At 60.7% G+C, this 53,407-nt stretch carries 47 protein-coding genes and 2 pseudogenes; 30 read left to right on the top strand and 19 right to left on the bottom strand.

Features of this window, described 5'->3' with window-relative positions; all coding sequences use genetic code 11:
- Both H3V53_RS27620 and H3V53_RS27615 read left to right on the top strand, forming a co-directional pair.
- Window positions 1–93, top strand: a pseudogene (locus H3V53_RS27620) (HD domain-containing protein); the annotation flags it as partial.
- A gap of 287 nt (window positions 94–380) precedes the next feature.
- Window positions 381–629 carry an SDR family NAD(P)-dependent oxidoreductase gene (locus H3V53_RS27615; protein WP_336600645.1) on the top strand — a complete coding sequence of 83 codons (249 nt, stop codon included), beginning with the start codon at window positions 381–383 and terminating at the stop codon, window positions 627–629.
- 6 nt (window positions 630–635) lie between these two features.
- Here the strand turns inward: H3V53_RS27615 and H3V53_RS27610 are convergent, their stop codons facing one another.
- Window positions 636–1,553, bottom strand: coding sequence for a LysR family transcriptional regulator (locus tag H3V53_RS27610; RefSeq protein ID WP_336600642.1), 918 nt, complete (start codon window positions 1,551–1,553; stop codon window positions 636–638).
- A 139-nt stretch (window positions 1,554–1,692) separates the two neighbouring features.
- On the opposite strand from H3V53_RS27610, the gene H3V53_RS27605 reads away from it, so the two are divergent.
- The 5 genes from H3V53_RS27605 to H3V53_RS27585 all read left to right on the top strand — a co-directional run bounded on the left by H3V53_RS27605 (window position 1,693) and on the right by H3V53_RS27585 (window position 8,158).
- A complete protein-coding gene (locus tag H3V53_RS27605; RefSeq protein WP_336600641.1) occupies window positions 1,693–3,159 on the top strand; it encodes an amidase in 1,467 nt (488 codons plus the stop codon).
- A gap of 97 nt (window positions 3,160–3,256) precedes the next feature.
- Entirely contained in the window at window positions 3,257–4,636 is a 1,380-nt protein-coding gene (locus H3V53_RS27600; RefSeq protein ID WP_336600640.1) for an MFS transporter, read from the top strand.
- Between the two features lie 99 nt (window positions 4,637–4,735).
- Window positions 4,736–5,863: a porin gene (locus H3V53_RS27595; protein ID WP_336600644.1), complete on the top strand. Its 1,128-nt coding sequence runs from the start codon at window positions 4,736–4,738 to the stop codon at window positions 5,861–5,863.
- Between the two features lie 392 nt (window positions 5,864–6,255).
- The gene (locus H3V53_RS27590) at window positions 6,256–6,792 is read left to right on the top strand and encodes a carboxymuconolactone decarboxylase family protein (RefSeq protein ID WP_336600643.1); all 537 of its coding nucleotides are present in this window, start codon (window positions 6,256–6,258) and stop codon (window positions 6,790–6,792) included.
- Between the two features lie 328 nt (window positions 6,793–7,120).
- The gene (locus H3V53_RS27585; protein ID WP_336600639.1) at window positions 7,121–8,158 is read left to right on the top strand and encodes an MBL fold metallo-hydrolase; all 1,038 of its coding nucleotides are present in this window, start codon (window positions 7,121–7,123) and stop codon (window positions 8,156–8,158) included.
- Window positions 8,159–8,208: 50 nt separating this feature from the next.
- On the opposite strand, the pseudogene H3V53_RS27580 reads toward H3V53_RS27585, so the two are convergent.
- Window positions 8,209–8,490 (bottom strand): annotated as a pseudogene (locus tag H3V53_RS27580) (YciI family protein).
- 801 nt (window positions 8,491–9,291) lie between these two features.
- On the opposite strand from H3V53_RS27580, the gene H3V53_RS27575 reads away from it, so the two are divergent.
- From H3V53_RS27575 to H3V53_RS27545, 7 genes are all read left to right on the top strand, one after another.
- The gene (locus H3V53_RS27575; protein WP_336600638.1) at window positions 9,292–10,335 is read left to right on the top strand and encodes a CobW family GTP-binding protein; all 1,044 of its coding nucleotides are present in this window, start codon (window positions 9,292–9,294) and stop codon (window positions 10,333–10,335) included.
- Between the two features lie 109 nt (window positions 10,336–10,444).
- Window positions 10,445–11,188: a nitrile hydratase subunit beta gene (gene nthB, locus H3V53_RS27570; protein ID WP_336600637.1), complete on the top strand. Its 744-nt coding sequence runs from the start codon at window positions 10,445–10,447 to the stop codon at window positions 11,186–11,188.
- Between the two features lie 16 nt (window positions 11,189–11,204).
- Complete coding sequence (gene nthA, locus H3V53_RS27565) at window positions 11,205–11,828, top strand: nitrile hydratase subunit alpha (protein WP_336600636.1); 624 nt, start codon at window positions 11,205–11,207, stop codon at window positions 11,826–11,828.
- A gap of 9 nt (window positions 11,829–11,837) precedes the next feature.
- Window positions 11,838–12,191 carry a nitrile hydratase accessory protein gene (locus tag H3V53_RS27560; RefSeq protein WP_054921815.1) on the top strand — a complete coding sequence of 118 codons (354 nt, stop codon included), beginning with the start codon at window positions 11,838–11,840 and terminating at the stop codon, window positions 12,189–12,191.
- Window positions 12,192–12,231: 40 nt separating this feature from the next.
- Window positions 12,232–13,293: a HoxN/HupN/NixA family nickel/cobalt transporter gene (locus tag H3V53_RS27555; RefSeq protein WP_336600635.1), complete on the top strand. Its 1,062-nt coding sequence runs from the start codon at window positions 12,232–12,234 to the stop codon at window positions 13,291–13,293.
- 94 nt (window positions 13,294–13,387) lie between these two features.
- Entirely contained in the window at window positions 13,388–13,894 is a 507-nt protein-coding gene (locus tag H3V53_RS27550; protein WP_336600634.1) for a DJ-1/PfpI family protein, read from the top strand.
- Window positions 13,788–14,459 (top strand): GlxA family transcriptional regulator, encoded by a 672-nt coding sequence (locus H3V53_RS27545; protein ID WP_336600633.1) that lies wholly within the window; start codon window positions 13,788–13,790, stop codon window positions 14,457–14,459. Before H3V53_RS27550 ends, H3V53_RS27545 begins: the two co-directional genes overlap by 107 nt.
- 573 nt (window positions 14,460–15,032) lie before the next feature.
- Here H3V53_RS27545 and H3V53_RS27540 read toward each other — a convergent pair.
- Window positions 15,033–15,353 carry a hypothetical protein gene (locus tag H3V53_RS27540; protein WP_103323769.1) on the bottom strand — a complete coding sequence of 107 codons (321 nt, stop codon included), beginning with the start codon at window positions 15,351–15,353 and terminating at the stop codon, window positions 15,033–15,035.
- Between the two features lie 432 nt (window positions 15,354–15,785).
- Between H3V53_RS27540 and trxA the strand changes: the two genes are divergently transcribed.
- Window positions 15,786–16,157 (top strand): thioredoxin, encoded by a 372-nt coding sequence (trxA, locus tag H3V53_RS27535; RefSeq protein ID WP_054923785.1) that lies wholly within the window; start codon window positions 15,786–15,788, stop codon window positions 16,155–16,157.
- A gap of 69 nt (window positions 16,158–16,226) precedes the next feature.
- On the opposite strand, the gene H3V53_RS27530 is transcribed toward trxA, so the two are convergent.
- Window positions 16,227–17,228, bottom strand: a complete 1,002-nt coding sequence (locus H3V53_RS27530) for a GlxA family transcriptional regulator (protein WP_336600632.1) — start codon at window positions 17,226–17,228, stop codon at window positions 16,227–16,229.
- A gap of 250 nt (window positions 17,229–17,478) precedes the next feature.
- Here H3V53_RS27530 and H3V53_RS27525 point away from each other — a divergent pair, with 250 nt between their 5' ends.
- Together H3V53_RS27525 and H3V53_RS27520 are read left to right on the top strand one after the other, a co-directional pair.
- Window positions 17,479–17,823: a DMT family transporter gene (locus tag H3V53_RS27525; RefSeq protein WP_310039195.1), complete on the top strand. Its 345-nt coding sequence runs from the start codon at window positions 17,479–17,481 to the stop codon at window positions 17,821–17,823.
- A gap of 67 nt (window positions 17,824–17,890) precedes the next feature.
- Window positions 17,891–19,114, top strand: a complete 1,224-nt coding sequence (locus H3V53_RS27520) for an SAM-dependent methyltransferase (RefSeq protein ID WP_054923786.1) — start codon at window positions 17,891–17,893, stop codon at window positions 19,112–19,114.
- A 156-nt stretch (window positions 19,115–19,270) separates the two neighbouring features.
- Here H3V53_RS27520 and H3V53_RS27515 read toward each other — a convergent pair whose 3' ends face one another.
- From H3V53_RS27515 to H3V53_RS27505, 3 genes are all read right to left on the bottom strand, one after another.
- The gene (locus H3V53_RS27515; protein WP_336600631.1) at window positions 19,271–19,567 is read right to left on the bottom strand and encodes a hypothetical protein; all 297 of its coding nucleotides are present in this window, start codon (window positions 19,565–19,567) and stop codon (window positions 19,271–19,273) included.
- 16 nt (window positions 19,568–19,583) lie between these two features.
- On the bottom strand, window positions 19,584–20,573 hold the full coding sequence (locus H3V53_RS27510; protein WP_336600630.1) for an SLAC1 anion channel family protein: 990 nt from the start codon (window positions 20,571–20,573) through the stop codon (window positions 19,584–19,586).
- Between the two features lie 179 nt (window positions 20,574–20,752).
- Complete coding sequence (locus tag H3V53_RS27505) at window positions 20,753–21,676, bottom strand: GlxA family transcriptional regulator (RefSeq protein WP_336600629.1); 924 nt, start codon at window positions 21,674–21,676, stop codon at window positions 20,753–20,755.
- Between the two features lie 286 nt (window positions 21,677–21,962).
- Between H3V53_RS27505 and H3V53_RS27500 the strand changes: the two genes are divergently transcribed.
- The 4 genes from H3V53_RS27500 (at window position 21,963) to H3V53_RS27485 (ending at window position 24,767) form a co-directional block, all read left to right on the top strand.
- Window positions 21,963–22,235, top strand: coding sequence for a hypothetical protein (locus H3V53_RS27500; RefSeq protein WP_336600628.1), 273 nt, complete (start codon window positions 21,963–21,965; stop codon window positions 22,233–22,235).
- Between the two features lie 63 nt (window positions 22,236–22,298).
- Window positions 22,299–23,234, top strand: coding sequence for an alpha/beta hydrolase (locus H3V53_RS27495; RefSeq protein ID WP_336600627.1), 936 nt, complete (start codon window positions 22,299–22,301; stop codon window positions 23,232–23,234).
- A gap of 15 nt (window positions 23,235–23,249) precedes the next feature.
- Window positions 23,250–24,032, top strand: a complete 783-nt coding sequence (locus tag H3V53_RS27490; protein WP_336600626.1) for an alpha/beta fold hydrolase — start codon at window positions 23,250–23,252, stop codon at window positions 24,030–24,032.
- A 48-nt stretch (window positions 24,033–24,080) separates the two neighbouring features.
- Complete coding sequence (locus tag H3V53_RS27485) at window positions 24,081–24,767, top strand: M24 family metallopeptidase (protein ID WP_336600625.1); 687 nt, start codon at window positions 24,081–24,083, stop codon at window positions 24,765–24,767.
- Window positions 24,768–26,398: 1,631 nt separating this feature from the next.
- Here H3V53_RS27485 and H3V53_RS27480 read toward each other — a convergent pair.
- Window positions 26,399–27,664 (bottom strand): MFS transporter, encoded by a 1,266-nt coding sequence (locus H3V53_RS27480; protein WP_336600624.1) that lies wholly within the window; start codon window positions 27,662–27,664, stop codon window positions 26,399–26,401.
- Between the two features lie 73 nt (window positions 27,665–27,737).
- Complete coding sequence (locus tag H3V53_RS27475; RefSeq protein ID WP_336600623.1) at window positions 27,738–28,841, bottom strand: glycerol dehydrogenase; 1,104 nt, start codon at window positions 28,839–28,841, stop codon at window positions 27,738–27,740.
- Between the two features lie 191 nt (window positions 28,842–29,032).
- On the opposite strand from H3V53_RS27475, the gene H3V53_RS27470 reads away from it, so the two are divergent.
- Window positions 29,033–29,746, top strand: a complete 714-nt coding sequence (locus H3V53_RS27470; protein WP_336600622.1) for an SDR family NAD(P)-dependent oxidoreductase — start codon at window positions 29,033–29,035, stop codon at window positions 29,744–29,746.
- Between the two features lie 83 nt (window positions 29,747–29,829).
- On the opposite strand, the gene H3V53_RS27465 is transcribed toward H3V53_RS27470, so the two are convergent.
- Complete coding sequence (locus tag H3V53_RS27465; RefSeq protein WP_336600621.1) at window positions 29,830–30,510, bottom strand: GntR family transcriptional regulator; 681 nt, start codon at window positions 30,508–30,510, stop codon at window positions 29,830–29,832.
- Window positions 30,511–30,575: 65 nt separating this feature from the next.
- A complete protein-coding gene (locus tag H3V53_RS27460) occupies window positions 30,576–31,403 on the bottom strand; it encodes a shikimate dehydrogenase family protein (RefSeq protein ID WP_336600620.1) in 828 nt (275 codons plus the stop codon).
- Window positions 31,404–31,507: 104 nt separating this feature from the next.
- Here H3V53_RS27460 and H3V53_RS27455 point away from each other — a divergent pair, with 104 nt between their 5' ends.
- The 4 genes from H3V53_RS27455 to gabD all read left to right on the top strand — a co-directional run bounded on the left by H3V53_RS27455 (window position 31,508) and on the right by gabD (window position 35,736).
- A complete protein-coding gene (locus H3V53_RS27455) occupies window positions 31,508–32,167 on the top strand; it encodes an HAD family hydrolase (protein ID WP_336600619.1) in 660 nt (219 codons plus the stop codon).
- Window positions 32,168–32,299: 132 nt separating this feature from the next.
- Window positions 32,300–33,172 carry a transketolase gene (locus tag H3V53_RS27450; protein WP_336600618.1) on the top strand — a complete coding sequence of 291 codons (873 nt, stop codon included), beginning with the start codon at window positions 32,300–32,302 and terminating at the stop codon, window positions 33,170–33,172.
- A 2-nt stretch (window positions 33,173–33,174) separates the two neighbouring features.
- The gene (locus H3V53_RS27445; RefSeq protein ID WP_336600617.1) at window positions 33,175–34,161 is read left to right on the top strand and encodes a transketolase family protein; all 987 of its coding nucleotides are present in this window, start codon (window positions 33,175–33,177) and stop codon (window positions 34,159–34,161) included.
- Between the two features lie 93 nt (window positions 34,162–34,254).
- Window positions 34,255–35,736, top strand: a complete 1,482-nt coding sequence (gene gabD, locus H3V53_RS27440; RefSeq protein ID WP_336600616.1) for an NADP-dependent succinate-semialdehyde dehydrogenase — start codon at window positions 34,255–34,257, stop codon at window positions 35,734–35,736.
- A gap of 70 nt (window positions 35,737–35,806) precedes the next feature.
- On the opposite strand, the gene H3V53_RS27435 is transcribed toward gabD, so the two are convergent.
- The 4 genes from H3V53_RS27435 to H3V53_RS27420 form a co-directional block, all read right to left on the bottom strand.
- Window positions 35,807–36,562: an SDR family NAD(P)-dependent oxidoreductase gene (locus H3V53_RS27435; RefSeq protein WP_336600615.1), complete on the bottom strand. Its 756-nt coding sequence runs from the start codon at window positions 36,560–36,562 to the stop codon at window positions 35,807–35,809.
- Window positions 36,563–36,645: 83 nt separating this feature from the next.
- A complete protein-coding gene (locus H3V53_RS27430; RefSeq protein WP_336600614.1) occupies window positions 36,646–37,899 on the bottom strand; it encodes a sugar ABC transporter substrate-binding protein in 1,254 nt (417 codons plus the stop codon).
- 86 nt (window positions 37,900–37,985) lie between these two features.
- The gene (locus H3V53_RS27425; RefSeq protein WP_336600613.1) at window positions 37,986–38,969 is read right to left on the bottom strand and encodes an ABC transporter permease; all 984 of its coding nucleotides are present in this window, start codon (window positions 38,967–38,969) and stop codon (window positions 37,986–37,988) included.
- Between the two features lie 11 nt (window positions 38,970–38,980).
- Window positions 38,981–40,474 (bottom strand): sugar ABC transporter ATP-binding protein, encoded by a 1,494-nt coding sequence (locus H3V53_RS27420; RefSeq protein ID WP_336600612.1) that lies wholly within the window; start codon window positions 40,472–40,474, stop codon window positions 38,981–38,983.
- 269 nt (window positions 40,475–40,743) lie between these two features.
- Between H3V53_RS27420 and H3V53_RS27415 the strand changes: the two genes are divergently transcribed.
- The 4 genes from H3V53_RS27415 to H3V53_RS27400 all read left to right on the top strand — a co-directional run bounded on the left by H3V53_RS27415 (window position 40,744) and on the right by H3V53_RS27400 (window position 46,016).
- The gene (locus H3V53_RS27415) at window positions 40,744–42,354 is read left to right on the top strand and encodes a GMC family oxidoreductase (protein ID WP_336600611.1); all 1,611 of its coding nucleotides are present in this window, start codon (window positions 40,744–40,746) and stop codon (window positions 42,352–42,354) included.
- Between the two features lie 2 nt (window positions 42,355–42,356).
- Window positions 42,357–43,352 (top strand): zinc-binding dehydrogenase, encoded by a 996-nt coding sequence (locus H3V53_RS27410; RefSeq protein ID WP_336600610.1) that lies wholly within the window; start codon window positions 42,357–42,359, stop codon window positions 43,350–43,352.
- Window positions 43,353–43,508: 156 nt separating this feature from the next.
- Entirely contained in the window at window positions 43,509–44,927 is a 1,419-nt protein-coding gene (locus H3V53_RS27405; protein WP_336600609.1) for an aldehyde dehydrogenase family protein, read from the top strand.
- A gap of 186 nt (window positions 44,928–45,113) precedes the next feature.
- Window positions 45,114–46,016: a LysR substrate-binding domain-containing protein gene (locus H3V53_RS27400; protein WP_336600608.1), complete on the top strand. Its 903-nt coding sequence runs from the start codon at window positions 45,114–45,116 to the stop codon at window positions 46,014–46,016.
- 97 nt (window positions 46,017–46,113) lie between these two features.
- Here H3V53_RS27400 and H3V53_RS27395 read toward each other — a convergent pair whose 3' ends face one another.
- From H3V53_RS27395 to H3V53_RS27380, 4 genes are all read right to left on the bottom strand, one after another.
- Entirely contained in the window at window positions 46,114–47,517 is a 1,404-nt protein-coding gene (locus H3V53_RS27395; RefSeq protein ID WP_336600607.1) for an efflux transporter outer membrane subunit, read from the bottom strand.
- Entirely contained in the window at window positions 47,514–50,687 is a 3,174-nt protein-coding gene (locus H3V53_RS27390) for an efflux RND transporter permease subunit (protein WP_336600606.1), read from the bottom strand. Before H3V53_RS27390 ends, H3V53_RS27395 begins: the two co-directional genes overlap by 4 nt.
- A complete protein-coding gene (locus H3V53_RS27385; RefSeq protein ID WP_336600605.1) occupies window positions 50,684–51,889 on the bottom strand; it encodes an efflux RND transporter periplasmic adaptor subunit in 1,206 nt (401 codons plus the stop codon). Before H3V53_RS27385 ends, H3V53_RS27390 begins: the two co-directional genes overlap by 4 nt.
- Before the next feature lie 762 nt (window positions 51,890–52,651).
- Window positions 52,652–53,407 (bottom strand): IS3 family transposase (locus tag H3V53_RS27380; RefSeq protein WP_336600604.1); only part of this gene is annotated, 756 nt, incomplete at its 5' end.

Genomic DNA, 53,407 nt, shown 5'->3' with positions numbered 1-53,407 from the left:
GGCACGTTCAACGACGATTTCCTGGCATACAAGGACCCGGGCTTCGAGCGCGTGAACCTGTGCAGCATTATTTTGAATTCCCGGTGGGGATGACGTCCTAGCCGACCTAAGAATGCCTTTCAGGATTTCGCAATGTTGAGACGTATATTTTTTGAACGGGCGCCAGCAACGGTGTCGCGCAGGCGTTGTCTCGCACGCGGGGCCGATCGATATGACCGATCGCAATGCGACGGCACGGGCGCTCGAAGGGCTGCCAGAGTGTCACGCCTTCGATGGCGTGATCAACAATTCGGCGTCCCTCCGGCTGGCCGGCGTTCAAGCGATCGATCTTGACGATCTCGCAGTCCTTGCGCCATAGCCTCACCTCGGCCGTATATACCATGCAAGCGTGGCTACCCGGGATGCGGACGCGAGAGTCGGGGCGAATCGTCAATCTCTCGAGCCTCGTCGCGCTTAACGTCACCAACCGCACGGCCTACGCTGCGGCGAGAGCCGCGATAATGAGCTTTACGCGCACTTGGCCGCTCAACGCCATGCCCCGCCTGTGTCACCGCGTGAAACACCCGCCCATTGCCGACCGTACCCGACGCGCTCACGCCCACGCTCCTGTGCAACAGCAAGTTCGGTGAATCCCCTCATAGCGCATGTCTTGACACAGCATTGGGCATGAGACTGGCAACGGTCTTTCGTAACCAGACGTTGCCGGGATCGCTGTGAAAACGTGCATGCCAATGCTGCTTCACCGAATAGCGAGGTAAATCATACGGTACGTCCAGATGTCGAATGAGCTCGCGCGATACCATCGCCAGGGCGTAATAGCGTGGTACGGTCGCGAGCAGCTCAGTCTCGCTCACTATCTGGGCTACGGCCAGAAAGCTCGGCACTCGCAATGCGATGTCTCGCGTGACGCGCGCAGAAGCCAAAGCCTTTTCGACCATAGCAGTGTGTCCTGTTGCGGGATTTAAAACCTCTACGTGTCGTTCGGCGACATAGGTACTTTTGCCAAGCCGCCTCCCAATACGCGGGTGCGAAAGGCTCGCAATGCACAGAAAGTCTTGTTCGAACAGGGCTTGCTGATAGAAGCCGGCGTCGAGTTGCGGCATGTAACCGACCGCGAGATCGACGGCGCCGTCTTCGAGCCTTCGAGGACTGTCCGGATTGATCTTCTCGGCCTCGATATGAATGCCCGGCGCATGAACCTGCAGGTGTCCAAGCAGCCGGGGAAGCAGGGCAATCTCGCCGAGATCGGTCATGCACACGCGGAACGTCCGGTGTGAACTGGCCGGTTCAAAAACGGGCGCACCTGTGCGGGCGACTTCCAGATTTTCACGCACCTTTTGCAGCACCGGATGCAGCGCGACTGCGCGTGGCGTCGGCAACATGCCGCGCGACGTCCGCACAAAGAGTTGATCGCCGTAGTAGTCCCGCAGACGATTGAGCGCGGTGCTGGCCGCGCCCTGAGTCATGCCGAGTCTATCCGCGGCGCTTGTCACACTGGATGTCTTGTAGATCTCATCGAAAACACAGATCCATTCCACGTCGAGCGAAGCCATTCTTCGTCCTCAGTAATATCGAAAAATTCGATACGGGATATCCCGCTGATCGGTTGTCTCGATAGTAGCCCGATGGAAGAATACACGCATCCGCATCGATCTCGTAATCCGATGCAACTTCGATCAAGCTCGAGTAGACATGTCAACCATGTACAACGGCCCTTGGCTGCAAACTGAACGATCCTCCAGCACACTCCCTGGCGAAATCTGGCGCTGGGAAGCTGTCGATATTGCCGCACAGGTGCGCGCGCGATCCGTCTCTTGTGTGGAGGTGCTGAAGGCGTTTCATGAGCGGATCGATTCGATCAATCCGCGACTCAACGCCATCGTCCATGAGGATCGTGAACGAGCTATCAAAACAGCGAATCGTGCGGACGCTTTACTGCGAAGCGCGCCACATCAGGCGGGCATTCTGCACGGTGTTCCGTTGACCGTAAAACTCAACGTCGATGTCGCGGGCGAAGCCACGACGAACGGAAATCCGGCTTACGCGGAGCGGGTTGCACCGGAGGACAGCTCCGTGGTCGCCAACTTGCGCAGTGCCGGCGCGAACATCATCGGCCGCTCGAACGTGCCACCATTCTCTTTCAGGTGGTTCACCGAAAACCCGCTATATGGCAGGACGCTGAATCCGTGGCGGGCCGACATAACTTCAGGCGGATCGAGCGGCGGCGCCGCTGTATCGGTAGCAACGGGCATGTGCGCGCTGGCGCATGGCACCGACATCGCCGGGTCGATTCGCTATCCTGCGTACGTCAACGGTGTAGTGGGGCTTCGCACCACTCCGGGGCGTGTGCCTGCCTATCATCCGACTGTCAGCCAGCGATTCTTTGGCCTTCAATCCATGTCTGCCCAAGGCCCGATCGCCCGATCGGCCGCCGATGCATTGCTCGGACTACGTGCGATGATCGCCGCCGATACGCGCGACGCAACATGGGTCGACGCGCGCCTGGAACATCCCGACGATCTGTCTGCAGTGAAGGTGGCCCTGATCGATGAGGTGCCCGGAACGACTGTCTCTCCCGAGATCAAGACGGCATTGTGGGAAGCAGCGAATGCGCTTGCAGCTGCCGGCTATATCATCGAGCGGGCGCACCCTCCCGAGATTGAGCAGTGCGTAGACGTGTGGCAATCGATCGTCATGACCGAGGTTCGCCTCGGCATGATTTCCGCTGCGGATTCGATGGAAGACCCGGATATCAAACGATCGGTTCACAACATGGCCGATTGCGCGCCAATTGTCGATCTAGGCGGTTACGCTCGCGCAATCGCACGGCGGGACGATTTGCGCCGCAAGTGGAACGAATTGCTTGGCCGTTATCCGATCGTACTTTTGCCGATTTCATGCCGCCTGCCCCAACCGTGGGGTGCGGACCTTGGAACAATCGAAGAGATGCGCGCACTCATAGCCGCCCAGAGTCCCTTGATCGCCACCGCGGCACTCGGCCTTCCGGGCATCGGCGTTCCGATGGGTTTGAGCGGGGGACTGCCGGTCGGCGTACAACTGGTGGCCGATAGCTTTCGGGAGTTGCGTCTACTGACCGCCGCGTCCGTCATCGAGCGTCATAAAGGTGGAATGTCGGCACTTGATTACCGCGCGGGATGAGGTAATCCGAGCGGAATAATGAGCCACCCATATAACTAATTAGTATCGCATTACTAAGTAACTATAGCGCTCGAGCCGCGCAATCAGGAGATGATTCATGTCGTCGGATAACACGCCATCTGAAGTCCTGAATGTTCAGGAATTTATCGATCAACAAAGGTTCTCGCGCTATCAGGGGCTCATTCTGGCGCTATGCTTCCTCATCGTGGCTGCCGACGGATTCGACACAGCAGCAGTCGGATTCGTTGCCCCTGCACTCGCCAAAGAATGGCGGCTGACCTGGGTCCAACTCGGTCCCGTGTTGAGTGCCGCACTCATCGGATCTGTAGTCGGCGCGCTCGTAGCAGGCCCCCTCGCGGATAAGATCGGTCGAAAGCGAGTCCTGGTCGCTTCCGTCGTGACCTTTGGCGCGCTTAGTCTTGCGTCCGTTCAAGCCGATTCCATCGAGGCGTTGACGCTCTTTCGCCTCGGCTGCGGAATCGGCCTGGGCGCAGCCATGCCGAACGCGACCACAATGATCTCCGAATACGTACCGGCAAAGCACCGGGGGCTGCTCGTCAACGTGATGTTTTGTGGATTCACGATAGGCGCTTCCGCTGGTGGATTCGCAGCCGCTCTCCTGATACCGGCGTTTGGATGGAGAGTCGTATTCTTCGCTGGCGGAGTCGTGCCACTGTTGCTTGCAGTCGTGCTGCTCGCTTGTCTGCCCGAGTCGGTTCGCTTCATGGTCGCGAAGTCATGGCCCGCAGCCAGCATCAACAAGGTGCTCAGCCGAATCTCGGGCACACCAATGGAAGCATCCCGATTCAAGCTTCATGAAGAAACCGGGGTCGAGAAGCACATACCCGTCCTGTTGATCATGTCGAAGCGGTATCGCACAGGAACGCTGTTGTTATGGCTCACTTATTTCATGGGTCTGCTCGTCTATTTTCTGCTGACCAGCTGGCTGCCGACCTTGTTGAAAGACAGCGGGATGACATTGAAGCAGGCATCTCTGATCACGGCATTGTTCCCGCTCGGCGGCGGTATTGGGTCGATCGTCTGCGGATACGCCATGGACCGTGTCAGCGCTCATCGCGTAGTTGCTGCCACGTATTTGCTGACGGGTGGCCTTCTTTGGGGCATTGGACAGCTTACCGGCGAGGTGCTTTTCATCGGCCTGCTGATCTTCGTCGCGGGTACCTGCCTGAACGGTGCGCAGGTTTCCGTGCCGGTAATCGCTGCGGACTTCTACCCGACGCATGGACGAGCATCCGGCATTGCATGGATGCTTGGAACGGGCCGCATCGGTGGCATCGTTGGATCGATGGCGGGCGCAAACCTTCTGCAAGCCGGGCTTGGCCTGGGCGCCATCGTTAGCATGCTTGCGATCCCCAGTTTTATTGCGGCCTTCGCCCTTTTGGTGAAGGGCTCCGTGGCGCACAAGCAATCGCATGCCTCTGTCATTTCGAAACGCCTGACATCCGGTTCCGAATAGGACCGGCTGGCTAGAAGATATCGGCAACAGGCGTTTCTGGTCATAACACATAGGATGACGAAGTAAGTGATAGAGTCGAACATATCGATAGCGTACGTGATGAAAAGAATGCTGATAGGCCTGCTCGCGGGATCGGGCTGGATGAGTGGCTACGCATATGGGCAAAGCGTGCAGCTTTATGGGATCGTCGATACAGGAATCGAATATGTCACCCACGCCGGCAAACTTGGCGGCGGCGTCATCAGGATGCCGGCCATCACCGGCTCTACGCCGTCACGTTGGGGACTGCGCGGGTCCGAGCCGATAGGGAATCGTTACTCGGTGAGATTCGATCTTGAAAACTCTTTTAATCTTCGAGCTGGAGATATCAATCAAGGCGGGCGTCTGTTCGGCCGCCAGGCGTGGGTCGGGATTTCGGGACCAACGGGTTCGTGGTTCTTCGGGCGGCAGAATACGGCAACGCTGTACACGATTCTCGATAACGATGTCATGGGTCCCGCAATCTACGGCATCGGCTCCGTTGACGCATACATTCCTAATGCTCGGAGCGACAATGCGATCGGGTATCTGGGTACATACCGACATGTCACGATCGGAGCGACCTATTCTTTTGGCAGAGACGCGGTCGGCGGCAATTCGCCCGGTCAAGGCCTGTGCGCTGGATCGGTACCGGGGGCTCCGACCCAATGCCGACAGTGGACAGCAATGATCAAGTATGACGGGCCGACGTTCGGCGGCGGAGTCTCGTACGACGAGCAGAGAGGCGGGACGGGCGCCGCAGCCAACTTCTTCGATGGTATGCCTCCCTTGCCGATGACCAGTGCAACTGACATCGACGCGCGATTGCTGGTGGGGGCGCATATGATCTTCGGCAAGGCAAAAGCCGAAGGCGGCTGGCTGCACCGTAACGCCGGAAATAAGTCTTCTGCGCCAAACATACGCTCGGACGTGTTCTTTGGTGGTCTGTCATATCAAGTGACGCCTGCGATGATTGCTGAGGCGGAGGTCATCAGGGTCGTCAATAGACAGCACGATACTCGCGCAACCTTGTCCACCGTGCGTGGATTCTATTTGGTTTCGAAGCGTACGGCACTGTATGCGCAAGTCGGCTACCTTTGGAATAGCAGCGAGGCCGCGTACACGATCACAGCGGGCGGTGGCGGCACCACACCACGCCGTGGGGCTAATCAGTTAGGCGCGATGATTGGCATGCGGCAGTTGTTCTAGCGCGATGCACGCTATCTGCGTCGAGCCGACACGGAAATCGTCGTGCAACCCGTCCGGTGGCAATGGCGCCGTTCTATGCCGCAAGAAGAAGTCGGCAGGCTTCAGTCAATCAGAGGACAAACTGCCGGCCGCGCTCGAGAAGATCGGTCCCGTATCAATGAACTTTTGGGGGCGACATGCATTTGCAATGGGACCATACAGATGACAACGTCTGGATGCACGAAGCTGGAGTTACGCTCGTTGAGCACAGGAACACGTTGAAGCGCATCGTGTGCACGGCCGACTGCACAATCGCAATACGCGGACTACCTTCCTTTGAGCAAACGACCTCACCTCATCGCTTTCCGTGCTTGCACGCCCTCGATACTACCCACTACCTGAAGGAAAACGTCATGCCTCGTCTCCATACCATTGCAACGTCGGAAGCCACGGGCCACACGGCCGACCTGTTTCAACGGGTTACAGCGACCATCGGCAAGGTGCCGAATTCATACATCGGAATCGGCTCGAATAGCCCGGTTGCGCTGGAGGCCGTGCTGAGCCTCGAAGCATCGCTTAATAGAAGTAGCCTGAGTGTGCGGGATATCGAGGTCGTGAAACTTGTCGTCAGTCAAACGACGGGCTGCGACTATTGTCTCGCCGCACACACGCTGATGAGCAAAAAGATCGGCCTCGCTGCCGACGCCATTCTGGCGTTGCGACAGGTCAAGCCGTCGGGCGATGCACGCAGCGATGCATTGGCGTCGTTCGTATCGCACCTGGCCACAACGAGCGGCACGGTCGACACAGATGTTGTTACGGCGCTTGCGCTAGCTGGCTTCACCGATACGCAAATCGTCGATGTCACGATGGCGATAGCCAGCATTGCATTCACTAATCTCTTCAACCGCATCAACGATACGACGCTCGACTTCCCCGCAGCGGATTAAAGCGAACGGCGGCGCCGCCGGTGATGCTTCACGTCTGTGTCGCCCTTACTGCATTCGGTCTCGGAGGCGGCTTCACGCTCGGCATGACACTGCCGCTCGACAACGTCCACGCGCCCAATGAAGTTGAGTCGTGGAACGCATTTGTCATGACCGTTGGCTAGCTGGTGGCTGCCGCCGGGCCTCTCGTGTTCGGCGCGCTGCGAGATTTCACGGCTTCCTATACCGCCCCGCTCTGGCTTGCTTTCATCGTCGCACTCGCAACGCTGGAGCTGACGCCATTCCTCGCACCTCGCTAATACGCCCCACCGCACAAAGGAAGTTACACGTTATGCAGGACAGTCGATTTGCTCAGCCAAACAAAGGAAGCGACATGAAACCACTCCTCAAGCTCGAATCAATCGTGAAACGATCGACCAGGTTGTTACTTATATCGATCTCCATTGCCGCGGGCTCACTACTGGCCTCCCAGCCGGCGCGATCTTCCGGCAGCCAAACGGCGACGCCCGATGACTATTTCCATACGGGTGCAGGCGCCCGATACCTGCGACGTGCTGATTCGGATCTCACCATCGAGCCTTTGCGCGGAAACATCACGGTGGTGATGGGCTCCGGTGGCAACATTACCGTTCTGTCCGGAAAGGAAGGCAAGTTCCTCGTCGACGCCGGCATCAGCAAGTCACAAGCAAAGCTGCAGGCGGCATTCGACAACATCAGTTCGACACCGCTGAAATATGTGGTGAACACGCACTGGCACTGGGATCACACCGATGGCGATGGATGGATGCATGCGGCTGGGGCCACCATCATTTCGCACGGGAATACGCTGAAGCATCTGAGCGAAACGACACACGTCAATGCATGGAACTGGACTTTCTACCCGGTTCCAGTGGGAGCCCGCCCGACGCTATTGGTCAATCACAAGAATACCTTCACGTTCGCAGGTACCAAAATCGATGTGGAAAACTTCGGCGGAGGTCACACCGACGGCGACCTATGGGTCTATTTCACGAAGGCGGATGTACTCGCGTTGGGAGACACCTTCTGGAATGGCATCTATCCGTATATCGACAATGAAGACGGCGGCAACATCGACGGCGCGATCCATTGGGCCAACGAGGCTGTCGCGCGCACCACGGATCACACGATCGTCATTCCCGGTCACGGGCCTGTGGGCACGCGCGCTCAGCTTATCGAATTCCGCGACATGCTCGTCGCCGTGCGCAACAATGTGGCAGCGCTGAAGCAACGGGGAAAATCGCTCGACGAAATCCTCGCTGCCAAACCTACGGCTGTCTTCGATGCCAAATGGGGCAATTTCGTGTTCAACGGCGATCAGTTCACGAAGATGGTGTACGCGGGTCTATAGGCGGGTCTTAGGCATCCGCTTCGCCGCAGCAATACATGAGTGGTTCCCGCTCATGTGCGCTGCCCGGCATTACCTAAGCTCCAGTCCCGTGGCCGCACTTGCACGCTTTCGAACAGTCTCGCGCGGGTAGAAGATCGTTCTCGATGGACGCCATGACATCGCCGATGCCGTCCGCCTCCACGACGAGCAAGGTTCCATTGAACGCGTCTCCGTGAGGGCACCGCGTCGCGGCCGCCGAGACGGACCAACACCCCATGACGAAGCGCGGTGTGCAGGTAGGTGCGGCGGCTGCGGTTCGCCCGCTCTCGCCACGCCGCCTCCCGCCAGCGCATAGCCGGGCAATAAATGGATCGTGCTCGAGCGGACTAGGGCTGCTCCGCTTTGATCACTTCGTCGCCCTGCGTGAACGTCCAGTGATTGCGCAACGGCCAATTTCTCGGGCTTGCCCCAACAAGTCTCGCTCTTCGAACAACACCTTCTCGTGATCACGGGATGGCCCGTTCGCGAACGATCCAAGTGCAATTTCGACCCGGCCCACAGCGTCGAGCGATTGCACAGATCTGCGAACTCAAGGATTCTCCGCGCTTGCATTGAGGACATCAAATACCGGTAAAGCCGTGTTCTCGACAACGGGAGGGTGTCGTCGTCACGCTTGCCAGCCGTGACTGGATCCGCAACACGCAGAACCTCGTCCCGACAGCGCCGACCCATCCTCGAATCAACACTGCTCGACGTACGGCCGGCGACGGTCTGAGGCTTCGCGTCGACGGTCGACACGACGGTGGTCGCCGGCCGCGCGATCACGACGATGGAGCCGTCCAGTCCGGCACTGGCCGCCGTTGCAGCGCTCGGACGGGCGCAACGTTCGGCTTTGCGTCAGAAAAGCTTGGAAACGCGTTAACGCCGAAGCAGGCTTCACGCCTGAACTAGGCCCACGGTAGCCCAACCTTGCACAGGGACATGGGCCGAGGCTCGCATTCGTCCGAATCAGTCGATTATGACAATTTCGGCCATCCGCGCATGCCGTTTCTGACAACGTTGGCACGCCGTGCGCCAGCCGCAACTTTGACGGGAGAAAGTCACTATCCTGTCTGATATATCAGCGTCATCCGGCAACAAACGGAGAACAGGAGATGCGTATCAGGAAGATCCCCACTACGATCGTCACAGGCTTTCTGGGTGCCGGGAAGACCACCTTGGTCAATCACATCCTCGAGTGCACGCGGCCAATGGCCATCGGCATCGTTGTCAATGAGTTCGGCGAAGTCGGCATCGACGGGCAACTGATAGTCGCGGACGAAGAAGCGGTGATCGAGGTCAATAACGGCTGCGTGTGCTGCACTGTTCGCAGAGACCTCGTGAACAGCCTGCTGGCGTTGCTCGATCGTCATGGAATCGGGCTCCAGCGGTTGATCGTCGAGACATCGGGCCTAGCGGACCCCGCGCCAGTGCTCCAGACGTTTCTCGCCGACCCAGACGTGCGCGAGCGCGTCGAGCTGGAATCAGTCATCGCGGTTGTTGATGCGCGGCATGCGGCCGGCCAACTGCGCGACGACATCGCGCGCGAGCAGATCGTGTTCGCCGACCGCATCGTTATCAACAAGACGGATCTCGTCGCACCGTCCGATCTCGCCGCGTTGTCTTCGGTTCTGCGTGCGCTGAATCCGTCCGCGATGCTGGACTTCGTCACACGCTCGGCCGTGGCGATCAGCACGCTGCTGGGCCGGCGCAGCTTCTCGATCGACAATCTTCTTGCTATCGAACCTTGCATGCTCAGCGACAGCGAGCACGAGCACGAGCATGACATCAGCATCGCATCCTGCGCGTTCCATATTCCCGGCAAGCTCGATGGCATACGCTTCAACCGCTGGGTGAACCAGCTCGTGCAGTCGCAGGGCGCAAGGCTTCTAAGGATGAAGGGCGTGCTGAACGTCGCCGGCGAAATGCGGCGACTGCACTTCCACAGTGTGCACATGCTGATGGAAACCAGTTTCGGCAAGCCATGGGAGAAAGACGAACTGCACGAGAGCCGCTTCGTCGTGATCGGCCGCGAACTCGATGAGGACGCGCTCCGCTCGGGTCTGCTTGAGTGCGTGGCCGGCAACCCCGCCGTGCCGGACATAGCCGCGCAGGCGGACCGCAACACGCAGCAGGCGAAGGCGCATCTTCCTGGCTAACAGCAACACCTCGCAGCACCACGTCACGCCGACGCGCGGCCGCAGGTTCACGCTTGCGCTCCATGCGCTTCACCCCCGCAGGGCTTTTATCACCGGTACGGATCACACCATGAAACTACAGCACCATCTTGGAGGGATCGAGAACCTCGGGCCCGTCGATCTCGACACACGCGTCTTTGCAGAGCCTTGGGAACGGCGCATCTTCGGCATCCATACGACGATGATGGCAGAGAGCGCACATCTCGCCCACGCGTCGCCGGCGTATCCGATTCATGCACTACCTACGAAATTCAAGAGCGACTGGACCTGGGCTTCGCTGCGCACCGGCGCAGAAGACATGCAGCCGTTCGAATATTTCAAGTACCGCTATTACGAGAAGTGGCTCAGCGGCATCGCACAGTTCTTCGTCGACGCTGGCTACATCAGCGCAGAAGAGCTCGAACTGGGGAGCGCGTTCTACTACTCTCATCCGGATGCCGCCTTGCCGGACCGTCCTAGCCCGCCGCTCGCAGCGCAGGTCAGCGCGTATCTGAAGCAGGGAGATTCCTGTTATCACGCGCCCGGTGGCGCGCCGCGCTTCAATGCGGGCGACAAGGTTCGGATTGCCGACCCGGAAGCGGTCGATCACACACGCCTGCCTGGCTACTTGCGCAACAAGACTGGCATCGTCGACCTCGTCTACCCGGGGCGCTTCTCGTACTTCGTGTCGACGGGCGTCGACGGGATTGGGGAGCCGATGCCCGTCTACCGGATCGCATTCGACGCCGTCGACGTCTGGGGTGCGGGCAAGAGCGAACCCAATACGACCCTCTACGCGGACCTGTACGAAGCTTACGTACGGGCCGCGAGTTAACCATCCGGAGAACGACATGAGTGAAATCTTTCGCTTTGCACAGGACCGCGAGGCAGGCAATGCAGCGAAGGTACGCGCGCTCGAAGCGCTGCTGATCGAGAAGGGCGTCATCGGCAGCGATTCGGTCGACACCGTGCTACACCATTTCGAAACGGTCGCAGGGCCGTTCAACGGCGCGAAGATCGTGGCCCGGGCATGGGTCGATCCGGAGTACAAAAAGCGCCTCGTCGCCGACACGCCGCGCGCGATCGCAGAGCTTGATCTGCCCGCGGGCATGACCGGTGCGGAAGGCGAGCACATAGCAGCGGTCGCGAATGACGAGCAGGTACACAACCTGATCATCTGCACGCTGTGCTCGTGTTACCCGTGGCCGGTGCTCGGCCTGCCCCCGTACTGGTACAAGGATCCCGTGTTCCGCGCGCGCGGCGTACGAGAGCCGCGCGCGGTGCTGCGCGAGTTCGGCGTCACGGTACCGGAGACGAAGCAAGTGAAGGTGTGGGACAGTAGTGCGCAGATCCGCTGGTTCGTGATCCCGGAACGCCCGGCCAATACGGACGGCATGAGCGAAGAAAGGCTCGCCGCGCTGGTCACGCCGGAATCGATGATGGGCGTCGCGCTCGTCGCGTCGCCGCAACCTTAGGAGCGCGCGATGTTCATGCTATTCGAGGAATACGCGACGGCATCGATGCTGGGCGAGCCGGAATCACCGCCGCGCATCGATGGCAAGCTGCTCTTCACCAATCGCTGGGAGCGCGACGTGTTCGGACTTGCACTGTCGCTCTCGAAAGCAGGTTGCTTCGAGTGGGAGGCGTTCCGACAATGCCTGATCGCGTCAATTGCCCGCTGGGAAGCGCTTGGGTGCGCGCATCAGCCGCGCTGGGACTACTACGAGCGCTTTCTCGAAGCATTGGTAAGCGTGCTCGAAACAAGCGGAACGCTCTCCCGAGCCGAACTTGAGCGCGTGCGGTCCGCCCGCATACCCGCGTCCGCGCTCCCCTGCTGAACCGATACGTCAATCCGCGGACACCGAAAGGAAAGCCGTCATGCCCCGCTTTACCGGAACCGTAGCCGGAACCGCGAGCCGACGCGCGTCGACGCGCGGCAGGATCGTCACGATGTACGCGGCGCTCACGCTCATCAACCTCGTGACCTGGGGCTGGGCGTGCGTCGCCGTACGCGCATCGCCGATGCTGTTCGGCACCGCGTTTCTCGCGTACAGCTTCGGCCTGCGCCATGCGATGGATGCAGACCATATCGCCGCAATCGACAACGTCACGCGCAAGCTGATGAACGAAGGCAAGCATCCCGTTTCGGTCGGATTCTTCTTCGCGCTCGGCCACTCGCTGACTGTGGTCGTCGGCGCAGTCGTCGTCGAGATGGCGACCAAGGCGCTGGTTCATCACTTCGACAAATTCAGGGAAACGGGCGCGATGATCGGCACCCTGGTATCGGCGGGCTTTCTACTCGCGATCGGCGCGTTCAACGTCGTGCTGCTCGTCGATCTGATGCGTACGTTTCGCCGGATGAGCAGCGGACGCGAGCAGCTCGCAGCGGATTCCAGCTTACTGCGGTTCGAAGGCAATCTGCTGGCGCGCATTTTCAGGCCGCTGTTTCGCGTCGTCAGCTCCAGTTGGCTGATGTTCCCGCTCGGCATCGTGTTCGGGCTTGGCTTCGAAACCGCGACGGAGGTAGCGTTGCTCGGCGCCTCGGCATCGCAGGCGTCCGCGGGCTTTTCGACCTGGACGATCCTCGTGTTTCCGTGCCTGTTCGCCGCCGGCATGCTGACGGTCGACACAACCGACGGCATCCTGATGCTCGGCGCCTATGGCTGGGCATGCGTGAAGCCGCTGCGCAAGCTCCATTACAACGTGACGATCACGCTGATCTCGACGATCGTCGCGCTCTTGATTGGCGCCATCGAGATGCTCGGCATCATGAGCCGGGTGTTCAGCCTGTCGGGACCGTTCTGGCATTTTGTCCATACTCTCAATGAAAATTTCGGCATGCTCGGCTATGCGATTGTCGGGATCTTTATTGTCGGTTGCCTCATCTCGGCGTTGCTCTATAAAATCAGCGGATACGACCGGGACGCTGCCGCGGCCTGAGCGGCAGTACGTGCTACACGGCGCGCCGCGGTGCGGCGGCGGGACCATTCACATTGACGTGTGACCGCTTTACGCATCAGCTAGTGACCTCAAAATGAAACGCATCAAGATCGGCATGGTCGTCTTTCCCGGCTTCCAGTTGCTCGATATCGCGGGCCCGCGCGACGCCTTCGCAGAAGTTCGCATCCTGAGCGGCGGCCAGTGCGAGTACGAGATGCTCACCGTCGGCACGACGCGCGGCACCGTGCAGTCGTCGAGCGGGCTAACCGTGACACCGGACCGCACGATTTTCGACGTGTGCCCCGATTTCGACACGGTCATCGTGCCGGGCGGGGTCGGCATCTTCGATGCGTTCGACGACCCCGCGCTCAGCGAATGGCTGCGCCAGCAGTACCGGCGCGTGCGGCGTGTCTGTGCGATCTGCAATGGCGTGTTCGCGCTCGGCCCCCCCCGGGCTGCTGAACAATCGCGTGGTGACGACGCACTGGATGGACGTGCCGCGGCTTTCGGCGACCTTCCCGAAGGCGCGCATCGAACCGGATCACATCTACGTGCAGGACGGCGGCATCTATACGACGGCCGGCGTGACCGCAGGCATTGACTTGTCGCTCGCATTGATCGAGGAAGACTTCGGCAAGGCGATGGCGCTCGGCGTCGCAAAGTACATGATCGTCTATCTGCGCCGTGCAGGCGGCCAGTCGCAATTCAGTCCGCTACTGGAGTCGCAGGCGGCGCCCGGCTCGCAAGCGAGCTCGCTGCAGCAGTACATTCTCGACAATCTGCAAGTCAATCACACGGTTTCGTCCCTTGCGGCACGCGTGCATATGAGCGCACGCAATCTAGCGCGAACGTTCGTCAAGGAATGCGGCATGACACCGATCGCGTTTCTGGGCAACGCACGAATAGACGCCGCGCGGCGGTACCTGGAAGCCACTGATCTTTCACTACGGGAGATTGCGAGACGCTGCGGATTCGACAGCACCGACGCGCTGCGCCGCGTGTTCGCGCGACGGCTGCAGATCAACCCTGCCGAGTATCGCGACCGCTTTCGCACTGAAACCGCGAACCACTCGGGCCCTGCACCGCGCAAAGCGAACCTCGCGGTACAAAAAGCGTCGAAGCGAGCCGCAGCGAGAAGCGCGGCAAGCGATGCGCCGGCGCCATAGACAGAATCACTTTCGCTGCGCACAAGGCTGACCGCCGCGCGGAGATGAAACGCGGGTTAGAAATGAATGCCAGAGCCGCAAGAGTGACTTCATAACCGATGCTGGCAAACAGCTCGGTGGCAACCGCGAGCACGTCGGGCTCATCCTCGACGAGCAATACCGTCTCCACCGTCCTTGAACGTTGGTATCTGCACGGCATCAACTGGCTGCGGGCCAGCAGGTTGGGTACGGGATTCCCTTGCGATGACTGCGCTTACCGACGGACCAATTGCCAGTACTCGCTGCTTGAAAGGCGGTTCGGCATCGTGGATGGAACGACGCGAGGCGCAAGCGCAAATCCGGTCATTCCCGAAACGCCCATTCCCGGGAGTCCTGCCGTTCAGTGCACTGACCCATGATGTCCGCCACCGCCCCAGTAGTGGCCACCGCCGCCGCCCCAGCCGCCACCGCCACCGCGCCATCGGTATCCGTGGCCAGTCCAGCCGCCTCCGTGCCCGTGGCCCCAATAACCGTGGCCGCCCCAGCCTCCGTGGCCCCAGTGGCCCCCGCCACGACACAGATGGCACATTTCTGCTATCGATATCGGACGATAGCAATCTCGGCACGCTCGATGGTCGACACGTAGATGTGTCGATGCGTATTGGTCGACTCCCGATACGTGTGCGTGTTGTAGACGATAGCGGCATCGCCACCCGCTTGCCGAACCGCATCTACGATGCGCGACGTCGTGCCATGCATGCCGGGCAGCGGCAGCCAGTTGGTGACCATCGTCTGCTTGACGATGTCATACGGACGGGTGGGTGCTCCATGCAACCAGACATCAATACCGTCGACAACTTCTGGTCCCTGATCGGATGTGGAGCCCGCGGAGGGCCCGGTGAGCAAGCTGTCCATAGGTTGCGGCAATGAGCAACCGGCGATGCAGAGCACGAAGGAGCACGAGACAGCCCAGCGTGAAGATAGGCGAAAGCGCATGTGAAAGTTTCATATCGGGACGCACACAAACAGGTGCCAAAGTTACCCATCACGTTTCGGTAGCGGCAGCAGAGTCGCCTAAGACTCGCGATGGCGGGCAACGCGGAATTGCGATGCTCAAGCTCATTCTGGACGCCCTAGACCGCGACGGAAAGCGTGACATGGTCGCAATAGCAGCCACGTTGATGTGCTCGACGGCCACGCATCGGTGGCGCGCCTCGCCGTGGCCGGAACTGGTGCCGTTCCGACCGTCAGCCTCATTTCGAGCCCTTCATAATTTCCCTGGTCGCTAGCGCCTCGTACGCAGCGAGCGGTCGTTTGGAACTGGTTGAAAATTGAAAGGAGTTATGAATGGCATTGCTTGAACTGCATTCGGATACGCTTGAATCGATCATCGCGCCGGACAGGATCGTGGTCGTCGATTTCTGGGCGCCCTGGTGCGGACCGTGCCGGCATTTTGCACCCGTGTTCGAGGCCACCGCCTCAGCGTTTCCGGACATCGACTTCGTGAAGGTCAACACGGAAGAACGCTGGGATCTCGCAGCGGCGGCCAGCATACGGTCTGTACCGACGCTGATGATCCTGCGCGAGGGCATTCTCGTCTATCGGCAGATGGGCGTGCATTCCGAGTCGCAGTTGACTTCGGTCATCTCGACAACGAGGTCATTGAACATGAACGAAGTCCGCGCGCATGTCGCTCATTCGTTTAGCCACTACGAATAGCAACCCGGAGACGGCATGTGCCGTCTCCCGTGCGACGTTTCGTGCGCCGCGTAGCCGGAGTGCAATGTCTCAACTGGCGGCAATAGCCTGCCGCACCGTCTCCAGCAGCGCCGGACCCTCGCCGCGAAAGCGCTGGCGATATTCGATCGGCGTCACGCCGAGACGCCGGATGAACGCGCGGCGTAAGCTGTTCTGGTCACTGAACCCGCACAAGTAGGCCACTTTCTTGAGGGGCGTGTCGCTTTCCTCAAGCATTCGTCTGGCAGCCTGCACGCGCGCTATTTCGACGAAATCGCCGGGCGTCGTACCCGTCTCACGCTTGAACATCCGCGAAAAGTTTCTGACGCTCATTCCCGCCCGACCGGCTAGCACTTCGACGGAAAGATCCGCCGACAGATCGTTGAGGATCGATTCCTGAATGTCGCGCAACGGGCTGCGTTCGGTGACCTGCGCCGCCAGATGCAGACTGTATTGCGATTGACCGCCAGGGCGTTTGACGAACATCACGAGTTCACGGGCAACGCGCAATGCGACGCCACGGCCGTGATCTTCTTCGACCAGGGCGAGCGCGAGATCCATTCCAGCCGTTACGCCCGCAGACGTGTACACAGGACCATCCTTGACAAAGATATGGTCAGGTTCGACACGCACGTTCGGATAGTTCTTTGCGAGCCGTGCCGCGGAATTCCAGTGCGTGGTCGCGCGCCTGCCTGTGAGCAAGCCCGCGCGGGCGAGCAGGAACGCGCCCGAACAGACGGAGCCTAGCCGGCGCACGTAGCGGGACTGTCCGACGAGCCACGCAATCAACTCCCCATTCTCTTCATATTCGTTAATGCGCGGGCTTCCGGCGACGAGCAGGGTGTCGATGTCGCAGGGTGCGTCGGCGATGGACGCATCAGGAAGAAACCGCATGCCATTCGACGCGGAGAGAGTTTCCAGGGTAGGGGCGACGGTCAGCAGTGCGTAGGCGTTCGGATCGCCGAGCTGACAGTTCGCTTCGGTAAACACGTCCATTGGCCCGGCAAGGTCGAGCATCTGGACGCCGGGAAACACCAAGAGAGCGATTCGCATCATGACTCCGGACGCTGATCGATTGAAGCAATCTGCATTGTATGCGCCAGGACGCCGTCACCAGAATCGATGGCAGGAAATGGGCCGAGTGTGGCCGTTATTTCGCATCACGGCTCATCTGTAACCCGATGCGGATTTCCGTCCGTGCGTGTCCTGACCTTATCGCAACTTGACCGTTTCTGACGGCTTCCTGCGACTCACCGCGGTGCTATTCGTTGGCAGAATGGGACGGCCATGATCTGGCAATTGGGTGTTCTTTTTTCGTGAGGAGGTGCATCAGGTGGCCTGGTTTTGTGTGTTCCTGGCAGGCGTTTTCGAAATTCTCTTCGCCACTGGTCTGAAGTATTGCGCAGGGTTCACACGCTTTTGGCCCACGGTCGGCACCGCGCTGTCGCTGCTGGCCAGCATGACGCTTCTGGCAGCTTCTGTGCGGACTTTGCCCATCGGCAGCGCTTATGCCGTGTGGACGGGCATTGGCGCAGCGGGTACGGCCATTCTTGGCGTCTATCTGTTTGGCGATTCCGCGTCGCCGGCCCGGATGGCTTTTCTCGGGTGCATCGTCGTCGGCGTGATCGGTCTGAAAATGGCTTCGTAGTCCGGCCTGGCGTTCCGGCGTCGTCATCCGCCACGGCGGTTCAGTCTTATTTTTTGCAGGTTCTTACATGCTAGACAAGGTTCTGGGCGCAAAGCTCCAGGTCTGGATGGAGCGCGTTCGAAACGAGCTCGATCTTCCTGTTCGTTTGACTCTATGGAACGGTATCAGTCACGACCTCGGGTCGTTCGATACACCTCTCGTATCGCTGCGCATCAATGACATCGGCGCTATTGGTGCGTTTCTCGACCCGAGCCTCGATACGCTTGGCGAGGCCTACGTGCGCGAGTCAATCGATATCGACGGCAAGGTGGCCGATATCGTCGATGTCGCTTACAAGCTGTCTGCGCTGCCGGCGCCATCGACAGGCGGCGCGAGCCTGGCGGGCAAGTTGATGCGCAAGTTCGCGCATACGAAGAGCGACGACAAGGCGGCGATCCAATACCACTATGACGTGTCCAATGACTTCTACCGCCTCTGGCTCGACAGCAAGATGGTCTATTCGTGCGGCTACTTCGAATATGGTCTTGAAACGCTCGACGAAGCGCAAGAAAAGAAGATCGACCTGATCCTGTCGAAAATAAGGCTCAGGCGCGGGCACACACTGCTCGATATCGGATGCGGCTGGGGTGCGCTGGTCATCCGGGCGGCGCAGCGCTTCGGAACGCATTGCGTCGGCATTACGCTATCGGAACGACAGTACGATCTCGCGCTCGAGCGGGTTCGCGAAGCACAGGTCGCCGATCTCGTCGAGATCCGTCTTCAGGACTACCGGGACGTGACGGGCAAATTCGACCGGATCACGAGCGTCGGCATGTTCGAGCATGTCGGGCGAGACAATCTCGAGGAGTACTTTGCGCGTATCCAGTCGTTATTGACCGACAACGGTATTGCGATGAATCACGGCATCACGTCGACTGATGCTGGGAGCGGCGATTCTCCTCACGGCGGCGGAACCTTCATCGACAAATACGTATTCCCCGCGGGAGAACTGCCGCACATCTCGCTGGCGCTGAAGACGATGCAGTCGGGCGGACTCGAGCCCCTTGACGTCGAGAACCTCCGTCGGCACTACGTGCGTACGCTGGAGCATTGGACCGAACGTTTCGAAGCACGGGCGCAGACCATCCGCGCAATGTTGGGTGAAACGAAATACCGGATCTGGCGCGTGTATCTGGCGGGCTGTGCGCACGCATTCGCGGTGGACAACGTATCGATCTTCCAGATTGTGTGCCAGAAGTCGCGGCAGCCGGCCGCCGTCATTCCCTGGTCGCGTCGCTACATGTACCGCTGATCCGTTTCACAACGCGTGGCGTCCGCACGTGCGTCACGCGGTTAGTGAGTCGCCGCGGCATCCATCGTTCATTCCGGGAGAGGCGACTTGCCATCCGCGTTCATCCCACTCCTGATGCATTCGAGAAGGTCGACTGAATGCATCATCCATTTCCGCTTACCCGTGTCGTCCGATGACGAGCGATTCCTCATCGCAGCGGTGGAACTGGTTGTTGATGGTTTCGATGTCGAACTGGTGTGGTCCCGCATTGAAGGACGCCACGCGACGTGCATTGTGCCGTATGAAGTCGTTGAATTGTTCCTGAATGCACTGCTCGATGCTCTGCTCTTCGCTTCCGGGCAAGGGCAGCAGCCAGTTCACTTTTGCGCAGACGAAACAATACCTCCACGCCCGCGACGATAACGGTGCGTGGAGGCTGGTGTGACGCAAGACCTGCTGCGGCATGAAATTCACGCCGCAGCATCCATGCTCATGCGCCGAGAAGCTTGCCGTTGAACAGGAAGTGCAGCGTCCGGACGAACAGCACGGCGATCGCGATGGTGAGAAGCGTGAGCAGAGCGATCGCAATGAACGTCACGGGCCACGCCTGCACGAACATCGAGTACTTCAGCGACGCGCTCGTCAGCGCGGCCATCGGAAAACTGATCGCCCACCAGCCGGCCGCAAACGGGATGCCCTTACGGAACACCTTGAAAGCCAGCGTCACGAACACGAACAGACCGAAGTAGAAAAGCAGGCCCGCAAAGGTATCGACGTGCTGCGTGAAATTCGTGTACGCGAGGAAGCCGACTTCGAACGGCGCGATCAGAATCACCATCGAGGGCACCATTCCGACGGGCAGCGGCTCGTGATGGATCAGGCGCGACATGATCATCGTGAAGAACAGCAGCGCGATCATCGCGCCAACGGCGAGCCCGAACAGGTTGATTTCATGCGCCCACGGCATCGGCATCGTGCCGCCGGCCACGGCAATGTCGAGCGTCGCCACGCCCGGTATCAGCCACGCCGGAACCGCGTGGCCCGCATCGATCTTGCCCTGCAGCAAACGGCTCGCGATTACGAACGAGAGCGCCACCGTGCTGATGGTGCCGATCGTCCAGACCACTTCGGAAAGCAACAGGCTGACGGGCGCGACGACGGATGACAGCAGAAGGATCGCAATCGTGATCGTGCCGAAAAAGTTGCCTGCAATCGGATGGCGGAATTCGCCGGCCACTGCGCCGGGATGCCTGAACCACTTAACGAGGTATCCGCCGCTGAGCAGCAGGAAAACCACGATGGCGAGCGTGCCGATTGCGCCTGAAATATAGGGGCTCACGCCGAACTCGTGGCTCGTGAGCCGCCACGCGAGGGAGAGGCCGGCAATACCCATGACAGAACCAAACAGGTTCACTGGCAGATTCTTGATGGAAGCGCTATTTCGGACAGCTTGTGAGCCGGGGGAAGAAAGTGTGGACATGATGAACCTCCTGAACATTTTGAATTCCGATCGGGCAAGCGCCCGGTGTCTTGGAACAAATTCTGGTTCATGAATCGCGTGGCCGAAAGTCGCTCAACGGTAAAATTTCGGCCATCGAAGGACAGAGAACGGCCAGCCGGCCACGAGGCGTTCTGAAGTTTGCTTGTGACGGGTAACGCTCAGCGTTCAAGCGCCGTTGTACCGAGAACGGCCGCCACGTTTCGCCTGAGCGTCTGCGCTCCGCTGAAGCCGCACAACTGGGCGATCTGCGCAATGGAGTGAGTGGATCGGACGAGCAATCGCATCGCTCGCGTGACGCGCTGCGTGCGCACGAATTCGAGCGGCGTGGTGCCCGTTTCGCGGACGAACACGCGTGCGAAATGACGCTCGCTCATCCCGGCGCGGGCAGCGAGACGGGACACGCAAAGATCCGCCGACAGGTGCGACAGGATGTAATGCTGAAGTTCGCGGATGCAGGCGCGTTTGCCCATGCGAAGACAGGGTCGCGCGGCCCGTTTCATTGACGTTCGACAGCAGGTGTCGAGACGTTGAGCCAGTTGCGACGCGGCGAACTGTCCGAAGTCATCTCTGACGAGTTCAAGCGCAAGCTCAACACTGGATTCCGGGCCGAACGCCGTCAACACCTTGCCGTCACGTATGAAGGATTGATCGGACCTCGCGATGACGGTCGGCCATCGTTGCGAGAACCGCGGAAGCGCGGCAGGGTGAAGCGCGACCGTGCATCCGTCGAGCAGGCCTGCGCGCGCAAGCAACGGTACCGCTTCGCCAACTGCGCCGATGCGGCGCGCCTTTTGCCCCGCTGCGGCGATCCATTCGACGAGCGCCGCGGCGGTCGGCGACCGGTCCGATTCGCCGCCCGCTATCAGCAGCGTGTCGAAATCGGGCGCGGTGGTCGCAATGGTCGAATCGGCCATCACGGCGAGGCCGCCTTTTCCCTTCACATACAGGAAGTCCAGCCCGATCAGCTGGAACCGGTAGTGTTCGCCGTTGTTAGAGCCTTCATCGAGCAGGCTGAGTGTGTCCATTGCCGCAACAAGGTCCGAAGCCCTGTGACGTGGCAGGACAAGGATTCCGATATGCATCGTTGCCCCTGATTCGTTGAACGCAATCGAGTGTATGGCTGCGGTTTAATCAGGATCGCGGCGTGGCGCTTCGTTGACGTGTTGTGTCCGGAAATGAAGCCGCGTGCGCAGCGCATCGGATACGGCATGGGTATGCGTGTGCGGAGATGGCCGTTTGATGCCCTTCTTTGGCTTGCGTTCGAATCTCGTGCGAATGGACTCCATAGCGCGGCCGGCCGACAATGCTCGTCAGTTTGCAGTGCGTCGTAAGCGTGCAGATATCCGAACTATATTGATGGAGAAGCAAGTGACTCCCATAACGCTATATCACGATGGCTGCTCGATCTGCGTCGCAGTGGTCGAGAGCATGGACACGTTGATCGACAAGACCCGCTTTGCGCTGCGTGTCGTTAATCTGTCGGAACGGCGAGATGCGGTAGCGGAAGCCGAGGCGCTACACGTATCGCGTTTGCCGTCGCTCGTGTTAGGAGGGCAAGTGATCGAGATCGACCCGCATGCACCGATTTCGGAGTTCAGGGAGCCTGAGTGGCATGTCGGTCCCTCGCCGGGAAGCCTTTGAACCGTACGGTCAAACGTTCGCGGTGGTCGCTATTCAATCTCTGTCACCGACCGGGGCAAGGGCATGTCGAACACACAGTTGATCAACGTCATTTCGAAGATCGATCGCGTCAGCAAGGACGCGCATGCGCAGATGTCCGCGCCGCAACTGCGCGAAGGACTGGAGGCGCTTTACGGACCTTTGCCCGTCGATCCTCGAGCAAGCTTCAGAACCGTCGACTCCTCCGGGTTCAAGGGACTCCATTGCAGCGCGCCACCTGGGTTAGCGGGTAAAGCGATCCTCTTTTTGCACGGCGGCGGATTCGTGATGGGCGAGCCCGCGACGTTCCGCACGCTGATCGCAGAGATCGCAGTGCGCACGAAGGCTAACGTATACGCGCTCGATTACCGCCGGGCGCCGGAGCAACCTTACCCCGCTGCCTTCGATGACACTGTTGCCGCCTGGTGCTGGCTGCTGCAGCAAGGATATGCGCCAGAGTCGATCGCGCTCGTCGGCGATTCGGCGGGAGGAGGACTGTGCGCGTCGCTGATGCTGGATCTGAAGCGTCGTTGTCTCGCTCTGCCGTCTGCGGCGTTTCTGATTTCGCCGTGGCTCGATTTAAGCATGTCAGGACCATCCGTTTTGACGAAGGCGAGCGTCGATCCCGTCGTTTCACCGGAAGGTCTTGCATTCTTTGCACAAAACTACTTGCGTGGACAGTCGGACACCACGCCGTTCGCGTCGCCGCTGTTCGGCGACCTGGCGGGTTTGCCGCCGTTGCTGATTCACGTCGGCGGCAACGAGACCTTGCTCGACGATTCGGTGCGCTTCGCAGGCAAGGCAGGTGCTGCGCAGGGCAGAGTGCGCCTCGATATCTGGCCGCGAATGATTCATGAATGGCACATATGGCATTCCGTGCTCGACGAAGCGGATGCCGCGCTGGAAGAAGGCGCCATGTTCCTGCGCGCGCACCTCGGCATCGACGTGCCGGCGTCCGCCGACGTTTCCGCAACTGCGTGAAGGAGTGCTCAAACCATGCCGATATTGCGCGTCAACGGTGTCGACCTCAGTGTCGCGATAGAGGGGACGGGACCGCCGCTGCTGTTTCTTCACGGACTCGGCGCGAGCGGGCGTGTGTGGTCGAAGGAGGTCGAGTCGCTCAGGCCGTACTTCACGACGGTCGCAATCGACGCGCGAGGTCATGGCCGATCGGCGCGTCCCGCGCACTATACGCTCGACGACCATATCGACGATGCCGCAGGCGTCCTCCATGTGCTCGGGATGACCGACACTCGTGGCGTTGGCTCGTCGATGGGCAGTTACGTCGCTCAGGGTCTCGCTGCGAGAGATCCCGCGCGCATTCACAGCCTGGCGCTCGTCGTGCCGAAGTGTCATGGCGAGACATCGTCATCGGCGCGGCTGATTGCGGAACATGCCGACGAGTTCAAGGGCCTGACGCATGACGAGCAGCAGGAATATCTGCTGAAGCAGTCCTTCGGCCCTTACGCGAGCGAGCCAACCAAGGCGGCGTGGATTAGCGAAGAGCGCCGCTTTTCATTGACGCCTCCGGAATGGGCCTCGGCCGCAGCGGCGTTGACGGGCTTCGATCTGAGGCCGGTGCTGCCGCGCATCAAGGCCAATACGCTGGTCATGTCCGGACGCTACGACCGGCTCAACACTGTGCAGGATGGTCAGGAGTGCGCGAGCCTGATTTCCGACGCTCAATTCGTCGAGATGAAGCGTTCAGGTCATTTCCCCAACGTCGAGGAACCGACGCTCTACATGACGTTGTTGCACGAATTTCTCGCTGGCTGGTGATGAGGCGTCTATCGAAACGAGAGATGTTGAAGTTCAAAAGAGGTCCATGTGCAAGAGTCGCAAGTTCAAGATCCCGAAGAGGTCGGGCGTGGGTTTTCAATTCTCGGGATGCTCGACACGCGTGCGAAGACACTCGCGGTGATTCGCGAAGCCGCGAGTCGTATCGAGCCAGGGATGACGGAAGACGATGCCGTTCAACTGACCAAGAGTTTGCTCGCGGACGCCGGGATGGCGCGCACGTGGCATCCCATCATCGTGCGTTTTGGCGCGAACACGGCGAGGCCGCTGACAGAGCAGCCAGCGTCCCGCGTCGTGCTCGCGGAGAACGACATTTTCTTCATTGACATCGGTCCGCGTTACGGTGCATGGGAAGGCGATGCGGGCGACACCTTCGTGGTCGGCGATCATGCGGAGCATGCGCGTTGCGCGCGCGACGTCAAAGCGTTGCTCCATGACGTCCGTGCATTGTGGATCAACGAGGGGCGCACGGGCGCCGAACTGTGCCGGCACGCGGCCGAGGCCGCGTCGCAGGCGGGTTGGCTCCTCGATCCCGTCGTTGCGGGCCACCGACTTTCGGATTATCCGCATGCCGCGATTCATGCGGGTCCCCTGGCGGGACTCGAGCGGCGTCCCGCCGCGATGCGATGGGTCGTCGAATGCCATATCCGCGACCCACAGGGCAGATTCGGCGCCTTCTTCGAAGACATGCTGCTGCCCGACGAGTACTACGCGTAGCGCAAAGCAGAGTCGCGGTGTAAGACGTCCTGGCTACCCGTGGTATAGAAGGCAAGGGCTCAGAACATCTAGATTTGTTCGACGGCGGCCAACGCGTGCGGAGGCACCGTCAGATTCTTGTGGCCGAGAGAAGCCATCGAATAATCCCACGTGGCAGCGATCGTCGGCGTCGCATTGATCCGGATATCGACAAGGGGACGGCGGTGTGAGTTTGCAATGCAGGAAGGCGCCGTCGAATGCACAATCTTGCCGCCGTCGGCAAACGCTATACAGCTGACATGGACTCACGTCAGTCTTAGTGACAGCAAAGGCCGAACCGCTGCGCCCGAAAGCTGGCATGGGTGACCGGACCACTCGGTTAGCCGCCGTTGCGCCTCTGGCAGCTCGACCGGCAGACACGGGTCGCTTACGGTCCAACAAGCGTGGTTAGCTGTTGGACCTCCCATGATGAGCGGCGTCAAACTAATGAGGGCACAGGCGCTCGTCTACAAACTCACCTGCCATTGTGGCGGAGTCTCTGGCCGATAACCGTCCCCTCACTGCTGCAAATCCCACTTTCATAGACCCATCTCGAATGCCACTTCTTTCGGCGCATTCGATTCTGGACGTGTCTCCGATGTTCGATGGGATCACGGGGCGTCTTACATCGATGGCGTGCCCCATTGCAGATTAGACACGAAGCTACGATATTGCTTTGGCTACACGAGCCGCCGTCCATTCGGGCCGTCAAGTGCTCACCGGTGCACTGGAACACTTTTACTTGACGGTGCGAAACTCCAAAGTATGTGGCCATTGCCTCCATACCATTCCTGTCGTTCCAGATGAAGCAGCCACAGTAATAGCAACGGCCTGCCTGACGAATGAATGCGCGCTTACGGACGCGCGATAATGACGATGACATAGGGCGATCCTATAAGGAGGTTTCGGATAAGTTGAAACCCGCTCGCCCTAAGAGCATGCACGGGACCGGTCGACTCGATCGACCAGCACCACATCAGCTCCTCAGAATGCTGACGATTTAAGTTTAGTTGCAACGACAGATGCATCGCAAGATGCTAGTGACAATTTGTGTGCTAATGCGAACAATCCGCATCAGGCAACAGTCGACCGGGTTCGGCCAGAAGCGGCCAATCGTTGATTTGGCGCCTGAGAGCACAAACGTCCGTTCAGCCTCTATCAGTGGACATCGGAACGATTGGCCACTCGCGCCATGTGGCTGCCTCTCCTAGCCGTCAATCGCGTAAAGCGGTCAGCTTCGGCAAACCGGCACACTCGCCACGAAACATGACGTACCGGGCCAGTGAAGAAGTGAACGCGACGTCCGGAACCGAGCGCGCCAGCCTTCCAGCCGCCCAGGTCGTCGTGTGCGCATAACTCTGCGAGCACGCGCTACACCATGTCCTTTGATCGATGCCGTGTAACATGGCAGCAGAGTTGTCGATTCTCTGGCAGCGCCTGGTGGATCGACGGACCGGGAATCAGCGCCGCGCGGCGCATGTCAGCCGGACTTCGCAAGCCCGGATATTCATACCGCAGCGCGGGTGTGACCGCTCCCGGTCATCTTTAATGATTGTTCGATTTATCGATGCCTTGCTTCGATCTCGTACAAGCTTTTCGCCACGATGCGATGCTCACTCGATGTCATAAAGCGGCTTGCCGGTATTGTTCTTCCAGTTCAACACGACCACCGACGCTATCAACGCTATGACGACGAGATACACGTTGAAGAGCCATGCCTTCTGGATGGAAGCCAGCCATGTACTGAAGTACGACGCTGTGCCGCCGAAGAAGGCCACTGCCAGCGAGATAAAGAAGCCGAACAGCTTCGTACGATAGCGCGTCGGAACCTGCTCGGACACTGCCGCGGGTTTGGCGCCGGTGATGAACCCGACAAGCACGAGGCCGATCGTTTGTGCAACGAGCAATGTCCATGGCTCGGTGGTGATCATCCCCCAGAGCGGGAAGATCGTAATGGCGATTCCGATCAGGGAGATGAGCGTCGTCACCTTGCGACCGATGAAATCCGAAAGCCTGCCGATGACGGGCAGTGCTACAAGGTAGACTACCTGTGCGATGCAACTCATCGTGAACGCGTCGTGTGCGTTCATGTGCTTCACGCTCATCGCATAGATGGCGGCAGAGCTAACCCACGTGTAGTACGTTAGCGTCGAACCTGCTTCGTACATGAACAGCTTGATACCCTCCTTGAAGAGCTTGCCGCGCGACCAGGGTTGCACGTGATGTTTCACGGCGGAGGCGTCCTCGACGCTTTCGACCATATTGCGGCGCAGCCATAGCACGAAGACGGCGAGCAAGCCGCCCGCTGCGAAAGGCACGCGCCAGCCCCATTGCTGCATTTGATCAGCCGAAAGCACGGCTGTGAGAAATGCCATGAAGAAGGTGGCGATCAACGAACCCGCACCTACCGAGATAAACACGGCGCTCGACCAGAGGCCGCGTCGTTTGGGCGGTGCGATCTCGGCGACGTAAGCGTACGAAGCCGTCGTCTCGCCGCCATGCGCTGCGCCCTGCACAAGCCGCGCGAGCAGCAGCGCGGCGGACGCCCAACCGCCGATCGCGTCATAAGACGGAATCGCCGCAATTAACAGGCTCGCGGTTGCCATCATGAGCATCGTGCTGAGCAGCACGGCACGACGGCCGAGTCGGTCCGCCATTGCACCGAATACGATGCCGCCGAGCGGGCGCGCGAAAAACCCAGCGGCGAAAACGGCGAGCGTGTTCAGCAACGAGGACATTCGATCGGCCTTGTCGAACAACGCAGCAGCAATATAAACCGACGCTACGGTGTAGACGGTCCAGTCGAACCATTCGAGCAGGTTGCCGACACCTGACGCGAGCAGCGAACGTAGATGCGAAATCGGTCTCGGTTGGGCCATGTCGTTGGCCACCGATGTCACTCCGGGAAATTGATTCACAGCTCCTCCAACTTTTCGAATAGTGTGCGTATGTTCAGGCGAGATCGCGTTCCGCGCGCTTCTCTACGGCCAGCATCGCGGCGATCAGATCGTTCGCATCGACTGGCCGCTCGAAATTCGCAATATGTGGCGCTCGCATGGTGTGTTCGGCGATCTGCTCCAGCATTGCGCGATCCATGCTTTGTGCACCCAACCCGCTCGTGCCGAGCAAACGTGTGGGCAGGCCGATGCGCGTGAAGAAATCCACGATGTCGTCGATAAAAGCGGCCGGTCGTTGTTCGAGATGCAACTGCACGAGCAGACCGTAGGCGACCTGATGGCCATGCGGGGAAGGTCGATCACTGTCCAGACGGGATAGCCCACGCGTCATCGCGTGAGCGATCGAGAGGCCGCCGCTTTCAAAACCAAGCCCGCTGAGCAGAATGACTGCTTCGATGAGCCGGTCGTACGACGCTGTCACGCCATGAGTTTGCACCTGGCTCAGCGCGGTTTCGGCATGCTCGCGTATCGCCTCGTAGCATGCCTGTGCGAGTGCATAGCCCGCGTACGAAGGCCGGGCACCAAACAGGTTCTTGCCTTGTGCCCGCATGCACTGACTTGCTTCGAAATACTTGGATACCGCGTCGCCGATACCCGCGACGAGAAAGGCGCGAGGCGCACGCGCGAGTACGGTTGTATCGACCAGCACGAGCACGGCGCTGCGCGGCATGTGGCGCACCTCGGCCAACTGGTGATGTTCGTCGTAGAGGACATAGTTTTTGGACGTCGGCGAGTCGTTAGAGGCGATGGTCGGCACAGTCACGAGGGGACGGGCGGTTACGTGCGATAGTGCTTTGCCCGCATCGAGTGTTTTGCCTCCACCGATCGCGACGACGATCTCGAAGTCGTGCCTGGACGCATCGTTCACAAGCGCGTCCACGGCGGCCGACACCAACTCGCCGCCGAATTCTGTCCACACGCAACGAACGTTGTGCTTTTCGCACGAAGCCTCGACCTGTGACTCGACGATTTGGCGTACGCCTGCATCGCACACGATCAACGCGGATCTGGCGTGCTCGACCAACCAGTATCCGATGGAACCGATGACTCCTTCTCCCTGCACGTAACGGCCAGGCGAGCCGAAAACAAGATGCTGCATGTTGCTAGATTCTCCACGAATTGATGCTGTCGATGAGGCTCTTCATACGGAGCTCCCTAGTAAAGATATATGATGCATGATGCGTCATTGGAAGCCAATCCAGGGTATTCCCCCTTGAGACAGTGACGCATCGTTCGTCGATATGGATGTATCATATATGATACGTTATGTTAAAACACCGGAGATGAGAAATGGTTGAACAAACATCCGTGCGGAACGGCGTCGCAGTTGTGACTGGCGGCGGAACGGGCATCGGGCGCGCGGTTGCGGAATACCTCGCACAGACGGGCACCGTGGTTGCCTTGGGGATCGATGTGGATGACGATCTCCCTAAATCCGTTACCTTTCGCAAAGCGGACGTCACGTCGAGCGAACAGGTGGCGAGTGCGTTGGCTGATCTCGATGAGATCGATTATCTGGTCAATTGCGCGGGCATCATACTTCACGAAGGCCGGGAATTTGCTCCGGAAGGGTTTCGACGCGTGGTGGACATCAATTTATGCGGATCGCAGATTCTCATTGATGTGACGTGCGAGCGCCTTGCGCGGCGGCGTGGCGCGATCGTCAATGTCGCGTCTATGTGGAGTTTTTTTGGCTCGAAAAACAATCCGGCATACGCGGCGAGCAAGGCGGGTGTTCTCGGACTAACGCGCTCTTACGCAGTCGCACTCGCAGAGCAGGGCGTGCGCGTCAACGCCATCGCCCCGGGCTGGATCAGGACGCGGTTGTCGTCAGGAGCGCTCGACAACCCTGAGCGCAGCACCGCCATCATGGCGCGCCTGCCTCTCAAGCGGTGGGGAGAACCGATGGACGTCGCACGCGTGGTGGGGTTTCTCTGCTCGCCAGCCGCGGAGTACGTCACTGGGGCGGTGCTTCCCGTCGATGGCGGCTTCGGAATCGCGTAACGGCCGGCTGGCACGCTGATGCCCTCGCGCGACAACGAGGGCACCGCAGCAAGTGGGGCAGTGTAGTGTGACCTGCCCGGATTTTACGCGCTGCGCAAGTCGTTCTGCGTCATCCATTCGAGAAGCACACGCTCGCCCCAGGCAATGTCTTCCTGAATTGCCGTCGATACCGCAACGCCATCTTTCTTTTTCAGCCCGCTCAGCACGCGGTAATGCGGATGATGCCGGTTGGAAATCGCGCGCGCCGGCACGTGCGAATGAAACACGTGCAGAAGCGGACCCATGCGAACCCAGAGTCCGGCCACGACATCGAAAAGACTCGGCATGCCGGCGATGCTCAGCAGCTGGAAATGGAAGTCGCGATTGATGCGGGCGGCCTCGGCCGGACTGACCGAAACGGCTGCGATGAATCTGTCGTGCGTGGCAGACAGCGCCTCGATTTGCGGTTTCGTCACGACGAGCGCGGCACGCTCGGCAGCGGCACCCTCCAGAAGACGGCGCATCAGCTGGATTTCAGCCACCGTTGCCGAATCCAGTTCCGGAACCTTGATCGACGTTGCCGCCGTCATTTCGAGCGCCTGCTCGCTGACGAGCCGAAAGATGGCTTCTCGCACAGGCGTGATGCTGATACCGAGCGACTCCGCCATATTGGCGATGCGGATCCGGTCGCCAGGCGAGTATTCGCCGTTCATCAGCGCGTTGCGAATCTGATCATAGGTACGCGACGAAAGATTGCTTTTCTCGAGGGGAGGAGGTGTTTTCATCGTGGGTTATCAGCCAGGTGCTATATCGTGCATGATATCTCATCGCCGCTTCGCGCCGCCGGGAGTCAGCTCCGCACTTCCGTATCCAGCAGGAATTCGACGAAGCGCTCGAGCTGGGCCGTGACCATGCGCTCTCCGAGATGAGTGCGAGCGCCGCGCTTCGCCGCGGCGGAAAGCAGGGGAGTGACGGGCGGCTGCATCACGACTTCCGCGACCACCACGCCTGGTTCGATGCGAGCGACGTCGCAGGGCAGAGCGTCGCCTTCCTTGAGACCGAGCGAGGTGGCGTTGACGACAATGTCGTGACCCCTTGGATCGGTGCTACCCGCTTCGACTCTTGCGTGCGGCGCGTGTTGCCGGATGAGTTGTGCCAGTTGCTGCGCTTTTTCCGGGCTGCGATTTGCGATTGTTAGTGCGCCGACGTCTGCGCGGGCGAGCGCGAGCGCAATTGCCGTCGCGGCACCGCCGGCGCCCAGCAGCAAGACTCGCTGACTTTCGAGCGTCACGCCCTGATTACGCAATCCGTCCACGAAACCCACGCCGTCGTACATGCGGCCTGTGTAGGTTCCGTCAGCATTGCGTCGCACCGTATTGACCACGCCGAGCCGTGCGGCATCGTCTTCGAGCGAATCGCAGAGCGCAGCGGCCGCCTGCTTATGAGGGATAGTCAGGACGACACCGGCGAGATTGTCGACAAAGCGCAGGCCGTTCCATGCGTCCGAAAGATGCTCGGGACGCACTGCCCACGGCACCATGACAGCATTGATGCCGCGCTCGGCGCATAGCGCATTGAAGAACGTGGGGGTGCGAATGTGGTCGGCCGGCCACGCCATCAGAACAATGACTTTCGTCTTTCCGTTGATGGGAGCGTGCCTGGTGTTGTCGATACTCACGGTCTCTTCTCCGATGCTCATATTGTTGCGATCTATACGATGACTGCGATTTGTTAATGATATATGATGCGTCATCATCGGGCAACGCAACTTCAGGCAGGGCGATGATCAGACTCTTTATCTTCGATTTCGACGGCACGTTGGCGGACACGCATGAAGCCATCGTCAATTGTGTCGAAGCGACGTTCGACGTTTTTGCGCACGCGAGACCGCCGTGGAAGAGCGTCATCGAGGCGATCGGCGCCGGGCTTGCCATACCCGACGTGATGCGTCACTTGCACGGTCCGTCGCTCGACATCGAGGCCGCCGCGCGCTGGACGGCCTGTTATCGCTCGTTGTATGACACGACCGGATTACCGCAAACGCGGCTCTTTCCCGGCGTGGGCGCGACGCTCGAGCGCTTGCGCGCAGAGGGCGCACACACGGCCGTTGTAAGTAACAAGGGGGTGTCGTCCGTGGAGCAGGCGCTCTCTCACTACGGCATCCGCGACGCTATCGATCTCGTCGTGGGCGACCGTCCGGGTATGCCTAGGAAACCGGATCCTGCGGCTTACCAGCGTTTCATCGAGCCTCGCTTTGCTGGGATCGCGCCGGCACAAACCGTCGTTGTAGGCGATACGCACGCCGACATTGGTTTCGCTCGTGCGATCGGCGCTCAGGCCTGCTGGGCGCGCTACGGCTACGGCGATCACCGACGCTGCGAGCAGCTTGCGCCCGATCATATCGTCGATCAGTTCGAGGCGCTGAAAGCGTTTATCGCATAAGACCGCGTAATCACGCAGCCGATGAAATCTTGCACTGCCCATTGTGATGATGCATCATATATCATGCGTGATTGTGAAGAAGTACCTTTTACCCAATTGATTTCCGGTCGCAAGGCCGCCACAGGAGACGTTATGTCAGCAGCAGTCGAGGCGCGTGAAGCGCCCCTTACGCCAGAGGAGCTTTCGCGTTTGCGCGAGAAGGCCCAGTTCATCCGTCTCGAGACGATTCGCCTGATCGAGATCGCCAAGACGGGACACTACTCGTCGGTGTTTTCGGCAGCGGAGCTTTTTTCCGCGCTCTACTACGACGTCATGGCGATTCGTCGTGGCGAGCCGCAATGGACCGATCGGGACCGCTTCACGATGGGTAAGGGACACGCGGCAGTGGGGCTTTTCCCGATCCTTGCAGAGTACGGTTTCATCGACACTGAAACGCTGAACGGATATACGCGGCTCGGCAATCCGCTGGGCGACCATCCGGATATGACGAAGGTGCCGGGCATCGACTTCAGTTCGGGTTCGATCGGCCATGCGCTTTCCAACGGCGCGGGCATGGCGAAGGCCGCGCAAATGAACGGGAAGTCGTTCAACGTCTTCACGATGCTTGGCGATGGAGAAATGCAGGAAGGCCAGGTGTGGGAAGCAGCGTTGTTTGCCGCGCATCACCGGCTGAACAATCTGATTGCGATCGTCGATCGCAATGGGTTTCAACTCGACGGCAAGGTCGACGATGTCATCGGCATCGAGTCGCTGATGGAAAAATGGCGCGCTTTCGGCTGGGAAACCTACGAAGTGGACGGGCATGACCTGACGGCGCTTGTCCCGCTGCTGCGCCGCGTGAAGGCGCAGACGGCCGGGCGCGACAAGCCGGTCTGCATCGTCGCGCGCACGATCAAGGGCAAGGGGGTGTCGTACATGGAAACGGAGCCGGGCTGGCATCTCGGCTATCTCGCCCCGGACGACGCGCAACGCGCAATCGACGAAATCAAAAGCAAGGTGATCTGAACATGTCCGCACCCCAAAACTCCACTTCCTGGCAGTATCGTGCGCTCAATGCGCTGAACCCCGGTCTGGACTATCTGTCCGATGCGCTCATCGAACTCGCCAACCAAGGCCATCCGGTGATCGCGGGCTCGGCCGATCTGCAGTATTCGAACGGCCTGAACAAGTTCGCGACCGCGTTTCCCGAGCGTTACGTCCAGTTCGGCATTTCCGAGCAGAACATGGTGTCGGCTGCCGCCGGCATGGCGACCACGGGTGTGATGCCATTCGTTGCGACGTTCGCGTCGTTCCTCGGTTTGCTGTGCTGCGAACAGATTCGTATGGACGTCGCGTATTGCAAACTGCCGGTGCGTCTTATTGGCCACCATACGGGAATTTCGCTGGGCTTCTACGGGACATCGCACCACGCCACCGAAGACATTTCGACGATGCGCGCGATCGCCAACCTCACCGTGATTTCGCCGGCAGACGGCCCGCAATTGGCCGCAGCGCTCAAGGCGTCGGTGAACTGGCCGGAGCCGATCTATTTCCGGATCGGACGCGGCCGTGATCCCAAGGTCTACGAAGACGGCGTCAAATTCGAAATCGGTAAGGCAATCGAGCATGCCAAAGGCGACGATGTCACGATCATCGCTTGCGGCATCGCCGTGTCAGGTGCACTCGAGGCCGCACAGGCATTGCGCAGCGCGGGCAAATCGGTTGGCGTCATCGACATGCCGACCATCAAGCCGCTGGATCGCGTGGCCATTATCGAAGCGGCGCGCCGTTCCAAAGCGCTGGTGACGGTTGAAGAACACAACGTAATCGGTGGCCTGGGCGCGGCCGTGGCTGAAGTGGTCGCCGACGAAGGGATCGGCGTGCGTGTCGTGCGACACGGCATCTACGACGAGTACAGCCTGATCGCACCGCCGACGCATCTGTATGCGCACTACAAGCTGGACGGGGTGGGTATCGCGCAGGTCGTGCGCGATGCGCTGACGCGGGTGAGCTGATACATGACTGCATACGCCTGACGGCGTTGCATATACAGCTGCGGCCGGCTGTCTTGACGGGCAGCCGGCCGCGGTTTTTGAAAAGAGGACAGCATGAACGAAATGGAAGGTTGGCGCGCCGTCACCTTGCGGGACCCGGAACTGCTTCGACACGCATGTTTGATCGATGGAAACTGGCTCGCAGCTAACAACGGCGCGACGATCGAAGTCACGAACCCCGCCACGGGCGCATCGCTTGGAACGGTGCCGCGCATGGGCGCGTCGGAGACCCGCCGCGCGATTCAGGGGGCAGAGCGCGCGTTGCCGGCGTGGCGTGCGCGGCCCGCAAAAGCGCGCGCCGAACTGCTACGGCGCTGGTACGAACTGATGCTCGAGCATCGGGTAGACCTCGCGCGCATCATGACGCTCGAACAAGGCAAGCCCCTCGCGGAGAGTCGAGGGGAGATCGCGTACGCGGCGTCGTTCATCGAATGGTTTGCGGAAGAGGCGAAGCGCGTCTACGGGGACGCAATCCCGTCGCCCGCCAGCGACAGGCGCATTCTCGTACTCAAGCAGCCTATCGGCGTTTGCGCGGCGATCACACCGTGGAATTTTCCCGCGGCCATGCTGACGCGCAAGCTCGGTCCCGCATTGGCTGCCGGCTGCACCATGGTGATCAAGCCCGCGAGCCAGACGCCGTTTTCCGCTCTCGCACTATGCGTGCTGGCCGAGCGGGCGGGAATTCCCGCGGGCGTGGTTAGCTGTGTAACGGGCTCTGCCAACGAGATCGGCTCTGAACTCACCTCGCATCCCGCCGTACGCAAGGTGTCGTTCACTGGGTCGACAGAAATCGGCAAACTGTTGCTGGCGCAATGCGCATCGACGGTCAAGAAGACTTCGATGGAATTGGGTGGCAACGCACCGTTCATCGTATTCGACGATGCGGACCTCGACGCGGCAGTACAGGGTGCGATCGCCTCCAAGTATCGCAACGCTGGTCAGACCTGCGTGTGCGCGAACCGTCTGCTGGTGCAGGACGGCGTCTACGACGCGTTTGCCGCGAAGCTCGCGGACAAGGTGCGCGAAATGAAGATGGGCAACGGACTGGAAGAGGGCGTCACGATCGGCCCGCTTATCGATGCGAAGGCGGTCGCCAAGGTCGAAGAGCATGTCGCCGATGCGCGGGCGAAGGGCGCGCGCGTGATCGTGGGCGGCATGCGAGGCGAACAGTCCGGCAACTTCTACGCACCGACGGTGCTCGCCAATGCGACGCCCGACATGCAGATATTCTCGGAGGAAACCTTCGGTCCTGTCGCGCCGCTGTTCCGGTTCGGCACCGAGGCCGACGCGATCGCGCTGGCCAACGACACGCCGTTCGGTCTCGCTGCTTACTTTTATGGCCGCGATATCGGTCGCGTGTGGCGCGTCGCTGAGGCGCTCGAGTGTGGGATGGTTGGTATCAACGAAGGGATCATCTCGACGGAAGTTGCGCCCTTTGGTGGCGTGAAGGAGAGCGGTCTCGGACGTGAAGGCTCGCGCTATGGTCTCGACGATTATCTGGAAATCAAGTATCTGTGCTTCGGCGGCATCGCCTGAGCACCACGCGCTTCAACGATGAAAATGGCCGCCCCGGGGCGGCCATCTTTTTTGAGTCGGCCAAACCTGCTCAGAAGCCGGATACATAGCCTCCATCGACTGGCAGCGTCACGCCCGTGACATACGCAGCCGCATCGGATGCAAGGAACACGGTGGCGCCTGCGAGATCATCCACTTCGCCCCAGCGGCCTAACGCGGTCCTCGATACGATTTTCGTCGACAGGTCGTCGGATTCCCAGAATATCCGCGTCATGTCGGTGCGGTGATAGCCGGGCGCAATGGCGTTGACGCGTACGCCGCGCCGGCCGTATTCATGGGCGAGCGAGCGTGTCAGACCCACCACACCTGTCTTGCTGGCGCAGTAGGCGGGCACGTCGGCATCGGCGAGATAGCTGAGCATGGAGGCGATATTGACGACCGATCCGCGCGTCTGTTCGAGCAGCGGACGTGCTGCCTGTGAGAGCCGCATCACGCTGCGCAGATTGACGTCGAGCACGTTGCCGAACACGTCGTCCTCGTACTCGTCATGCGGGCGCGCAACGCCCGCTGCATTGACCAGCACATCGAGCCGCGGCAGGTCGCCGACAAATGCACTGATCTCGCTCGCGTTGCGCACGTCCAGAGTCGCGAAACGGATTCCCGCCAACGAATTCTGGTCCTGCAGCGCGGCGAGCTTCGTTGACGACGAGCCTGTCGCGATGGTGTGAGCGCCGAGCCGCTGAAACGCGGTGGCGATAGCCAGTCCGATACCGCTCGTGGCACCGGAAACGAGGACATGCTTTCCTGCAAACAGGTCTGCGCGAAAGCTGCCGATTTCAAAGTTCATAGACGATTCTCCATGGGGAGCGCGAGGACTGGCGGACGAGTGCCTCGCGTGCCCGGATGTCGGGGTTCTGGAACGCAGAGTGACTAGTTGCCCGTGGCCTGAGCGCGAATTTCGGGAATCGACTTGATGGGCGGAATCGTGTACTTGTAGAAGAGATTCTTCGGATCAGGATCGATCTTCTGGTCGACGTTGCTCTGCGTAATGATGGCGGGCGGAAAGCCTGAGCCCATCGGCAGGTTGTTGGCATCCACGCGGCGTGTGAAGGCTTCGTGAATGAACTCGATCGCGGCCACACCTGTTTGCTCGCCAGAGTTTTCACCCGTGACGAGAATGTTGCCTTTCTTGATCTGATCCAGTTCGCCGCGATAGCCGCCCGCCGCATCGGCGATACGGATTTTCCCCTGCTTGCCCATATTGCGCACCGCGCGCAGCGCACCGAGCCCCATGAAGTCGTTCTCGGAGAGGATGAAATTCAGCTTGTCGCCATTGGCGGAGAGAATGTCTTCGGTGGCGGCGAGACTGCCTTCCTCGGTCCATTTGCCTACGCCAAGTCCAAGCACATTGAACCTGATATCGGGCGCGCTCAGCTTGCCGGTCTTCTTCAGCGTCTGGAAGAGTTCAAAGCCGCGCAGCATGGCGTCTTCGCGACTCGCATTCGGCGAACGTTCACGCATGCGAGCGTCGACAATGCCCGCGATGAGGCCGTTGATGCGGCTTTCGGAGGTCGAATTCCCGAGCACGCCGATAATCACGGCGGCGTCGATCGGCGTGTCTTTACCCGCTGTCCTGGCGACGTATTGCCCCACTTCGAATCCGCTTGCATAGGGATTGCCGAGCAGCGTCGTCAATACCCGTGCACTCGCGTCGGGCGTTGTGCCGACGGTGACAACGGGAATGCCCGCATCGACCGCACGGTTGATGCACGCCGCGACACCGAGCGTATCGGTGGGGTCCACCACGATCACATCCATCTTGCGCGTCACGAAGTTGTCGATCTGCGCGCATTGACGTTGCAGATCGCCGTCAGCCACCTGGACATCGACGGCGTAGCCATACTTCGCCGACGTTTGCCGCGCACCCTTGATGAGTTCGACGAACCACGGATTGCCCAGCGTGATGTCGGTCCAGCCGATCTTCAGCTGACCGGCATTCGCCGGCTGTTTTGGCCACGCTTTACGGATGGCGGTTCGATCGGGCAGCGCCGGGTCGACGACGCCGGACAAGGCGGTGTTGGGCAGCATCGAGTAGATCTTCGCCTTCGCATGTGCATAGGTTGGGGCCGTCATGCCGAACGCCAGCATGGTCGCGACGGCGAATGCTCTGCGAGCAACGCGCATATCAGTCTCCTGAAGAGTGTTGTTGGATGAAATCGGTGTGTGCGGGGTCGTCTTGTGCGGTCGCCCCACGAGGTGTGGTGATGGGCTTAGCGTTGGCCGACGCGCTGGACGAGTACGGCGAGGACGATGATGACGCCCTTGATGATCTGCTGCGGATAGACGGGCACGCTCAACAGGTTCATCACGTTGCCAATCAGACCGAGCACGAGCACGCCTATGACGGTGTTGGGAACCGAGCCCTTGCCGCCCGACAGCAATGCGCCGCCGATCACGCAGGTGGCGATGCCGTCGAGCTCGAGGCCGACACCGGTGATGGGCGTGCCGACACCCGTTCGTGCGGTGAAGACGATGCCTGCCACCGCGCTCAATGCACCCGAGATCACATAGACCCAGAACTTGTAGCTGCGATCCGAAATGCCGGCCAGCCGTACTGCGGTCTCGTTGCTGCCCGTCGCGATCACCATGCGTCCGAACGTGGTGTGGTTCATCACGAAGTAGAACAGCAGCGCGACCACAACCGCGAGCAGAACGGGCCATGGCAACCCGATCAGCGGAATGCGGCCGCTGCCGAAATCGTTGAGCAGGTCTGCAGCGGGCAGATCGAGCGGCAACATCGTCGGCTGCCCGTTCGACATCATGTAGGTGACGCCGCGTGCGATCGTCATCATGGCGAGCGTGACGATGAACGGCGCGAGTCCGAATGCCGTCACGAGCATGCCATTGAGCGCGCCGAAGATCGCGCCGAGCAGCACGGCCATCACGACGGCGACCAGAAGAGCGGGCGCACCGCCCATCGGCATGACGGGCACCAGCATCGCGACGAGCAGGCCGCCCGACGCAGCAATCGAGCCCACAGAAAGATCGATGCCGCCTGTGTTGATGACGAGCAACATGCCCAGGCTGACGAACAGCAGCGGCGTCATCTGCCGCAACAGGTTGTACAGATTCTCTTCGCTCAGAAAGGCAGGCGACATGATGCTCGATACGATAAACAGCAGCGCGAGCATGATGAGCGCGTTATAACGCACCAGACCGCGCAGCAGCGGAACATTCGCCCGCCGCGTTTGCATGATTCCTTCCATTACTTCACTCCCATGGCCAGCGATATCAGCGACTTTTCATTGATGGCGGGGCCGCTGAGTTCGCCCGCGATTCGGCCTGCGCGCATCACCACCACGCGATCACACAGGCCAATGATTTCCGGCATGTCAGAAGAGACGACGATGATGGCGACGCCCGCGCGTGCGAGATCATTAATGACCTGATAGATCTCGATCTTTGCGCCGATATCGACACCGCGAGTCGGTTCGTCGAGAATCAATACGCGGCATCCGGTCGAGATCCACTTCATCAGCGCGACCTTTTGCTGGTTGCCGCCGGAAAGCGTCGACACGTTGATTTCGGTGTCGCGCGCCTTGACGCGCAACTGTTTGATGAGCTCGCGCGTTTGCGCACGCTCGGCGCGGTGATTGAGAACGCAACGCAGCCGGGCAAACGCATTGCGAGGCTTCATCATCGCGTTCACGCGTATCGGCATGTTCAGAAGCACGCCCTGTTGTTTGCGGTCCTCGGGAAGCATGCCGATACCGCCGTCGATACCGTGTCGAGGCCGCTTGATGCGAGTGAGCGGCCGGCCATCGACATGAATCTCGCCGGAGTCTTTTCGATCGGCGCCGAAGATCGCGCGCATTGTTTCCGTGCGGCCCGCGCCGACGAGTCCGCTAAAACCCAACACTTCGCCTGAACGGACATGAAACGAGACGTCCTGAACGCGATCGCCTGCATTCAGGTTGCGGACCTCGAGCCGCGTATCGCCGATCGCGGCGTCACGCCCGGGAAACAGATCGCCCAGCTCACGTCCCACCATCAACTGGACGAGTTGAGTCTCATCGATGTCGGCAATGCGCACAGTGCTGACGAAGGCGCCGTCTTTTAGCACGGTGGCGCTGTCGCACAGGTGGAAAATTTCTTCGAGCCGGTGAGAGATATAGATGATGCACACGCCATCGCGCTTGAGCCTCTCGAGCAGCGAAAACAGGCGCGTGGTTTCGCGTGCCGTGAGCACGGCTGTCGGCTCGTCGAATACGAGCACACGCGAGGTGCGAGAGAGCGCCTTGCAAATCTCGACGATCTGCTGCTCGGCCACCGACAAGGTGAACACGGGCCGGGACACATCCAGCTCGCCGAAGCCGAGCGCATCGAGTTGCTCGCGTGCGCGCGCCTTCAGCCGCGACCAGTTGATGATCGTCTTCCCGGCGCCGAGGTCGTGCAAGAAGATGTTCTCGGCGACGGACAGATGTTTCGCGAGAGAAAACTCTTGATGGATCACGGATATGCCGTGAGCCTGCGCCGCATGTGGACCGTCAATCGTGAGGCGTTCACCGTCCAGCAGTATCTCGCCTTCATCTGGCGAATATGCGCCGGCCAGAATTTTCATCAGCGTCGATTTGCCTGCGCCGTTTTCGCCCATCAGCGCATGCACGTGACCGCCGTGTGCTTCAAGGCTGACACTGCGCAGCGCCTGTACGCCGCCAAAGTGCTTGCTGATGTTGCGCATGACCAGATGGTTGCTCATCGTCTCCTCTGTGATGCTGATATTCGATCGACACGACACGTAATAGCCTCACCGCGTGGTATCAACCTGGTTCTCAATATGATAGATGATGCATCATATATCTATAGATGAGAAAGCCAAGATGAGTGTTTGCCCCAGGCCGCCTTGAAATCTTGGCAATCGGTTGCCGATCTTCGGATGTATCATATATCATGCGTTGAGGCTGGGGAGCCGCGCAGCAGCAGACGCCCCTAGTCATTCGATCAGAACAGAGACCATGGAGACACGTGATGTATGACTACATCGTGATCGGCGGCGGTTCGGCAGGAAGCGCCGTTGTCGGACGGCTGGTGGAGGCCGGTGCGAAAGTGCTGCTACTCGAAGCGGGGCCGCGCGACAAGAACCCGCTCGTGCATATTCCGGCGGGCTTCACACGGCTGCTTTCGACGGATCTGCTGTATCACTACGAGACGGAACCTCAGAGCGGCCTCGATGCCAGACCGCGCATCGTGCCGCAAGGGCGGGTACTGGGCGGCGGCAGTTCGGTGAACGCGCTGATCTACATTCGCGGACAGCGCGAAGACTACGACGAATGGGCGCGACTCGGGAACACCGGATGGTCGTACGAAGAAGTATTGCCGTATTTCAGACGCGCGGAAGACAACGAACGACTCAATGACCGTTATCACGGTGTCGGTGGACCGCTTGGCGTATCCGATCTCAGTCAGCGCTGCGAGTTATCGACGGCGTTCGTGCGCGCCGCCCAGCAGGCGGGCATTCCGTTTTCACACGACTTCAACGGCGAGCGCCAGAACGGGGTTGGATTCAACCAGATCACGACCCGCAACAACAGGCGCTGCAGTGCCGCGGTCGCTTATCTGCGACCAGCTGAGGCAAGCGGCCGGCTGACGATCCGGACTGGGGTCCGCGTGGACCGCATTCTTGTCGAGCACGGGCGTGCGGTCGGTGTCGAATTCGACGACCACGGAAAGGTTGTCCGCGAGAAGGGATGCAAAGAGGTGATTCTGTCGGGCGGAGCCGTACAGTCGCCGCGGCTGCTGATGCTGTCGGGAATCGGCCATGCCGGCGAACTCGCGCGGCATGGCATCGAGGTCGTGCAAGACGTGCGGGGAGTGGGCGCCAACCTGCAGGACCACATCGAGTTTCCCGCAGTCGCCTACTGCACCGGCAGCTATGGCTATTACGGTCAGGACAGTATCGTCAATACGTTGAAGAACGGAATGCAATATCTGCTGTTCAAGAGTGGACCCGTGACGTCGAACGTGACGGAGGCCTGTGCGTTTGTCAACGTCGACGATCCTGAAGGCCGGCCGAACATCCAGATGCACTTCGTGCCGATCGTGTTCCTCGATCTCGATCAGGATCACGTGAAGTCGGCGGGCGCGACGATCAATCCCTGTGTGCTACGTCCGCAGAGTCGCGGCGAAATCCGTCTGAAAAGTGCTGACCCGAAGTCGGCGCTGTCGATCGACCCGAAATATTTCCAGCATGCCGAGGATCGGCGTGTCGCCGTCGAAGGCCTCAAAAAGGCACGCGAGATTCTCGCGCAACCCGCGTTGCGTGCCTATACCGGCGAAGAAGCGCTGCCCGGTGCGTCGATCGGCACCCATGCCGCGCTGCTGGACTATATCCGCAAACGCGCGAAAACCGTCTATCACCCCGTTGGAACATGCCAGATGGGCATCGGTGAGCACGCAGTGGTGGACCCCGAGCTTCGCGTGCGCGGTGTCGCTGGGCTGCGGGTGATCGATGCATCGGTGATGCCGAATCTCATTTCGGGTAACACCAACGCGGCCTCCATCATGATTGGCGAAAAGGGCGCCGACTACGTGCTCGGCAAGGCAGCGCTGACGGGCCGGGCGCTCGAGGCGGTGGCGTAACGATGTCCAACCACAGCGTGACGATCGATACGACGGGTGCCTGGACCTGGACGACTGCGGGCGCGCCCAGTGCGCTCGCGTGGCAGCAAGTGACGATGCCTTTGGTGGAACCGGGCGAGGTGCTGGTGAGCAACCGCGCAATTGGCTTGAATCCGGTTGACTGGAAATTCATCGAGTGGGGTTCGCCTGCGTGGCGGCCCGGCCACATTCCGGGTGTCGACGGAGCCGGCGAAGTCGTCGCGGTTGGAGCAGGCGTGCAACGCGAATGGATCGGCGCACGCGTTGCCTATCATCAGGCGCTCACGCGCAACGGCAGCTTCGCGGAGTACACCGTGGTGCCCGTGCGGGCGCTTATGCGGTTACCTCCAGGACTCAATTTTGTCGAAGCGGCAGCGTTGCCGTGTCCCATGCTCACCGCCTGGCAGGCGATACAGAAGGTGCCGCAGCAGACAGGACTGGAGGTGCTTGTGTCCGGCGCGGGTGGCGCGGTCGGTACGCTGCTGGTGCAATTGGCCGTGCGTGCGCGCTGGCGCGTCGCCGCCATGTGCAACCGTCGTCACTTCGAACGCATGGCGCGTCTGGGTGCTTCCACGTGTATCGAGCCGGACATCGGAAGCTGTGCGCTTTCTCCGCATCATCTGTTTGACGTGGTGTTCGATACGGTCAGCGGTCCTCACGCCGCCCGACTGGCGCGCGGCATCGGTGCGAATGGTCATCTGGTCTGCATCCAGGATCGCATGGAAACGCCACCCGTCGAGCCATTTACCACGGCGATCTCATTGCATGAAGTCGCGCTGAATGCACTGCATGGCTATGGCACGGGCGCGCATTGGAGTGCATTGGTCGAAGCAGGTGAGCGCATATTTACGGAGGTACTGCATCACGTGCTTGCGCCCCTGCCCGTCGAACCCATGCCGATGATGCAGTTGCCGCAAGCACTTGAGTCGTTGAAAACACATGACACGCAAGGTCGCCCTGTCATCGTTCTGAATGGATAACGCCGGAGTTGCCGGCAACCATAGTATTCCGCTCAACGATGACGGAGTGCCAGGCCGTATTGGAGAAGAAATCAACGGCATGCCACGCATCACGTTCTGATGCGCTGCCGACGGGAATGAAGTCGTCCCTTCTTAACTCACTAGCAGGAGAGTCGAATGACAGATGCGAAGCGGTTCTATATTGCAGGGAAGTGGCAAACACCGGACGCGAGGGCGGAAATCGAGGTCGACAATCCGGCAGACGAGTCGGTGTTGACGGCGATCGCGGCCGCATCCGCGGAAGACGTCGATCGCGCGGTAGCCGCTGCGAAAGGGGCGTTCGACGAGTATTCGCGAACGACCTTCGAGCAACGCGAGCGCTGGCTCGTCAAACTGCTCGACGCCTACAACAGGCGTTACGCCGATATGGCGCGCGCCATATCGCAAGAGATGGGCGCGCCGATCGACTTCGCGTCGGCCGCCCAGGCTCGCACGGGGCAGGGCCATCTGGAGGCGGGCATCAAGGCGTTGCGCGAATTCCGCTTTCGGCATGAGGTTGCCGGCGGCAGCGTGGTGCGCGAGCCGATCGGCGTTTGCGCGCTGATCACGCCTTGGAACTGGCCCATCAACCAGATTGCCTGCAAGGTCGTGCCTGCACTGGCGACGGGATGCACGATGGTGCTCAAGCCAAGCGAAATTGCCCCGTTGAGCGCGGTGCTTTGGGCGGAACTGATCGACGAACTCGATTTGCCGCCCGGTGTGTTCAATATGATTACGGGCGATGGGACGACGGCCGGAGCCGCACTCGTGCGACATCCGAACGTCGATATGATTTCGTTCACGGGTTCGACGCGCGCAGGCACTGCGATCGGTGCCGTGGGCGCTCAGATGGTCAAGCGTGTCACCCAGGAACTCGGCGGCAAATCGCCGAACATCATTTTGCCCGGAGCGGATCTGGGGCGCGCGGTCGCGAGCGGCGTGCGGCACTGTATGGCGAATAGCGGACAGTCGTGTAACGCACCGACCCGAATGCTCGTGCCGGAATCCGAATACACACAAGCCATCGATATCGCACGCCAGGCGGCAGGCGATATCAGCGTGGGCCTTCCGGAACAGCAAGGCGCGCATATCGGACCCGTTTCGTCACGAGTGCAATTCGAGAAGGTTCGGGCGTTGATCCAGGCGGGCATCGACGAAGGCGCGACGCTCGTTGCGGGCGGGCCCGAACGGCCGACGGGACTTGAACGGGGTTTCTACGTCAAGCCGACTGTGTTTGCGAACGTCGATAACACCATGCGCATTGCGCGTGAGGAAATTTTCGGCCCTGTGCTGTCGATGATTCCATACAGCAATCTCGATGAAGCCATTTCGATCGCCAACGACACGCCTTATGGACTCGCGGCTTATGTCCAGGGTGACGCCGGCCTCGCGCGATCGGTAGCGGGACAGCTTCGGGTCGGCATGGTGAGCCTCAATGGCGCGGATCAGTCGTTCGATGCGCCGTTTGGCGGTTACAAGCAATCAGGGAACGGCCGTGAATGGGGGGCGTACGGATTCGAAGACTTTCTGGAAACGAAAGTGATTAACGCCAGCTAACGTCGAACCGAAATGGTGAACCGCTGAAAGAGCAGACACCGGACGATTGCATCGATCGGTGTCTGCTGGCTGAAGATCAGCGCGATTCTTGAATTAAAGTCGAAAATGATTCGCAGCTACGCGAGGTTATCACGTAAGGGAAACCGGCCTATCGTACTCGGGTAATGATGAACGACAGCCGATAGCATGAAGACCACCCTCGACGAAATGATGGCGTTCGTGACGATAGCCGACGTGGGTTCGCTCACGGGCGCTGCGGAGAGACTTGCTCAACCGACTTCGGTGATGAGCAGGATTCTGCGACGCCTGGAGGACAAACTCGACACCACGCTGATACGTCGCACGACTCGCCGGCTCGAACTGACTGAAGAAGGGCGCGTGTTTCTCGAACACGCCAGAGGCATCATCGCTTCCGTCGAACTGGCCGAGGAGCAGATCGTGCTGAAGCGCGATGCGCTTGCCGGGAAATTGCGGGTGAACGCCGCCGCGCCGTTCATGCAGCACGTGATCGTGCCGCTCATGCCTGGCTTTCGCGATACATGGCCGGATATCGAACTCGAACTGCATACGAGCGACGAGATCATCGACCTGCTGGAACATCGCACGGACGTTGCCGTGCGCATCGGCGAACTTCACGATTCCACGCTGCACGCGCGCAAGCTGGGCAGTAGCCGTCTGCGCATTCTCGCGAGCCCCGCGTATCTTGCGAAAAATGGCACCCCAACGACAGTTCCCGATCTGGACTCGCATACGCTGCTGGGCTTTTCGCAACCTGAGGTGCTGAATCAGTGGCCGTTGCGTTCGCAGCATGGCGACTCGTGGCGCGTTCGTCCGACGCTGCAGGCGTCGAGCGGCGAAACCTTGCTTGCGCTCGCGGCAAACGGTGCGGGCATCGTGTGCCTCGCGGACTTCATGACCGGCACGCATCGGCGCAGCGGTGCGCTCGTTGAGGTGCTCGCGGACGAGACCGTCGAATTTCTTCAACCTATTCACGCGGTCTACTACCGGAATACGACGCTGTCGCTGCGGATCCTCAATTTTCTCGACTACGTCAGCGCGCAATTGAGGGAAAGCGGCGATATTCGCTGACGCAGTTCGACACAATATCCCGTTGCCATTGTGGTGCCGCACTCGCGCGAGGCGAATGCGGCATTTGCGTTTGCGCTTGCACGTGGCGTGCGTCCGCTCATTGACCCAGTGCGCTGACGAGTCTCACCTCGCTGCGCAACGTTTCGGTCTGCGCCTGCACCATTGCATCTTCGGCCTTGAGCAATGAGCGCTGCACGTCCAGCGTGTCGATGAAGGCCGACTCGCCGCTGCGCCACGAATGGTTGATCTGTTCGTACGCGGAGCGGGCGCTCGATGTCGCGCGTTCGAGGCTTTGTGCGCGCCGATGGTCCCGGTCGGTCGCCGCCATCGACGTTTCGACCTCGCTGACCGCGTTGAGCACGGTTGCGTGGTAGGCATCGAGCGCCTGTTCCGCTTCCGCGCGGCGCAACGCGACCACGCTGCGCCGCTGGCCGCCGTCGAAGATCGGCGCAGTTGCGCTGGCGCCTGCCACCCATGCAAGCGAGCGCGCGAGCGTGATGCCTGAGAAGCTGTCGATGGCCGCACCGATCATGCCGACCAGTTGCAGTCGCGGCTTCAGGTCCGCTTCGGCAACGCCGATGCGGGCGTAGGCAGCCACGACACGCGCCTCTGCGGCCCGCACGTCCGGCCGCCGGCGCAGCAGATCCGCGGGTGTGCCGACGCCGGAAACGGGCGGTGTCCACGCGGGCATCGGGGCGGGCGGGTCGAGTTGTGCGTAGATGCCCTGCGGCGTCGACGCGGTGAGGATCGATAGCCGGTGAATAGCTGTTTGACGCTGCAATTCCAGGGCGGACAGATCGGCAAGCGTCGTTTCGGTCTGGGCCGCGGCGCGATCGACGTCGGCGGCCGGCACCACGCCCGCCTCGAACATGCGGCGCGTCGATGCCTCGGTATTGCGCTGGCTCAGCGCGTTTTCCTGAACGAGGTCGATGCGCTGTTCGAGCCCGCGCACGCTCACGTAGGTCAGGATGGTTTCCTCGATGGTCGCGATCCGCACCGCGAGTGCCTCGTTGCGGGCCGAGTCGACGTCGGCGCTCGCCGCCGACACGCGTTGCCGGACGCGACCGAACAGGTCGGGCTCCCATGCGAGGCTCGCGCTGATTCCGAATGCATTGCCGGTCGTCGGCGTGTCGGTAGGGAAGGCTTGCGATGCCGAGAGCCGCTGACGGGCGGCGTCCGTATTCAGATCGAGCGACGGGAACCGCTGCGAAGCGGCACCGGCCTCCAGCGCGCGGGCGGCGTCGATGCGCGCAACGGCCGCTTTCAGATCCAGATTGCTGGCGAGCGCGGTGGCGACCAGCCGGTCGAGGATCGGATCGTGAAAGCCGTGCCACCAGTCGGTGAGATCCGGAACGGCACTGCTGTGCGCGAGCGCCTCGTTCGCATACGCGGTGGCGAGCGATGGCGGCGTGACGGCCGCAGCGGGCGGGTTCGCGCACGCGGTGAGGCTGCCCAGCGTGGCAGCGGCGGCGAGAGCGGTAGTCAGGCGAAGCAGATTCATTGGGATACCTCCACGGCCACTTCCGCGCTGCGGCGTTTGCCGACGGCGAGGCGGCGGACCATGACATAAAACACCGGCGTGAACAGCAGGCCGAAGGTCGTGATGCCGATCATTCCAAAGAACACCGCAGCCCCGACGGCCTGGCGCATTTCAGCACCTGCGCCTTCGGAAATGACGAGCGGCAGCACGCCGAGAATGAACGCGAGCGACGTCATCACGATCGGGCGCAGTCGCCGCACGCATGCCTCGACGACGGCCTCGATCAGCGCCTTGCCTTCGGCTTCGAGCTGCCGCGCCACTTCGACAATCAGGATCGCGTTTTTCGCCGCGAGCCCGATCAGCACGATGAAGCCGATCTGCGTGAGGATGTTCACGTCCTGGCCGAGCGCCTTGACGCCGAGCGACGCGGCGAGCAGACACATCGGCACGATCAGCAGGATCGACACCGGCAGGCTCCAGCTGCCGTATTGCGCCGCCAACACCAGGTAGACGAGCAGCACACATATCGGGAACACCAGCAGCCCGGCGTTGCCCGCGGTGGTCTGCTGATACGACAGATCGGTCCATTCGAAAGCGATGCCGGGCGGCAATACCTGCTTCGCCAGCGTCTCCATCGTCTGGATCGCGTAGCCGGAGCCGAGGCCAGGTGCTGTGTCGCCATTGATTTCGGTGGCCGGATACAGGTTGTAACGCGGCACGCGATCGACGCCGAGCGTATTGCTCATATGGGTCACATTGCCGACCGGCACCATCGCGCCGTCGCGGTTGCGGACTTTCAGGCGCGCGAAGTCGTCGGCGGTGACACGAAACGGCAGGTCGGCCTGCCCGGTCACGCGATAAGTCCGGCCGACAATGTTGAAGTCGTTGATGTACGCCGACCCGAAGTACATGTCGATCGCGTCGTTGATTTCCTGATTCGATACGCCAAGCATCTCGGCTTTCTCGCGATCGAGTTCGGCGTATACCTGAGGGTTCGTCGCCGAATACGGCGTATAGACGCCGACCATGCCGGGTGTCTTGTTGGCCGCGGCCACGAGATCTTCGGTTGCTTTGGCCAGCGCTGCTGTGCCGAGACCGTTGCGGTCTTCCAGCCGCATCGCGAAGCCGCCGGTGCTGCCGAGTCCCTGAACAGGCGGCGGCATGGCGACCACGACGGATGCCTCCGTGACCGACGCGAGGCGCTTGCGCAACTCGTCTGCGATCCGGTCGATCGTCAGTCCGTGCTGCTTGCGTTGTGGCCAGGGTTCGAAGACCGGAAAGAGGCCGGCGTCGTTCGCGGATTTGGTGCCGGTTGCCGCATTCACGCCGGAAAAGACGGGCACCCGGGCCACGCCGGGCACGGACAGCGCAATGTCTTCGATCTTGCGGGCCACCGCGCTCGTGCGTTCGAGCGTGGCGCCATCGGGCGTGTGAACGAGCACGACCAGATAGCCACGGTCCTGCGCCGGAATGAAGCCTTTCGGACTCGAGATGAGCAGCCACGCCGTCGCGCCGATCAGCAACACATACAGCACGGACATCAAAGGAATCACGGTCACGATGCGCCGCACGAACGCGCCGTACGCATCGGAAAGGCGCTGGAACAAGCGGTTGAATCCATCGGCGAAGCGCCGCACGTACTTCACAGCTGGTGCGAATGCGCCGCCCACGCGATCATGGGCATCGCCGTGCGCCTTCAGGATGGTCGCGGACAAGGCGGGCGCGAGCGTAATCGACGTGAAGAACGAGATCGCGGTGGAGACGGCGATCGTGACGCCAAATTGCCGGAAGAACTGGCCCGAGATGCCGGGAATGAACGACGTGGGGATGAATACCGCGCACAGCACCAGCGTGATCGCAAAGAGCGCGCCGCCGACTTCCTTCATCGTCGCGAGCGTCGCGTCCCGCGCGCCAGCGCCCGAGGCGAGATGCCGTTCGACGTTCTCTACGACGACGATTGCGTTGTCGACCACGATCCCCACGGCGAGCACGAGGCCGAACAAGGTCAGGTTGTTGATCGAATAGCCCAGCAGCGCCATGACCGCGAACGTGCCGACGAGCGATACCGGAATCGACAGGATCGGAATGATCGATGGACGCCAGCCCTGAAGGAACAGCAGCACGACGAACACGACCAGCACCACTGCTTCATAGATCGTCTTGACGAGTTCGTGGATGCTGTCGCCGATGAACGAGGTAGGGTTGTAGCCGATGTTGTAGACGATGCCCTTGGGGAAGTCCTTGCCGAGCTCGGCCATTTTCTTTTCGACTGCGGCCATCGTCGCGACCGCGTTCGCGCCCGGCTGCTGCAGCACCTGCAACGCGATGGTCGGATGGCGCAGCATGTAGCTGTCGGTCGTATAGTCCAGCGCGCCGATTTCTACGCGCGCAATGTCCTTCAGGCGCACGAGGCGGCCGTCCGGCCCCTGCTTGATGACGATATCGCTGAAGTCTTCCGGGCGCTTGAGCCGCCCTTCGAATATCAGATTGGGCTGGAATGCCTGATTCACGATCGGCGCCTGTGCAATGACGCCGCCCGCCAGCTGGGTGTTTTGCGCGTGCACCGCTGCGATCACGTCGCCCGGACTCAGGTTGAACGAGGCGGCGCGCTCGGGGTCGAGCCAGATACGCATCGAGTATTCGCGTGCGCCGAGCGGATTGATGTCGCCGACGCCATCGATGCGCTTGAGCGCATCCGCCACGTTGCGGATCGCGTAATTCGACACATAGAGCGGATCGTAGCTGTTGTCCGGCGAGTACAGGAAGATCGTGCCAAGCTGCGTTGGCGATGACTTGCGGACCGAGACACCGCTGCGCTGGACGGTTTCGGGCAGGCGCGGGGTCGCGAGCGCGACGCGGTTCTGCACCAGCACCTGTGCCTTGTCGACGTCGGTGCCGGGCTTGAACGTCGCGGTGATGTTCAGGCCGCCGTCGGAGGTCGCCTGGCTGTACATATACAGCATGTCTTCGACGCCGTTGACCTCGAGTTCGATCGGCGTCGACACCGTTTCGGAAACGGTCTCGGCGGAAGCGCCCGGATAGCTCGCCTGAATGACGACCGTGGGCGGCGCGATGTCCGGGTACTCCGAGACAGCTAGCGAGAAATACGCGAGTGCGCCTGCGATTGTGATGACAATCGACAGGACGATGGCCAGCACGGGTTGCTGGATGGAGAGACGGCCGAGGTTCATGGCAGGTCCTCCTTGATGCCGGCGGCGGCGGGCGCCTCGATCCGCTGCACGATGGGCCTGACGGTGTCGCCCACGCGCACGCGCTGGAAGCCGTCGATGATCACGGTGTCGCCCGCTTGCAGGCCGGAGGTGACTTCCCGCAGCTTGCCGAATAGGCGGCCGACAACGACAGGACGGATCGACACCTTGCGATTGTTGTCGACAAGCCAGAGGACACGCCGTGTGGCGTCGGTCGCAACGGCCGAGTCCGGCACAAGCAGGGCCGGGTGGGTCGTATTACTCGACAGATACACGCGGCCGAACTGCCCTGGGTTCAGGCGTTGATCGGGATTGACGATGCGGACGCGTTCGCGCAGCGTCCCAGTCGAGTTATCGAGGCGGTTGTCGACGAAGTCCAGATGACCGCGCAATGAAGGCTTCGTGTCGCCGGGGAGCGCGATACGGACGTCACGAGACAAGGCGTCGCCTTGCCCTTTGGCGGCTTCGTGCGTGTAGCGCAGATAGCTTTGCTCGTCGACATCGAAATAGAAGTCGATCGGGTCTTGCGACACGATGGTGGTCAGCACGGTGGCGTCGCTGTCACCGCCTTTCACGAGATTGCCTTCGCTGATCCGTTTGCGGCTGATCCGGCCGGACATCGGCGCGACGATTCGCGTGAAAGACAGGTCGAGTTGCGCGCGGTCGAGCGCGCCTTGCGCGCTCATGACCTCGGCCTGTGCGCTTCGCACCGCTTCCTTGCGCTGGTCGAAAAGGCTTTGCGCGATGGTGTCGGTCTCGATCAGCACGCTGGCGCGATCGAACTCCTGCTGGCTCAGCGCGAGCTGCGAGCACGCGCGTTCCAGCGCGCCTTGTGCGGCAACGACGGATGCCTGATAGGGACGCGGATCGATCAGAAACAGGACGTCCCCTTTGTTGACCGACGCGCCGTCGCGGAACGCGACCTTCTCCAGATAGCCGCTCACACGAGGGCGCACTTCGACGGTATCGATCGCCTCGAAGCGGCCCGCGTAGACATCGACGCCTCTGACGTTCTGCACAGCGGGCTGACTGACCACCACGCTCAACGGCGGGGGAGGCGGCTTGTCGTCTGAATGGCACGCCGACAGCACGAGCACTGCCGCGAGCGGGATCGCGGCCGCTATGAGCGACCGGGCGAGGGCTTTTTTAACCGGGAAGTCTTTCATGTCGATACGCAGTTTCACGAATATGCCGGCAATGGCCGGATCGTGCGCAGTATCGACGTTCGAGCGCGGCGCATAAACCCGCGTCGCGACACAAGAATATGTACGTGCGAGTCAAGAATCTCCTGATGCGCTGACTGCGCGATACCGAGAAAGAAGGAAACGATGAAAGCGTGCTTGGACAGCCATATCATGCAATGCTTGTCGAAATCAGAAGCGCCGCGAATCGAAGGATCTGCGCACATGCATACGGTCCACGGTAACGGCCGACCTCGATGATCATGATTCAGGTCGCGCGTGGCATTTCTCGCCGCCATTGAAGTGGCCAGTTGGAGGCGTTCGCTGTCGCCGGCGCATGGTCAGTCGAGCGGCGGTTCAGCCTTGATAAGAGACATTGGGACGGTGAGTGTCGAGTGTCAGAGAAGGGTCGGCTACGGCCGGCCGCGTCGGGCGGCAGTCGGTCGAGGGCGTGCGAAAACACAAAAGCACTCGGTCTTCGGGTGTCGCTTCACCCTTACCGGGTCGCCACCAGGCCGTTACGCGGCGATCTGAAGGGTCGACTTTGAAAGAGGCTTCAGGCAGAGCGCGTTTTCACACGGCCTCGGCCATGAAGCGACGTTGACGACACGCTCGCTTCCGACGTGCAGAAGACAATTCCACCCGCGAATCAGACCTTCAACTCCCAGTACGTCGACTTCGTTGGCCGATGATGTGGACAAGGGTGCTCCCGAATTCAGGTCCGATCTTCGATGTTTCGAGACCTGCGCTGAGGCTGACCCGGAATCAGGGCCGTTCTGAATTGGAAATTTCCGGCTCCGTTGGCTGGGCCGAATTCACTCGACACGCTTGCTGGCGAGCGAATTCGGCCGGCGTCATCCACTCCAGTGCAGAACGGGGACGCGCCTCGTTATAGTACTCACGCCACACCTCGATTTTGCGGCTGGCATCTTCCAGCGACAAGAACCAGTGTGAGTTCAGGCACTCCTCGCGGAAGCGTCCATTGAACGACTCGCTCTTTGCGTTATCGGTTGGCTTGCCGGGACGTGAGAAGTCGATTTCCACGCCGTTCTCGTATGCCCATCGATCCAGCGCTTTCGAGATGAACTCGGACCCGTTATCTGCCTTGATAAAGCGCGGCAGTGGCCGATTCGCCGTGATGCGATCCAAGGCGGCAACCACGTCTTCGCCTCTGAGCGACGCCCCGACATCGATAGCCAGACACTCACGCGTGTAGTTGTCGACGATCGTGAGCGTGCGCAAACGCCGACCGTCAAACAGTGCGTCCGCGACGAAATCCATGCTCCAGATTTCGTTGACGGAAGTGACTGTCTGCTTCGGCTGTCGAAGTCTCGCCGACCTGTTTCGCCTGGGCCGCTTGTGCCGCAACGACAGGCCCTGCTCGCGATACAGCCGGTAGACCCTCTTGTGGTTATCGCGCCAGCCTTCCCGGCGCAGCATCACGTGCACGCGGCGATAGCCATAGTGCACACGCGTCTGCGTGATCTCCCTGATGCGCATGACGAGCGCGCTTGGGTCGCG

The sequence above is a fragment of the Paraburkholderia bengalensis genome (genome assembly GCF_037126505.1).
Taxonomy (GTDB): Bacteria; Pseudomonadota; Gammaproteobacteria; order Burkholderiales; family Burkholderiaceae; genus Paraburkholderia; species Paraburkholderia bengalensis.
This window is presented reverse-complemented; position numbering and strand designations above follow the sequence as displayed.

Coding starts and splice junctions, on each gene's coding strand:
- H3V53_RS27435 (WP_336600615.1), bottom strand. CDS start 36,562: ATGAACTTTGAAATCGGCAGCTTTCGCGCAGACCTGTTTGCAGGAAAG.
- H3V53_RS27480 (WP_336600624.1), bottom strand. CDS start 27,664: ATGGCCCAACCGAGACCGATTTCGCATCTACGTTCGCTGCTCGCGTCA.
- H3V53_RS27410 (WP_336600610.1), top strand. CDS start 42,357: ATGTCCAACCACAGCGTGACGATCGATACGACGGGTGCCTGGACCTGG.
- H3V53_RS27420 (WP_336600612.1), bottom strand. CDS start 40,474: ATGAGCAACCATCTGGTCATGCGCAACATCAGCAAGCACTTTGGCGGC.
- H3V53_RS27430 (WP_336600614.1), bottom strand. CDS start 37,899: ATGCGCGTTGCTCGCAGAGCATTCGCCGTCGCGACCATGCTGGCGTTC.
- H3V53_RS27450 (WP_336600618.1), top strand. CDS start 32,300: ATGTCAGCAGCAGTCGAGGCGCGTGAAGCGCCCCTTACGCCAGAGGAG.
- H3V53_RS27555 (WP_336600635.1), top strand. CDS start 12,232: ATGCCCCGCTTTACCGGAACCGTAGCCGGAACCGCGAGCCGACGCGCG.
- H3V53_RS27395 (WP_336600607.1), bottom strand. CDS start 47,517: ATGAATCTGCTTCGCCTGACTACCGCTCTCGCCGCCGCTGCCACGCTG.
- H3V53_RS27400 (WP_336600608.1), top strand. CDS start 45,114: ATGAAGACCACCCTCGACGAAATGATGGCGTTCGTGACGATAGCCGAC.
- H3V53_RS27495 (WP_336600627.1), top strand. CDS start 22,299: ATGTCGAACACACAGTTGATCAACGTCATTTCGAAGATCGATCGCGTC.
- H3V53_RS27510 (WP_336600630.1), bottom strand. CDS start 20,573: ATGTCCACACTTTCTTCCCCCGGCTCACAAGCTGTCCGAAATAGCGCT.
- H3V53_RS27550 (WP_336600634.1), top strand. CDS start 13,388: ATGAAACGCATCAAGATCGGCATGGTCGTCTTTCCCGGCTTCCAGTTG.
- H3V53_RS27530 (WP_336600632.1), bottom strand. CDS start 17,228: ATGCGAATCGCTCTCTTGGTGTTTCCCGGCGTCCAGATGCTCGACCTT.
- H3V53_RS27615 (WP_336600645.1), top strand. CDS start 381: ATGCAAGCGTGGCTACCCGGGATGCGGACGCGAGAGTCGGGGCGAATC.
- H3V53_RS27470 (WP_336600622.1), top strand. CDS start 29,033: ATGGTTGAACAAACATCCGTGCGGAACGGCGTCGCAGTTGTGACTGGC.
- nthB (WP_336600637.1), top strand. CDS start 10,445: ATGAAACTACAGCACCATCTTGGAGGGATCGAGAACCTCGGGCCCGTC.
- H3V53_RS27600 (WP_336600640.1), top strand. CDS start 3,257: ATGTCGTCGGATAACACGCCATCTGAAGTCCTGAATGTTCAGGAATTT.
- nthA (WP_336600636.1), top strand. CDS start 11,205: ATGAGTGAAATCTTTCGCTTTGCACAGGACCGCGAGGCAGGCAATGCA.
- gabD (WP_336600616.1), top strand. CDS start 34,255: ATGAACGAAATGGAAGGTTGGCGCGCCGTCACCTTGCGGGACCCGGAA.
- H3V53_RS27465 (WP_336600621.1), bottom strand. CDS start 30,510: ATGAAAACACCTCCTCCCCTCGAGAAAAGCAATCTTTCGTCGCGTACC.
- H3V53_RS27605 (WP_336600641.1), top strand. CDS start 1,693: ATGTCAACCATGTACAACGGCCCTTGGCTGCAAACTGAACGATCCTCC.
- H3V53_RS27490 (WP_336600626.1), top strand. CDS start 23,250: ATGCCGATATTGCGCGTCAACGGTGTCGACCTCAGTGTCGCGATAGAG.
- H3V53_RS27425 (WP_336600613.1), bottom strand. CDS start 38,969: ATGCAAACGCGGCGGGCGAATGTTCCGCTGCTGCGCGGTCTGGTGCGT.
- H3V53_RS27520 (WP_054923786.1), top strand. CDS start 17,891: ATGCTAGACAAGGTTCTGGGCGCAAAGCTCCAGGTCTGGATGGAGCGC.
- trxA (WP_054923785.1), top strand. CDS start 15,786: ATGGCATTGCTTGAACTGCATTCGGATACGCTTGAATCGATCATCGCG.
- H3V53_RS27390 (WP_336600606.1), bottom strand. CDS start 50,687: ATGAACCTCGGCCGTCTCTCCATCCAGCAACCCGTGCTGGCCATCGTC.
- H3V53_RS27405 (WP_336600609.1), top strand. CDS start 43,509: ATGACAGATGCGAAGCGGTTCTATATTGCAGGGAAGTGGCAAACACCG.
- H3V53_RS27560 (WP_054921815.1), top strand. CDS start 11,838: ATGTTCATGCTATTCGAGGAATACGCGACGGCATCGATGCTGGGCGAG.
- H3V53_RS27540 (WP_103323769.1), bottom strand. CDS start 15,353: ATGGACAGCTTGCTCACCGGGCCCTCCGCGGGCTCCACATCCGATCAG.
- H3V53_RS27590 (WP_336600643.1), top strand. CDS start 6,256: ATGCCTCGTCTCCATACCATTGCAACGTCGGAAGCCACGGGCCACACG.
- H3V53_RS27610 (WP_336600642.1), bottom strand. CDS start 1,553: ATGGCTTCGCTCGACGTGGAATGGATCTGTGTTTTCGATGAGATCTAC.
- H3V53_RS27415 (WP_336600611.1), top strand. CDS start 40,744: ATGTATGACTACATCGTGATCGGCGGCGGTTCGGCAGGAAGCGCCGTT.
- H3V53_RS27445 (WP_336600617.1), top strand. CDS start 33,175: ATGTCCGCACCCCAAAACTCCACTTCCTGGCAGTATCGTGCGCTCAAT.
- H3V53_RS27505 (WP_336600629.1), bottom strand. CDS start 21,676: ATGCATATCGGAATCCTTGTCCTGCCACGTCACAGGGCTTCGGACCTT.
- H3V53_RS27475 (WP_336600623.1), bottom strand. CDS start 28,841: ATGCAGCATCTTGTTTTCGGCTCGCCTGGCCGTTACGTGCAGGGAGAA.
- H3V53_RS27595 (WP_336600644.1), top strand. CDS start 4,736: ATGAAAAGAATGCTGATAGGCCTGCTCGCGGGATCGGGCTGGATGAGT.
- H3V53_RS27455 (WP_336600619.1), top strand. CDS start 31,508: ATGATCAGACTCTTTATCTTCGATTTCGACGGCACGTTGGCGGACACG.
- H3V53_RS27575 (WP_336600638.1), top strand. CDS start 9,292: ATGCGTATCAGGAAGATCCCCACTACGATCGTCACAGGCTTTCTGGGT.
- H3V53_RS27585 (WP_336600639.1), top strand. CDS start 7,121: ATGCAGGACAGTCGATTTGCTCAGCCAAACAAAGGAAGCGACATGAAA.